57 protein-coding genes (1 of these 57 running past the window's edge) are annotated in these 57,671 nt (G+C 48.2%); 43 read left to right on the top strand and 14 right to left on the bottom strand.

Annotation, left to right across the window (positions count from 1 at the left end; all coding sequences use genetic code 11):
- Window positions 1-334, top strand: the 3' end of a protein-coding gene (locus ACTRXG_RS06200; protein ID WP_474284390.1) for a glycosyltransferase family 4 protein. The gene continues 749 nt to the left of window position 1, outside the view; 334 of the gene's 1,083 nt are visible here — the last part of the coding sequence; its start codon lies beyond the left edge, outside the window; it ends in the stop codon at window positions 332-334.
- Window positions 335-444: 110 nt separating this feature from the next.
- Window positions 445-690: a GlsB/YeaQ/YmgE family stress response membrane protein gene (locus tag ACTRXG_RS06195; protein ID WP_022793506.1), complete on the top strand. Its 246-nt coding sequence runs from the start codon at window positions 445-447 to the stop codon at window positions 688-690.
- Between the two features lie 40 nt (window positions 691-730).
- Here the strand turns inward: ACTRXG_RS06195 and ACTRXG_RS06190 are convergent, their stop codons facing one another.
- The 3 genes from ACTRXG_RS06190 to ACTRXG_RS06180 form a co-directional block, all read right to left on the bottom strand.
- On the bottom strand, window positions 731-1,588 hold the full coding sequence (locus ACTRXG_RS06190; protein WP_474284342.1) for an alpha/beta fold hydrolase: 858 nt from the start codon (window positions 1,586-1,588) through the stop codon (window positions 731-733).
- Window positions 1,589-1,727: 139 nt separating this feature from the next.
- Window positions 1,728-2,804, bottom strand: a complete 1,077-nt coding sequence (locus ACTRXG_RS06185) for a branched-chain amino acid aminotransferase (RefSeq protein WP_474284389.1) — start codon at window positions 2,802-2,804, stop codon at window positions 1,728-1,730.
- Between the two features lie 272 nt (window positions 2,805-3,076).
- On the bottom strand, window positions 3,077-3,574 hold the full coding sequence (locus ACTRXG_RS06180) for a sigma-70 family RNA polymerase sigma factor (protein ID WP_474284340.1): 498 nt from the start codon (window positions 3,572-3,574) through the stop codon (window positions 3,077-3,079).
- A 258-nt stretch (window positions 3,575-3,832) separates the two neighbouring features.
- On the opposite strand from ACTRXG_RS06180, the gene ACTRXG_RS06175 reads away from it, so the two are divergent.
- From ACTRXG_RS06175 to ACTRXG_RS06120, 12 genes are all read left to right on the top strand, one after another.
- Window positions 3,833-4,183 (top strand): ArsR/SmtB family transcription factor, encoded by a 351-nt coding sequence (locus tag ACTRXG_RS06175; RefSeq protein WP_474262328.1) that lies wholly within the window; start codon window positions 3,833-3,835, stop codon window positions 4,181-4,183.
- Window positions 4,184-4,444: 261 nt separating this feature from the next.
- A complete protein-coding gene (locus ACTRXG_RS06170; RefSeq protein WP_474284388.1) occupies window positions 4,445-5,362 on the top strand; it encodes a thiamine pyrophosphate-dependent dehydrogenase E1 component subunit alpha in 918 nt (305 codons plus the stop codon).
- A 21-nt stretch (window positions 5,363-5,383) separates the two neighbouring features.
- A complete protein-coding gene (locus ACTRXG_RS06165) occupies window positions 5,384-6,409 on the top strand; it encodes an alpha-ketoacid dehydrogenase subunit beta (protein ID WP_474284339.1) in 1,026 nt (341 codons plus the stop codon).
- 15 nt (window positions 6,410-6,424) lie between these two features.
- Entirely contained in the window at window positions 6,425-7,726 is a 1,302-nt protein-coding gene (locus ACTRXG_RS06160) for a dihydrolipoamide acetyltransferase family protein (protein ID WP_474284338.1), read from the top strand.
- A gap of 14 nt (window positions 7,727-7,740) precedes the next feature.
- Window positions 7,741-9,126 carry a dihydrolipoyl dehydrogenase gene (lpdA, locus tag ACTRXG_RS06155; protein WP_474284337.1) on the top strand — a complete coding sequence of 462 codons (1,386 nt, stop codon included), beginning with the start codon at window positions 7,741-7,743 and terminating at the stop codon, window positions 9,124-9,126.
- Between the two features lie 82 nt (window positions 9,127-9,208).
- Window positions 9,209-10,150 carry a sugar-binding transcriptional regulator gene (locus tag ACTRXG_RS06150; RefSeq protein ID WP_474262324.1) on the top strand — a complete coding sequence of 314 codons (942 nt, stop codon included), beginning with the start codon at window positions 9,209-9,211 and terminating at the stop codon, window positions 10,148-10,150.
- 223 nt (window positions 10,151-10,373) lie between these two features.
- Window positions 10,374-10,796 carry a transcriptional regulator GutM gene (locus ACTRXG_RS06145; protein WP_474262323.1) on the top strand — a complete coding sequence of 141 codons (423 nt, stop codon included), beginning with the start codon at window positions 10,374-10,376 and terminating at the stop codon, window positions 10,794-10,796.
- The gene (gene srlA / locus ACTRXG_RS06140; protein WP_474262322.1) at window positions 10,784-11,344 is read left to right on the top strand and encodes a PTS glucitol/sorbitol transporter subunit IIC; all 561 of its coding nucleotides are present in this window, start codon (window positions 10,784-10,786) and stop codon (window positions 11,342-11,344) included. Before ACTRXG_RS06145 ends, srlA begins: the two co-directional genes overlap by 13 nt.
- 34 nt (window positions 11,345-11,378) lie before the next feature.
- Window positions 11,379-12,413, top strand: coding sequence for a PTS glucitol/sorbitol transporter subunit IIB (srlE, locus tag ACTRXG_RS06135; RefSeq protein ID WP_474262321.1), 1,035 nt, complete (start codon window positions 11,379-11,381; stop codon window positions 12,411-12,413).
- A 63-nt stretch (window positions 12,414-12,476) separates the two neighbouring features.
- Window positions 12,477-12,845, top strand: coding sequence for a PTS glucitol/sorbitol transporter subunit IIA (locus ACTRXG_RS06130; RefSeq protein WP_474284387.1), 369 nt, complete (start codon window positions 12,477-12,479; stop codon window positions 12,843-12,845).
- A 22-nt stretch (window positions 12,846-12,867) separates the two neighbouring features.
- Complete coding sequence (locus ACTRXG_RS06125) at window positions 12,868-14,160, top strand: NAD(P)H-dependent oxidoreductase (protein ID WP_474284336.1); 1,293 nt, start codon at window positions 12,868-12,870, stop codon at window positions 14,158-14,160.
- 99 nt (window positions 14,161-14,259) lie between these two features.
- Window positions 14,260-14,607, top strand: coding sequence for a bh protein (locus ACTRXG_RS06120; RefSeq protein ID WP_474284335.1), 348 nt, complete (start codon window positions 14,260-14,262; stop codon window positions 14,605-14,607).
- A gap of 43 nt (window positions 14,608-14,650) precedes the next feature.
- Here the strand turns inward: ACTRXG_RS06120 and ACTRXG_RS06115 are convergent, their stop codons facing one another.
- Entirely contained in the window at window positions 14,651-14,866 is a 216-nt protein-coding gene (locus ACTRXG_RS06115) for a hypothetical protein (RefSeq protein ID WP_474262318.1), read from the bottom strand.
- Between the two features lie 302 nt (window positions 14,867-15,168).
- Here ACTRXG_RS06115 and ACTRXG_RS06110 point away from each other — a divergent pair, with 302 nt between their 5' ends.
- Complete coding sequence (locus ACTRXG_RS06110; protein WP_474262317.1) at window positions 15,169-15,351, top strand: hypothetical protein; 183 nt, start codon at window positions 15,169-15,171, stop codon at window positions 15,349-15,351.
- Between the two features lie 45 nt (window positions 15,352-15,396).
- Here the strand turns inward: ACTRXG_RS06110 and ACTRXG_RS06105 are convergent, their stop codons facing one another.
- Both ACTRXG_RS06105 and lhgO read right to left on the bottom strand, forming a co-directional pair.
- A complete protein-coding gene (locus ACTRXG_RS06105) occupies window positions 15,397-15,759 on the bottom strand; it encodes a VOC family protein (RefSeq protein ID WP_474262316.1) in 363 nt (120 codons plus the stop codon).
- 7 nt (window positions 15,760-15,766) lie between these two features.
- Entirely contained in the window at window positions 15,767-16,951 is a 1,185-nt protein-coding gene (gene lhgO, locus ACTRXG_RS06100) for an L-2-hydroxyglutarate oxidase (protein WP_474284334.1), read from the bottom strand.
- Between the two features lie 231 nt (window positions 16,952-17,182).
- Here lhgO and ytvA point away from each other — a divergent pair, with 231 nt between their 5' ends.
- Complete coding sequence (ytvA, locus tag ACTRXG_RS06095; protein ID WP_474284332.1) at window positions 17,183-17,962, top strand: YtvA family blue-light photoreceptor; 780 nt, start codon at window positions 17,183-17,185, stop codon at window positions 17,960-17,962.
- A gap of 40 nt (window positions 17,963-18,002) precedes the next feature.
- Here ytvA and ACTRXG_RS06090 read toward each other — a convergent pair whose 3' ends face one another.
- The gene (locus tag ACTRXG_RS06090) at window positions 18,003-18,191 is read right to left on the bottom strand and encodes a CsbD family protein (protein WP_474284331.1); all 189 of its coding nucleotides are present in this window, start codon (window positions 18,189-18,191) and stop codon (window positions 18,003-18,005) included.
- 105 nt (window positions 18,192-18,296) lie between these two features.
- Here ACTRXG_RS06090 and ACTRXG_RS06085 point away from each other — a divergent pair, with 105 nt between their 5' ends.
- The 12 genes from ACTRXG_RS06085 to ACTRXG_RS06030 all read left to right on the top strand — a co-directional run bounded on the left by ACTRXG_RS06085 (window position 18,297) and on the right by ACTRXG_RS06030 (window position 31,529).
- On the top strand, window positions 18,297-19,274 hold the full coding sequence (locus ACTRXG_RS06085) for a 2-hydroxyacid dehydrogenase (RefSeq protein WP_474284330.1): 978 nt from the start codon (window positions 18,297-18,299) through the stop codon (window positions 19,272-19,274).
- 526 nt (window positions 19,275-19,800) lie between these two features.
- Window positions 19,801-20,760, top strand: coding sequence for a 2-hydroxyacid dehydrogenase (locus ACTRXG_RS06080; protein WP_474284329.1), 960 nt, complete (start codon window positions 19,801-19,803; stop codon window positions 20,758-20,760).
- 90 nt (window positions 20,761-20,850) lie between these two features.
- Entirely contained in the window at window positions 20,851-22,056 is a 1,206-nt protein-coding gene (gene nagA / locus ACTRXG_RS06075; RefSeq protein WP_474284328.1) for an N-acetylglucosamine-6-phosphate deacetylase, read from the top strand.
- Window positions 22,053-22,808, top strand: coding sequence for a glucosamine-6-phosphate deaminase (gene nagB, locus ACTRXG_RS06070; RefSeq protein WP_474284326.1), 756 nt, complete (start codon window positions 22,053-22,055; stop codon window positions 22,806-22,808). Before nagA ends, nagB begins: the two co-directional genes overlap by 4 nt.
- A 27-nt stretch (window positions 22,809-22,835) precedes the next feature.
- The gene (locus ACTRXG_RS06065; RefSeq protein WP_474284325.1) at window positions 22,836-23,558 is read left to right on the top strand and encodes a GntR family transcriptional regulator; all 723 of its coding nucleotides are present in this window, start codon (window positions 22,836-22,838) and stop codon (window positions 23,556-23,558) included.
- A 94-nt stretch (window positions 23,559-23,652) separates the two neighbouring features.
- Window positions 23,653-24,111 carry a flavin reductase family protein gene (locus ACTRXG_RS06060; RefSeq protein ID WP_474262306.1) on the top strand — a complete coding sequence of 153 codons (459 nt, stop codon included), beginning with the start codon at window positions 23,653-23,655 and terminating at the stop codon, window positions 24,109-24,111.
- 109 nt (window positions 24,112-24,220) lie between these two features.
- A complete protein-coding gene (locus ACTRXG_RS06055) occupies window positions 24,221-26,002 on the top strand; it encodes a sigma-54-dependent Fis family transcriptional regulator (RefSeq protein WP_474284324.1) in 1,782 nt (593 codons plus the stop codon).
- A gap of 195 nt (window positions 26,003-26,197) precedes the next feature.
- On the top strand, window positions 26,198-27,211 hold the full coding sequence (locus ACTRXG_RS06050) for a thiamine pyrophosphate-dependent dehydrogenase E1 component subunit alpha (RefSeq protein WP_474262304.1): 1,014 nt from the start codon (window positions 26,198-26,200) through the stop codon (window positions 27,209-27,211).
- Complete coding sequence (locus ACTRXG_RS06045) at window positions 27,211-28,245, top strand: alpha-ketoacid dehydrogenase subunit beta (protein WP_474262303.1); 1,035 nt, start codon at window positions 27,211-27,213, stop codon at window positions 28,243-28,245. The genes ACTRXG_RS06050 and ACTRXG_RS06045 overlap by 1 nt, the downstream gene beginning before the upstream one ends.
- A gap of 17 nt (window positions 28,246-28,262) precedes the next feature.
- Window positions 28,263-29,513 carry a dihydrolipoamide acetyltransferase family protein gene (locus ACTRXG_RS06040; RefSeq protein WP_474284323.1) on the top strand — a complete coding sequence of 417 codons (1,251 nt, stop codon included), beginning with the start codon at window positions 28,263-28,265 and terminating at the stop codon, window positions 29,511-29,513.
- Window positions 29,514-29,584: 71 nt separating this feature from the next.
- The gene (locus ACTRXG_RS06035) at window positions 29,585-30,073 is read left to right on the top strand and encodes a VOC family protein (protein ID WP_474284322.1); all 489 of its coding nucleotides are present in this window, start codon (window positions 29,585-29,587) and stop codon (window positions 30,071-30,073) included.
- A 91-nt stretch (window positions 30,074-30,164) separates the two neighbouring features.
- On the top strand, window positions 30,165-31,529 hold the full coding sequence (locus ACTRXG_RS06030; RefSeq protein ID WP_474284321.1) for an MATE family efflux transporter: 1,365 nt from the start codon (window positions 30,165-30,167) through the stop codon (window positions 31,527-31,529).
- A gap of 12 nt (window positions 31,530-31,541) precedes the next feature.
- Here ACTRXG_RS06030 and ACTRXG_RS06025 read toward each other — a convergent pair whose 3' ends face one another.
- Together ACTRXG_RS06025 and nagE are read right to left on the bottom strand one after the other, a co-directional pair.
- Window positions 31,542-32,270: an SIS domain-containing protein gene (locus tag ACTRXG_RS06025; RefSeq protein WP_474278051.1), complete on the bottom strand. Its 729-nt coding sequence runs from the start codon at window positions 32,268-32,270 to the stop codon at window positions 31,542-31,544.
- Window positions 32,271-32,355: 85 nt separating this feature from the next.
- A complete protein-coding gene (gene nagE, locus ACTRXG_RS06020) occupies window positions 32,356-33,738 on the bottom strand; it encodes an N-acetylglucosamine-specific PTS transporter subunit IIBC (protein ID WP_474284386.1) in 1,383 nt (460 codons plus the stop codon).
- Between the two features lie 249 nt (window positions 33,739-33,987).
- Here nagE and ACTRXG_RS06015 point away from each other — a divergent pair, with 249 nt between their 5' ends.
- The 4 genes from ACTRXG_RS06015 (at window position 33,988) to ACTRXG_RS06000 (ending at window position 38,135) form a co-directional block, all read left to right on the top strand.
- Window positions 33,988-34,794 (top strand): histidinol-phosphatase, encoded by an 807-nt coding sequence (locus ACTRXG_RS06015; protein ID WP_474284385.1) that lies wholly within the window; start codon window positions 33,988-33,990, stop codon window positions 34,792-34,794.
- Window positions 34,795-35,142: 348 nt separating this feature from the next.
- The gene (locus ACTRXG_RS06010) at window positions 35,143-35,784 is read left to right on the top strand and encodes a hypothetical protein (RefSeq protein ID WP_474284320.1); all 642 of its coding nucleotides are present in this window, start codon (window positions 35,143-35,145) and stop codon (window positions 35,782-35,784) included.
- Window positions 35,785-36,180: 396 nt separating this feature from the next.
- Complete coding sequence (locus tag ACTRXG_RS06005) at window positions 36,181-37,149, top strand: C40 family peptidase (RefSeq protein WP_474284319.1); 969 nt, start codon at window positions 36,181-36,183, stop codon at window positions 37,147-37,149.
- Between the two features lie 203 nt (window positions 37,150-37,352).
- Window positions 37,353-38,135: a CpsB/CapC family capsule biosynthesis tyrosine phosphatase gene (locus ACTRXG_RS06000; RefSeq protein WP_474284318.1), complete on the top strand. Its 783-nt coding sequence runs from the start codon at window positions 37,353-37,355 to the stop codon at window positions 38,133-38,135.
- A gap of 33 nt (window positions 38,136-38,168) precedes the next feature.
- Here ACTRXG_RS06000 and ACTRXG_RS05995 read toward each other — a convergent pair whose 3' ends face one another.
- From ACTRXG_RS05995 to ACTRXG_RS05980, 4 genes are all read right to left on the bottom strand, one after another.
- Complete coding sequence (locus ACTRXG_RS05995) at window positions 38,169-39,101, bottom strand: LCP family glycopolymer transferase (RefSeq protein WP_474284317.1); 933 nt, start codon at window positions 39,099-39,101, stop codon at window positions 38,169-38,171.
- A 174-nt stretch (window positions 39,102-39,275) separates the two neighbouring features.
- On the bottom strand, window positions 39,276-39,641 hold the full coding sequence (locus ACTRXG_RS05990; protein ID WP_474284316.1) for a hypothetical protein: 366 nt from the start codon (window positions 39,639-39,641) through the stop codon (window positions 39,276-39,278).
- Window positions 39,625-40,176: an acyl-CoA thioesterase gene (locus ACTRXG_RS05985; protein ID WP_474284315.1), complete on the bottom strand. Its 552-nt coding sequence runs from the start codon at window positions 40,174-40,176 to the stop codon at window positions 39,625-39,627. The genes ACTRXG_RS05990 and ACTRXG_RS05985 overlap by 17 nt, the downstream gene beginning before the upstream one ends.
- A 99-nt stretch (window positions 40,177-40,275) precedes the next feature.
- Window positions 40,276-41,172: a LysR family transcriptional regulator gene (locus ACTRXG_RS05980; RefSeq protein ID WP_474284314.1), complete on the bottom strand. Its 897-nt coding sequence runs from the start codon at window positions 41,170-41,172 to the stop codon at window positions 40,276-40,278.
- Between the two features lie 134 nt (window positions 41,173-41,306).
- Between ACTRXG_RS05980 and ACTRXG_RS05975 the strand changes: the two genes are divergently transcribed.
- The 11 genes from ACTRXG_RS05975 to ACTRXG_RS05925 all read left to right on the top strand — a co-directional run bounded on the left by ACTRXG_RS05975 (window position 41,307) and on the right by ACTRXG_RS05925 (window position 55,938).
- Window positions 41,307-42,476 (top strand): ROK family transcriptional regulator, encoded by a 1,170-nt coding sequence (locus tag ACTRXG_RS05975; RefSeq protein WP_474262291.1) that lies wholly within the window; start codon window positions 41,307-41,309, stop codon window positions 42,474-42,476.
- 88 nt (window positions 42,477-42,564) lie between these two features.
- The gene (locus tag ACTRXG_RS05970; protein WP_474262290.1) at window positions 42,565-43,869 is read left to right on the top strand and encodes an extracellular solute-binding protein; all 1,305 of its coding nucleotides are present in this window, start codon (window positions 42,565-42,567) and stop codon (window positions 43,867-43,869) included.
- On the top strand, window positions 43,866-44,801 hold the full coding sequence (locus tag ACTRXG_RS05965; RefSeq protein WP_474278061.1) for a carbohydrate ABC transporter permease: 936 nt from the start codon (window positions 43,866-43,868) through the stop codon (window positions 44,799-44,801). The genes ACTRXG_RS05970 and ACTRXG_RS05965 overlap by 4 nt, the downstream gene beginning before the upstream one ends.
- Window positions 44,802-45,647: a carbohydrate ABC transporter permease gene (locus tag ACTRXG_RS05960; RefSeq protein WP_474284313.1), complete on the top strand. Its 846-nt coding sequence runs from the start codon at window positions 44,802-44,804 to the stop codon at window positions 45,645-45,647. It abuts the gene before it with no gap.
- Between the two features lie 30 nt (window positions 45,648-45,677).
- Entirely contained in the window at window positions 45,678-48,785 is a 3,108-nt protein-coding gene (locus tag ACTRXG_RS05955) for an alpha-mannosidase (protein WP_474284312.1), read from the top strand.
- A 145-nt stretch (window positions 48,786-48,930) separates the two neighbouring features.
- The gene (locus tag ACTRXG_RS05950; RefSeq protein WP_474284311.1) at window positions 48,931-49,698 is read left to right on the top strand and encodes a tyrosine-protein phosphatase; all 768 of its coding nucleotides are present in this window, start codon (window positions 48,931-48,933) and stop codon (window positions 49,696-49,698) included.
- 30 nt (window positions 49,699-49,728) lie between these two features.
- Window positions 49,729-50,898, top strand: coding sequence for an O-antigen ligase family protein (locus tag ACTRXG_RS05945; RefSeq protein WP_474284310.1), 1,170 nt, complete (start codon window positions 49,729-49,731; stop codon window positions 50,896-50,898).
- A gap of 235 nt (window positions 50,899-51,133) precedes the next feature.
- Window positions 51,134-52,303 (top strand): glycosyltransferase, encoded by a 1,170-nt coding sequence (locus tag ACTRXG_RS05940; protein WP_474284309.1) that lies wholly within the window; start codon window positions 51,134-51,136, stop codon window positions 52,301-52,303.
- A gap of 272 nt (window positions 52,304-52,575) precedes the next feature.
- Window positions 52,576-53,673: a polysaccharide pyruvyl transferase family protein gene (locus ACTRXG_RS05935; RefSeq protein ID WP_474284308.1), complete on the top strand. Its 1,098-nt coding sequence runs from the start codon at window positions 52,576-52,578 to the stop codon at window positions 53,671-53,673.
- Between the two features lie 40 nt (window positions 53,674-53,713).
- On the top strand, window positions 53,714-54,991 hold the full coding sequence (locus ACTRXG_RS05930; RefSeq protein WP_474284307.1) for a lipopolysaccharide biosynthesis protein: 1,278 nt from the start codon (window positions 53,714-53,716) through the stop codon (window positions 54,989-54,991).
- Window positions 54,992-54,999: 8 nt separating this feature from the next.
- The gene (locus ACTRXG_RS05925) at window positions 55,000-55,938 is read left to right on the top strand and encodes an ATP-grasp fold amidoligase family protein (RefSeq protein WP_474284306.1); all 939 of its coding nucleotides are present in this window, start codon (window positions 55,000-55,002) and stop codon (window positions 55,936-55,938) included.
- A gap of 140 nt (window positions 55,939-56,078) precedes the next feature.
- Here the strand turns inward: ACTRXG_RS05925 and ACTRXG_RS05920 are convergent.
- On the bottom strand, window positions 56,079-57,671 hold a 1,593-nt coding region (locus ACTRXG_RS05920; protein WP_474284305.1), incomplete at its 5' end, for a SpoIID/LytB domain-containing protein.

Below are 57,671 nucleotides of genomic sequence, written 5' to 3'. Positions count from 1 at the left end.
AATATTTGATACGCTTTTTGCGATTATAAGAAGATTTTTAAACAAGCAGCGTATTATGTCGCCTGACAAGGGACACTTACACCATTGCTTGTTGGCAATGGGGTTCAGTCATAGGGCGACAGTTCTAATAATTTACACTATAGGTATCTTTTTTGGAGCTTCAGCGCTATTGTTTTCCAATGTCACGTTATGGACTTCCATAGTCATATTTATTTTCCTGCTACTTTTAATACAATTAAGTGCAGAAGTAGTAGGTTTAATTGGGGCTAAAAGACAACCTCTTTTAAATATGATGCGCCGATGGAGCGGTGGTTCACAAGAAATAAAAAAATAAGTTTTCCGGCTTTCGAATAGAAAGCCGGTTTTTTGTATAAAAGAGATTGGATATAAATTGTTACGGGAAAAGGAGAGGTTGGACAAGATAACGAAAGGAGAGTCAATGTAATGGGATTTATACTATTTCTTATCGTCGGCGGTCTGATTGGCTGGCTTGCCGGTTTAATACTGGGCAAAGACATTCCAGGCGGCATTTTAGGTAACATTATCGCAGGTATTATCGGTGCCTGGATTGGCGGGGCCATCTTTGGTTCCTGGGGGCCGGTCATCGGCAGTATTGCGATTTTCCCGGCGTTAATCGGTGCGATTATTTTCGTCGTTATTCTAAGCTTTATTTTAAAAGCTATCCGCTAAATAATAAACGAAGCCGTCCTTTTATCGGGGCGGCTTCGTTTTATGACAGTGCGCGATTTTTACTGATCTGCTGAAGAGCTGTATTGATCCCGAGAACCTCTGTCGCGATATGACCCATGCCGGGAAACGTTTCAAGGGTGGAACGCTCGATATGATTGGCAAGGTATACCGCGTGCCGGAGGGGGATAATTTCGTCTTCTTCACCCGCCCAGATGTAAGCCGGCGTGTCGATGTTTTCCAAATGGTAGGCCCAGGGTGTCATCAGCGTCTGGAGATCGCGGAGGAAGCCTTCAGCAGAATGGGCGGATTCCTGGACCGCAAACCTCCATTTATCCAGAATAAACGGAGTCACGTACTGCTGTTCTTCCCTGGAAAGCTGTTCGGATTCCGTCTGGAAGATCTTATCCTCCATATTCGTCTGCTCCCACCGGCTGCGCAGAAGCTCCGGCGCTTCCTGAATCGTTTGCAGTGGTGCTTTTAAAGAGGTATCGAGCAAACGAAACAGGTCAGGATCCTCTGTGGGACCGAGCGAACCAACTAAATGGAGCTCGCTGACGCGCCCCTTCAGAAGACTGGTGCTGGTTGCTGCGTATGGACCTCCGCAGCCGACACCGATCAAGGAACAGCGCTGGATTTCAAAATGATTCATTACCTCATCGATATCCTTGGAAAACTGCAGAAAAGTGCCATGAGGATCGGGAGTGGAGAGGCCGTAGCCCGGGCGGTCAACAGAAATAATACGAAGAGAGTTGGAAGCGGCAGCTTCTTCTCCAATTGCGGCTTCAAGCCGGGAGCTTCCGACTCCGTGTACATAAAGGACAGGTGTTCCGTCCGGATCACCGAACATGGAAATACTAAGCATACGGCCATCGCGTAAAGAAAGCGCTAATTGTTTCAATCGTTCCCTCCTCCTCTTTCCGTGCGGGTATCACTTGTAAAAGATGCGTAGGTATATTCTAGCATACAATATGAAAAACGGAAGAATTTCATTCAGAACAAAACGGCTCCCCGTGATGAAGAGCCGTTTTTTATCCATTTTATACCGTCCGGGTCCAACGCAGCACGTCTTCCTTGTCCCCGGTCTGAATGCCAGTGATCGTATCGTACAGCTGTTTGGCTAGAGGGCCGGTTTCTTCATTATTGATTTTATAGGTCTGGGCGTCCCAGCGCAGCTTGCCTACAGGAGAAATGACCGCTGCTGTGCCGGTGCCGAAAATTTCCTCAAGTGTGCCCGCTTCGTATGCCGTACGTATTTCTTCCATATCGATGCGGCGTTCCTCCACAGGAATCTCCCAGTAATGCAGCAGCTCAATGACGGAGTCGCGGGTGATTCCTTCAAGAATACTTCCATTCAGCGCAGGAGTTACGACCTTTCCGCTGATTTTAAAGAAAATATTCATGCTGCCGACCTCTTCAATATAGCGCTGCTCTACGCCGTCCAGCCACAGCACCTGGTCGTACCCGGCGCTTCCAGCCTGCTCCTGAGCCTTTAGACTGGCCGCGTAGTTGCCGGCTGTCTTGGTGAATCCGACGCCGCCGCGGACACTGCGGACGAATTCGTTTTCCACATAGATGCTGACCGGCTTCATGGCATCGCCGCCGCTGCCGTAGTAAGAGCCGACAGGCGTTAAAATAATCAGCAGCTTGTAGGAGGAGGATGGCTTAACGCTGAGACTTGCTTCCGTCGCAATCACAAACGGGCGGATATACAACGACTGGCCCTCTCCGCGTGGAATCCAGTCACGCTCAAGCGAAACAAGCTCCTTTAAAGAATCTATCAACAGCTGCTCGTCGATCTCCGGAATGCTCATCCGGCGGTTGGACTGGTTCAGCCGCTCGAAATTTTTTTCCGGACGGAAAAGCATAATGTTGCCGCCGGAATAATACGCCTTCATCCCTTCAAAAACAGCCTGTCCGTAATGAAATACAAGACTCGAAGGATCCATGGTAAGCGGCTGGTAAGGTACGATTCTTGGATCAATCCATCCTTCTCCCTCAACGTAATCCACCACAAACATATGGTCGGTAAAGTTTTTTCCGAAAGCGAGCTGTGAAAAATCCGGCTTCGTTTTCGGAGATTTTGTACGTTCAATGGTCAATGACTCAGCCACAATAACATCACTCCTATGTATTTATCGTTCCATTTATTTCTCTACTGGTAACAGCATTTAAATTGTATCATATATAGAAAAGCTTTCTCCACCTGCATACCGGCGACAGGCACATTCCAGCCTTGGAAAAAATAGCTCTTTTATTTTTGAAAGGATGGAATGTGATCCCGAGCCGGTGGTGGAGGAAGCTGGACAGCTAAAAAACTCGAGCCGGCAGTGGATAGAACTGGACAAGTAGAAAAGCTTTCTCCACCTGCACACCGGCGACAGACGATTTAATCCAGCTGCTTTTCTCCAGCGTATGCACGCAGCTTGCGCAACGCGGACTTCCGCCATGATTTGACTGTAGAGGCCGCTACCCCGTGTTTTGCAGCAATATCACGTATAGGAAGGGAATACATGGAAAAATCAATGAGCCAGGTTCGTTCCCGTTCTGAAAGAAGAGGAAAGTATGCTTCAAGCTCAAAGCGATCCTCCATTTCCGATGACTGCTCAAAAGGTCCGTGGTCATCAAAAAGCTGATGTCGCTCGGAAAACCGGGCTTCTTTGCGAAGCATCATCAGCATCTCCCCACGCACGAGGGTAAAAGCGTACGCCGGAAAAGCACCCTTTTCCGGAGAAAAGGTAGAGTATGCCTTCCATAATCCTACGTATCCGGCCTGCATATATTCCTCCTGTTCCTGATAAATACGGAGGCGTGTAATCATTCGTTTGACGAGCGGAGTATATTTTTCATATGCTTCTTCAAATGAAGCAGGGATCGTATCAGTCAATGGTCTCTCCTGCGAAGCCGCGCGCGGTTCTTATTTATTCCATGGTAGATTCAGCATATATAAAAGCTGGAAATGCTGCCGGAGTGCTATGTATGGATACATCCTGCGCAATGCGTTGTATTATAGAAAAGAACAAAGCTGCCAGAGTATAGAAAACACACAGCCAGCATATGAAAAAATAAAGCAGATCGGTTGAAAGCATAGAAAGAAAGCGTACAATTGAAATAAGAATGATTACGATCAGGCAGGTGAACAGAAATGCCAAACGAAGATAATGTAGACTGGATCCAGCAGCAGATTCAGGAACGATCGCTTGATATTATGACAGACATGCTTAAGGGACTCGCTGACGGCAAGCGGATGCAGATCGCCCAGGCACTTGCCCTGACGCCGGAATTGAGTGTACATAGTATTGCCGAAGTCATCGACTCCTCCATTGCTACGGCGTCCCACCACCTCCGTTATATGCATAAGCTGGGACTGACAAAGTTCCGGAAGGAAGGGAGAACGGTGTATTATTCCCTCGATGACGAACATGTCAGGCAGGTGGTGGAGCTCGTTGTCAGCCATCAGGCAGAAATTAAAGAACGGCAGGGAAAAGAGACGTAAAGGCGTCTCTTTTTTTATTTGCAGTAAACAAATGTTTCCCATTAATACAATTGCAAAAATCAGCTGAATTTATGAAAGCGGAAACAATATTTAGAATTCAAGGATATTTTACAGATGTTTAGTTGACGAACGAATGAAATAAAGCTATTATGTTTACAAAGGTCATAATAAAGAACAAATGTAAAAGGAGGCGTTATTGTGACGCAGGCAGATTGGGTTTGGGAAGAGCCGAAGGAAAAGCTGGTCAATTGGCTCGAGCAGATGTGGACCGTTCGTTGGTTCGATGAAAAAGTAGATGAATTTTTCGCCAAAGGCATGATTCACGGTACGACCCACTTGTGTGTAGGGCAGGAAGCTTCGGCTGTAGGTGTATGTGCGATGCTTGAAGATAAAGACAAAATCACGAGCACCCACCGGGGCCACGGGCACTGCATCGCCAAAGGAGCAGATCCGGACCGGATGATGGCAGAACTGTTTGGCCGGGAAACCGGCTACTGTAAAGGTAAAGGCGGGTCCATGCATATTGCGGATGTCGAAAAAGGCAACCTGGGTGCCAACGGTATCGTCGGAGGTGGCATACCTTTAGCTGTCGGATCAGCACTTACTTCAAAGATGCGCCAGGAAGGGTATATTACCGTTTGTTTCTTCGGGGACGGGGCGGCAAATGAAGGCAGCTTTCACGAAGCAGTGAACCTGGCTGCTATTTGGGATCTTCCGGTCATTTTTGTCTGCGAAAACAACCAGTATGGTATGTCCGGCCCGGTCAAGGATATGGTGAAAATCGAAAATATTGCCGATCGTGCTTCCGGCTACGGTATTCCGGGCCATGTCGTTGACGGCAATAATCTCCCCGAGGTCATGACGGTTATGAAAGAAGCCGTGAAGTATACAAGAAACGGAAGCGGCCCGGTTCTCATAGAGGCGAAAACATACCGGTGGAAGGGCCATTCCAAAAGCGATGCGAAGAAATACCGGACAAGAGAAGAAGAAAAAGAGTGGAAGGATAAAGACCCGATCCGTTTTTTCCAGGAGGCCTTGATCGAGCGCGGAATCATCACATCGGAGGAAGCCGAAACAGTGAAGAAAGAAACGAAAGCCCAAATTGAACGGTCGGTGGAGTTTGCGGAACAGAGTCCCGAACCTTCTGCGGATACACTGCTTGAGGATGTCTATGCTTAATATAGAAAGGAGTGCCTGACGATGCAGTCGAGCGCAGTAAATTCTTCAGATAACAAGGAAACTACACGGAGCATTACCTTTGCCGAAGCCGTACGTGAAGCACTGTCACAGGAAATGCGGGAGGACCAGGACGTTTTTATTCTCGGAGAGGATATCGGAGTATACGGCGGAGCCTTCGGTGTTACCCGCGGAATGATTGAAGAGTTCGGACCGGAGAGGATACGCAACACCCCTATTTCCGAGGCGGCTATTACCGGTGCTGCGATCGGATCGGCTCTTACTGGCATGAAGCCGGTCGTCGAGCTGCAGTTTTCGGATTTTATTACGATTGCGATGGACCAGCTGGCCAACCAGGCAGCGAAGCTCCGGTATATGTACGGCGGCAAGGGAAACGTGCCGATGGTGCTGAGGACGCCTTCAGGCTCCGGAACCGGGGCGGCGGCCCAGCATTCACAGAGCCTGGAAGCTTGGGTAGCTCATGTTCCCGGCCTAAAGGTAGTACAGCCTTCTACGGCGTCAGACGCCAAAGGGCTGTTAAAGGCCGCTATTGCCGACCCGAACCCAGTTATTTTTTACGAGCACAAACTGTTGTACAAAAGCGAAGAGCACGTTCCGGAGGAAGCGTATACGATTCCTTTGGGAGAGGCAGACGTGAAGCGTGCGGGTAAGGACGTAACGATCGTTGCAACCGCTGTGATGGTGCATAAAGCGCTCGAGGCAGCGGAGAAGCTGGCTGAGGAAGGTATCGATGTGGAAGTGATTGATCCGCGAACTCTCGTGCCGCTCGATGAGAAAACAATCGTGGACTCCGTTAAAAAAACTGGAAAAGTAATTGTTGTGCATGAAGCCGTTAAAAGAGGCGGCTACGGAGGCGAAATAGCGAGCATGATTGCAGAAAGCGAAGCTTTTGATTATTTGGATGCTCCGGTTCGCCGGCTCGGGGCACTGCCAATCCCTGTGCCGTATAATCCGGCGCTTGAAAAAGCAATGGTCCCGCAGGTGGACGATATTATGCAGGCGGCGCGTGACAGCGTCCACCGCCGGTAAAGGAGGGCAGTATTCATGGCAAAGGAAGTATTTATGCCCAAATTAAGCAGTACAATGGAAACCGGAACGCTTCTGCAGTGGTTTAAACAGGAGGGAGACCCAGTGGAGGTCGGCGAGCCGCTGCTCGAGGTAATGACCGATAAAATAAATATTGAAGTGGAAGCATACGAAGAAGGTATCCTGCTGAAGCGCTACTACGACGAAGACGAAGAGGTGCCGGTGAACGGTATTGTTGGCTACATCGGTGAAGAGGGCGAGCAGGTGCCCGAGGAAAAACCGGGATCTGAAAGCAAATCAGAACCTGAAAACGTCCCGGAGGCGCCGGCTGCCGAAGTGGCAGAGCAATCAGTGGAAGCTGAACAAACAGAAGGCGTGCGTGCTACTCCGGCAGCGCGGAGACTGTCGCGTGAACAGGGAGTAGAGCTTTCCTTAATACAGGGGAGCGGAGCGAGAGGACGTATTCACGCTTCGGATGTTCACGCTGCTGCAGAGGGCGAGCACGTGCGCAGTACGCCGCTTGCTAAAAAAGAAGCAGAGGCAAATAACGTGGATCTGTCTGCCGTAAAAGGAAGCGGCAGCTACGGCAAAATCACACGGGCCGATGTCACCGCGCCACCGGTGGAAGAGGATCTTCACTCTGAGCCGCTTCAAGGCATCCGGAAAGTAGTTGCAGAGCGTATGCAGCAAAGTGCAAGCGAAGTGCCACATGTAACGCTTAACACTGAAATTGATATGGAAGCTGCTATGGAGCTGAGGGAGCAGCTGCTCCCAGTTATAGAAAAACAGACCGGCCAACGGCTGTCCGTGACGGAGCTGTTGATATTTGTGGGCAGCCGGGCGCTCCAAAAGCATCCGGATGTGCATGCCTCCATGACAGACAGCCGGATCACAAAGCAGTCGTCTGTGCATATGGGAGTCGCTGTAGCCACAGACCGGGGGCTGCTGGTTCCGGTGATTCGCCATACAGAAACAAAAGGACTCGCGGAATTAGTCGCTGAAACCAAACAGACAGCTGCCGCGGCCCGGAACGGAACCCTTCCCGGCAAAGAGCTTTCGGGTAGTACGTTTACGATCAGTAATTTAGGAATGTATGCAGTTGATCATTTCACCCCGATCATTAACCAGCCGGAAGCGGCTATTCTTGGGGTTGGTCGTATACAGGAGAAGCCGGTAGTAATAAAAGGAGAAATCACGGTGCGCCGGATGATGGCCGTAAGTCTTTCCTTTGATCACCGTATTATTGATGGGGCTCCGGCTGCTGCATTTTTAACAGACTTCAAACAAATGCTCGAACAGCCGTACCAGCTGTTTGTCTAGAAGGAGGTGGACCGATGGAAACGTTTGACCAGGTAATTGTCGGCGGCGGACCGGCTGGCTATGTAGCTGCGCTCCGGGCTTCCGGCCTTGGGCAGTCCACGGCGCTTGTCGAAGATCGCGAGCTCGGGGGAACGTGCCTGAACCGCGGGTGCATACCGTCCAAAACGCTTCTCCAGAACGCAGAAGCAGTGAACTACGTACGAAATGCTTCTAAATACGGCATTCAGGTGGAAGGCTTTCATCTGCGCTACGAAGAAATGCTTGAGCGGAAGGACCAGGTGATCCAGCAGCTCCGCCAGGGCGTCCAGTCGCTGATGAAAAAAGGACGTATCCAGGTTTTTGCTGGGCGGGGAAAAGTTCATGCAAACAAACAGGTTACTATCACCGGTCAAGACGGCCAAGAAACACTAGTAGCCGGCAGAGCCGTCATCATTGCTTCAGGCTCCGTGCCGGCAGTACCGCCTATTCCCGGTCTTGAAGATACTGAATATTATACGAGTGACACGATTTACAACCGCCAATCGCTTCCTTCGTCAATGGCCATCGTCGGCGGGGGATTCATCGGTACTGAATACGCCTGCCTGTATCAGTCACTCGGGGTGCAGGTGACAGTTATTGAAGCGGCTGAACGGCTGATACCACAGGAGGACGAAGATGCTGCGAAAATGCTGGCCGGGGCACTTGAAGAATTGGAAGTTACTATTCTTACAGGCACGTCGGTTACTTCTGCCAGACAGCAGGGAAATCAGGCAGTCGTCAACGTGCAGGATGCCTCCGGAAACGACCGCGAGCTCACAACAGACATGCTGCTTATTTCCACCGGACGCTCGCCTGTCATCGCGGCAGCTGAAGACCTTGAATTACGCATGGACGGCCGCTTTGTAGCGGTGAACGATGCGATGCAGACATCGGTACCGGGTATTTATGCTGCAGGAGATATTGTCGGCGGATGGCAGCTTGCCCATGCGGCAAGTGCCGAGGGCATTATTGCCGCAGAGCATGCTGCGGGCGCTGCGCCTTCCATGGATCTCTCGCTCGTGCCGAGGTGCATTTATACCCTTCCGGAAATAGCATCAGTGGGTCTGTCTGAGCATGAAGCAAAGCAGAGGTACAGCGATATTAAAGTAAAGACCGTGCCGCTGCAGGGAAATGCGAAAGCGATGACAATGGGGGAGACCCGGGGTTTTGTCAAAATCATTTCCCGGGAAATGTTCGGCGAGATTCTCGGTGTTGTGATGGCTGGCCCCCATGTTACCGAAATGATCGGAGAGCCGGCCGCCTATATTCATCTTGAAGGCACCACCGAAGAATGGAGCAGTCAGGTACATGCGCATCCTTCGCTGTCGGAGGCGTTGTTCGAAGGCGCGTCTGCGCTCGCGGGACGTCCGGTTCATCAATAAAAAGCCGTGTAAGCGTATATAGTTTTTTGGCAGGGAGTGATATACTGGGAACAGATGAATCTATGGAATAGAGGGAAGAATTATGCTCAACTGGGAAGAAAAAAGAGAAACCGTAAAAGTAGCGAAGCTGTATCATTTCGACGGCTGGACCCAGGCCCAGATCGCCAAAAAGCAGGGTGTTTCCCGTCCGGTTATTTCCAAAATGCTGCAGCGGGCCCGGGATGAAGGCATCGTTGAAATATATATTAAAGATGAAAGTGTGCATACCGTTGATCTTGAGCAGAAGCTTGAAAAGAAGTACGGCCTGAAAGAAGCAGTAGTCGTTTCAACGACAGGCTTCACACCTGACCTCGGCAAGCGTCTGATCGGAAAAGCAGCCGCTTCCTATGTAGCGAAGAGATCCGAGCAGGTAAAGCGGATCGGTATTTCATGGGGATCAACTCTGCGTTCACTTATTGAAGAGTATCCGTACGTCGAACATAGAGACATTCATATTACGCCGCTGATCGGGGGAATGGGGAACAAATACGTGCATCTGCACTCCAATCAGCTGGCATTTCATTTTGCCCAGAAAATGAATGCCTCCTGTTCTTATTTGTACGCTCCGGCGATGGTTGAAACTGACGATTTGAAAGAGCGTCTCGTGCAGTCCAAAGACATTGCCCAGGTGCTGGAGGAAGGCCGGAACGTGGAGCTTGCCCTCGTGGGCCTAGGCAATCCGCTTCAGGACTCCACCATGGAAACGATGGGGTACCTGCAGGAAGAAGACATCGTCACGCTCCGAAAGGCCGGGGCAGTCGGCGATATCAGCTCGAAGTTTTTCGACGCTCTCGGCCACGGTGTGGATCACCCGATCAACAACCGGGTCATCGGCCTGACTCTTGAGGAGATCAAAAACATTCCCGAGGTCGTTGGTGTGGCACAGGGATCCCATAAAGTCCTCGGCATCGAGGCAGCGCTGAAGGGTGGCTATCTGGACGTGCTGATCGTAGATAACCAGATCGCAGAAGCGTTAACCGAATAACGTATGGCGGCCCCTTGAAAGGGGCCGTATTTTTTTAACATATATGAACATATGTGCTATTTAAAACATATGTAAAATAAAAGAAATATTTTACAATCAACACGCCAATGCCGTAAAAAATTAATTTTTAAAATATCTGAAAAAAATATTGACGGTTATATGAAAACGCTTTAATATGGTTACAAAGGTTACAAGTTGTTACAAATGTAAAGGAGGGATGAGGATGTGGGGTTATTTTATCGCCGCGTTCGTGGTGATATGGCTGATTCAATTTTATCTGACATTCCGCCAGATGAAATACTACAACGGAATGATTGCTTCAATGGGCAGACGTCCTTCGGGATACCTTGGAACAGGCATTGATAAACGCCTGCTTGGAATCGGCACGGTGATTCTGCTCGTAACCAACGAAGCAGGCACGGTGATCGACGCTAAGATCATGAGAGGGGTAACGGTGTTTGCCAGGTTTGCCGAAGCGCCGGAGCTGATGGATCAAAACATCCATGAATTAAAGAAGCAGTGGGAGGCAGAAGGCGCTGCCGGAAAGAAGAAGCACCCGAAACGGGCTCATCTGATGGCTGCCCAGCAGATTTTGGCAGAACAGAAGCGCAAACACAAAAAGGGGGATAACAAATGGATTTCTTAGTAACGCTCGCAGAAGGCTTTATTGGAATGTTCGAGGCAGGCGGGGAAACATTTGTCGGACTTGTTACAGGTATTATTCCGACACTCATATGTTTAATTCTTGCCGTAAACGCTTTAATCAAGTTTGTCGGGGAAGAACGGATCTATTCGCTGGCTCAGAAGAGCACAAAGTATTTCTTTCTCCGCTACACACTGTTTCCGGTACTGGCAGTGTTTTTCTTAACTAACCCAATGTGCTACACGTTCGGGCGCTTTCTGCCAGAACGGCAGAAGCCGGCCTTTTATGATTCCGCTGTTTCATTTGTGCACCCGATTACCGGCTTGTTTCCTCACGCGAACCCAGCTGAACTGTTTGTTTACACCGGGATCTCGGCTGGTATTACGACGCTTGGCCTCTCTGCCGGGCCGCTTGCCATCCGTTTCTTTATCGTCGGTCTGATCGTTATTTTAATCCGCGGTGTAGTAACTGAATGGATCACCGCCATCATGCTCAGACGCCAGGCAGCTAGTGCAGAAGGCGATTCGTCGGAAAAAAGCGCCAGCGCATAAATGAAAATTTAAAAGAAAAAGCGAGGGAAGAATAATGGCTGAATATAAACCGGTAGAGGTAACAAAGGGAAGAGGTGGCTGGGGCGGCCCGCTCGTCATCCATCCGAATGATCAGAAAAGATATATTATGTCGGTAACCGGCGGAGGTATTCATCCGGTCGCCGAGCGCCTGGCGGAACTGACAGGCGGTGAAGCGGTGGACGGATTCAAAGCCTCCTATGATAAAGAAAATATTGCCGCAGCTGTTATTGACTGCGGCGGAACCGCACGCTGCGGAGTTTATCCAAAAATGGGTGTGCTGACGGTTAACATTCACGGTACATCCCCGGCCGGCCCGCTTGCGCAGTATATTAACGAAGAAAATTTTGTTTCCGGCGTGGGCGAAAGAGATATGAAGGCCATCAGCGCGGATGAAGTGCCGGCGGCCGAAGCGGAAGCAGAGGACAAAGCTTCCCCGTACAACTCCCTGATGGACCGCGACGTGGCCAAACAGGTGAAAGACGATGCGAAAATGAAAGCAAAAGGCTCCGGACCGAAAAAAGGAAATATTATTGAACGTATCGGCCGTGCCGTCGGCAACGTGGTAAGCGTATTCTTCCAGGCCGGTCGGGAAACCATTGATACGGTCGTACGAAACATTCTGCCGTTTATGGCTTTTGTCAGTACGATTATCGGGATTATCACATTCACCGGCATCGGGGATCTGATCGCGAACTTTGTATCTCCGCTCGCGAGCAATATTTTCGGGCTGCTGCTTTTATCCTTTATATGTGCAATTCCTATTTTATCCCCGCTGCTCGGCCCAGGCGCTGTTATTGCCCAGGTGGTCGGGGTGCTTATCGGAACCCAGATCGGTATGGGAAACATTCCGCCGGCAATGGCGCTTCCAGCACTTTTCGCTATTAACCCGCAGGTAGGGGCGGACTTCGTGCCGGTTGGCCTGACGCTTGGGGAAGCAGAGCCGGAGACCATTTCCGTCGGCGTGCCGGCCGTTCTGTTTTCAAGGGTTATTACCGGCCCGCTTGCTGTTGTGATCGCTTATCTTTTCAGCTTTGGCCTGTATTCATAAAAATAAATCGGCGGGTAGACGCGCTTGCCCGCCCTGTATTTCCTAGGAGGAGTGACCGTGCAGATGAAAACAGAAGTATTTACAGCCACCGTGGTCGGCATTGGAGAGGATGCCCAGATGCTTATGGACGATGGCATGATGATTTTATTCAACGAAACAGCACCGAAGGATTTATATGATATCAGCTTTGTTCATAACGCCGAAGGGTTAAGCGAAGACCTGGAAGCCGGGGATGAGCTGATCATAGACGGAGAAGTGTTTTCCCTGACATTTGTTGGCGGTAAAGCGAATGAAACGCTGCGGGATCTCGGGCATGCAACCTTCCAATTTAACGGAGAGACAAATTCAGATCTGCCGGGAACGGTCTGTATAGAAGCCAAACCGCTGCCTGCGATACAGGTGGGGAGCACCATCGTATTCCGTAAAAAATAAAGCTGGATAGGAGTGGAGAGCAATGATAGGAATTAACCGAAAGCTGCAGGCACTCGAAAGAGAGGGCCGCTACATTAAAGTAGGTCTTGTCGGCGCCGGCCAGATGGGACGCGGCATGATCGCGCAGATTGAAAATATGAAGGGCATGCGGGTCGTCATTACCGCAGACATAAATGAAGATAACGTCATTAACGCATACGGGCACGCTGGCATTGAGCGGGGAAATATTGTTTCTACTAACAATAAAGAAGAAGCCTCGCAGGCCATCCAGCTGAACAAAGTGGTGGCGTCCACCAAAGCTCTGCTCGTATGCGCGCTTGATGAAGTGGATGTGGTCGTCGATGCGACCGGGGTGCCAAATATTGGAGCAGAAATTGCCTGGAATGCCATTTTGAGCCGGAAGCACATCGTCATGCTGAACGTCGAGGCAGACGTTACCGTCGGGCCGCTGCTGAAGCGGATGGCAGATGCGAGCGGCGTCGTGTACACCGGCTCGGCAGGGGATGAGCCGGGAGCGATCATGGAGCTGTATGATTTTGCTGATGCGATTGGCTTTGAGGTGGTGGCGCTTGGCAAAGGCAAAAACAATCCGTTAAATGTGGAAGCCAATCCGGACACGGCAGCAGCTGAAGCCGAAGAAAAGGGCTCAAGCCCAAAAATGCTTGCCTCCTTCCAGGACGGAACGAAAACGATGGTGGAGATGAATGCTGTGGCGAATGCGACCGGCTTTGTACCGGAAAAGCCGGGCATGAATGGATTTGAAGCCGGGGTCGCAGATCTTCCGGAGCTCTTCCAGCTGCGGGAGCAGGGAGGGAAGGTCGAAAAGCAGCACGTAGTGGAATACATCAACGGGATCGCCCCGGGAGTGTTTGCCATCGTTGCTTCTGATATGGAAGAAGTGAACGCGGAAATGAAATATTTAAAAATGGGGGACGGGCCAAACTACGTGCTGTACCGGCCGTACCACCTGACAAGCCTGGAAACACCGCTTTCCGTGGCGCGGGCGTATCTGGACGGCCAGGCGACGATCGCTCCGGACGCCGGCCATATTGCTGAAACAGTGGCCGTGGCGAAGCGCGATCTGGAAGTGGACGAGCATCTGGATTCCATTGGCGGCTTTACCATTTACGGCACTGTAATGGAAGCCCCGGAAGCCAAAGAAAAGGGAGCACTTCCAATCGGTCTCGCAGACAAAAATGTAAAAATGATCCGGGATGTAAAAAAAGGGGAGATCATTACGTACCAGGACGTGGAGCAGACAGTGGAATCCACCATCTGGCGCCTTAGGAAAATGCAGGATCACGAGTGGAAATAAAATGAGAAGGAAGCGCTGCCGAAATTAGCGGCCGCTTCTTTTTCCGTCTTCAAATCGTGGTATAATAAAAGAGTAATAAGTAAAGGAGGGGCTGAAGCGATGAAAAAACGTAAGGAGCTCATTTACTTACAGTGCGCTCATTGTAAGGAAGAGACGCCCCACAACGTGGAATACATTAATGGGGATGTGTACAGCATGGAATGCCGCACGTGCGGCCGGGAGCTGACATTAAACCGCGATATCATGAAGGAATGGTACAGCGAAGTGTATGACCGCGTGACTACCAAGCCAACCCGTTTAACAGAGGAATATAAAGAAAGCGGAACGCCGTTTGTCGTACGGATGCCGTTCCGGCTGGCAAGCAAGCCCTACCGGCTGATGCGGGATTTAAATGATACCCAGAAAACATTGCGCTACTATAAAAATAAACAAAAGAAATCTTCCTGACCACGCGCGAGCGGGGAGGAAGATTTTTTATGAATGAATATATTTATCCGCTGGCTAACAGCCGGCGGGGCGCAGGAGTCTTTTCATACGCGCGGTTGAACTCCAGCAGAGGGCATGCAGCGCAGGCCTCTGACACTCCGGTGCATGTAGCAACAGAGTCAAACACGCCATCTTTATAAACGTAGGATAATTCGTGAAGCACCTTCTGTTGTGTAATCGTGCAGTAAATAATCTGACGCGACATGGAGTAGTCCATCATATTTCACTCCTTCGGCGTATAATAAATGGTAGGAATAAAAGCGGTATATAATAATTTACTTAAAGACTATGTACCCGGAACAGCCTAAAAGAAAACCAGAGGTTGTAAGCAGATAGTATTAAGCGGGGGAAGTTTACGCCGGGCGGTATCCGGGAAAATAATGTTTCTGACAGCCCATTTAACCTTAAACAAACAACCAGTAATTTAAACCAGCAGAAATGTGACAGTCACGGTATATCTGAGCAGATAGCACACACAACGGCTGAAAAAAGAGAGGGAAGAGAGAAAAGGGGGGGGCATCCATGGAACAAAAGTATATGCTGATCGCAGTAGACCAGGACGGCCGTGAAATTTCATTAAAAAACTATAAGGGCCGTGAGGCGAAAGAGGAATTAATTTTAGAGGGAAAAGACTGCGCAACGACGATGTATGAGCAGTTAAAGGAAGAACTGCATCCGAACTCGGTGAAAATGCTCAGTCTGTAAAAGCTAATATCAGCAGTCCCCGGCATTTACGCCGGGGGTTTTTTATTATCTTTCAATCAGTTCGAGGCGGTTGCCAAACGGGTCCTCTGTATAAAAGCGGGGAGAGCCGTTCAGCGGCTGTTCGGGTTTTACGGGCCAGTTAAACTCCTGCAGGCGCTCCCTGGCAAGCTCGAGGTTGTGCACGCGGAGCGCCGGGTGTGCCTTGCGGGCCGGAGAAAACGGCTCTTCCACGCCAATGTGGATTTCAAGACCGCCACAGTCAAACCATACGCCGCCGCGTTTGGCCAAATCTTCGGGCTTCGGTATTTCGGGCATGCCGAGGATGGTGTGAAAAAAATGACGGGCTTTTTCTTCGCTATCCGGCGGTGCAGCAAGCTGTACGTGATCAATTCCAGTAAATAATGTCATAAGAGGGTCATCCTTTCACTTTTTGGGCAATCGTTTTTCCAATTTCAAGCGAAGCTGTTGCTGCGGGCGACGGGGCGTTTAATACGTGGAGACTGCGGGAGCCCTCAATGAAAAAGAAATCGTCCATCAGCGTCCCGTCTTCCTGAAGAGCCTGGGCTCGTATCCCCGATTCGCCGGGTACAAGCTCATCGGCTGAAAGAGAAGGAATCAGCTGCTGCAGCTCTGCGGTAAATGCCTGTTTGGAAAAGGAACGCACGTATTCCTGCGCTCCTGCCTTCCAGTAACGGGAAGCAAGCTTCCTTAACCCGGGGGAATGGAGGTGCTCCCAGGCATCTGCCGGACTAACGGCCATTTTGCCGTACCCTTCCCGCTCAAAGCTTAATACTGCGTTCGGACCTGCTTCTACACCTCCCCGGCTCATACGTGTGAAATGAACGCCTAGAAATGGAAAGGCCGGGTCCGGTACTGGATAGATGAGCCAGGAAACTTTATGTGCAGCCTCCGGGGCGAGCGTATAGTATTCCCCGCGGAACGGAACAATACGGACATCGGTATGGTAGCCGGCCATGCGGGCGATCTTATCACTGTGCAGGCCGCCGCAGTTGATGAGCTTCCGGCCGGTAAACGTCTGGTCCGGGGTAGTGACGCTCACGCTTTGTTCAGCCTCCTGAATTTGTTCGGCCCGCTGCCCGATCAGAATATCACCGCCCCGCTGGCGGATCTCCCCGGCAAGTGCCTGGGCGACTTCTCCGTAATCGACGATGCCGGTTTCGGGCACAAGCAGCGCGTGCTGGGCGCTTACATATGGCTCTCGTTCTGCAAGCTCCTCAAGCGACAGGTAGCGCGGCTGCAGCCCGTTTTGTCTGCCGCGTTCGTAGAGCTTCCGCAGCTGCAGTAATTCCTCTTCATTTTTTGCGGCAATGATTTTCCCGCAGATCGTATAGTCGACCCCGTGCTGATCGCAGAAAGCAGCGAGCGATTTCCGTCCCTTTTCTGTAAGAGCAGCCTTCAGGCTGCCGGGGCGGTAATAGATGCCCGAATGAATAACACCGCTGTTTCTGCCTGTCTGATGCGAGGCCAGATGGGATTCTTTTTCTAAAACGACTACTCCGGCGCCGGGTTCTTCTTCAAGCAGCGCATAAGCTGCAGCAAGTCCGACGATTCCGCCGCCGATAATGATATAATCGTACATATCGAAGCTCCTTTAAACGACAATTTTTTAAGAGAGACTGCCTACGCACAAGCATACCCGTTTTTTTAAAACATACAACGGGAGCATTTTTTAAAAATCGTGTTTCTATTATAATGAGTAAGTAGTGTAGCCCCGAAAGAAAAATTGGAAGTTTACCGCGCTGCAGAAAAAAGGAATAGCAGATATGAGGTACATAATAAACACTAGGATTGGGAAAGGATTGCACGCGTCATGGATGAGTTTAACGATGATATTTTAACAGACTCGTTAATTTTAAAAGCGATCGATCATTCGAAGGTCGGACTGGTTATCACAGACCCGAATAAAGAGGATAACCCCATCGTTTATGTGAACCGGGGCTTTACCGATGTTACCGGCTATACGTACGAAGAAAGCGTAGGATATAACTGCCGTTTTCTTCAGGGGGAGAACCGAAACGAGCAGGCAATAGAAAATATGAAACGTGCGGTGGCAGCCCGGGAGGAATACGTCCTCGAGCTCGAAAATTTTAAGAAGGACGGCACGCCGTTTTGGAATGAGATTTATATTGAGCCCATTTATATGGAGAACCGTCTGTATTTTCTCGGCGTCCAGCGCGACATTACCCGGCAGAAAAAATACGAAGACGATCTGGACAAAAGCGAGCGTCAGGTGGACCGGCTCTCAACGCCAATTGTGCCGATCACAGAAAAAATATCTGTGCTCCCGGTGGTCGGGGATTTGTCCTATGAACGGTTTGAAATGATCTTTCATAAAATTTCCGAAGCGTATGGAAATATCCATTATGAAAAACTGATTCTTGATCTTTCCGGCATGGATGAGTACGACGAGCAGGTGGCCGACGGCATTATGAATCTGCATCACCTGCTCCGCCTTCTCGGATCAGAGCTGATTGTAACCGGGATCAGGCCGGAGCTTTCAATGGCTTTCACATCGCAGAACATTTCGCTTTCCTATCTGCGGACCGCAGCTACGGTGAAAGAAATGCTGCAGGAGCTCGGCATAACGTAAAAAGCCGGAATCTTTAGCATTCCGGCTTTACCAATGCTGCTTATTTTTCCTCGTCCTGTCTTTTGGCGTCACCGGTTTTGTTCTGTACTTCGCCTTTTACTTTATCTTTCTTGGCGTCACGCTGCATTTTCGGGTCGTCCTTGGCATTGCCTGCCTGATCCTTAGCTTCACCCTTTACTTTATTAACAGCGCCCTTTACTTTATCGCTGAAGCCTTTTTTATCTGCCATAAATAAATACCTCCTGTATTAGGTTCGTACTGGGAATATTCCCGGTGACGCCTGGGATAAAACAAATGATTCCACAAAAATACGTACGCAAAGGAGCACACCTGTATGTCTGTCATTATTGCCTATACGAATCCGCCGGAGCATGTCCGGGAGTACCTCGAAGCAAGGGCGGAGCTTCATGTGATCCGTCCGAACAAAGAACGGGAAAAATTTATGGAGGTGCTGCCGAACGCGGAGGCGCTTATCGGAGCAGGACTGCCTGTCGATCAGGAGCTGTTGGATAAAGCGCCGGAGCTTCGGGTAGTAAGCAACGCTTCAGCCGGGGTGGATAACCTTGACGTCGGTCTGCTGACAGACCGGGGCATTGTAGTTACAAACACTCCCTCGGCAGTTATCGATACGATGGCTGACACGATGTTTGGGCTGATGATCGGCGCTTCGAGGCGTTTGATGGAAATGCATGAACTTGTTAAAAACGGAGAATGGGACCGGAACGCGCCGAAGGAATGGTTCGGCTTGAACGTTCATCATAAAAAGCTCGGTATCATTGGCATGGGAGGCATAGGAAAAGAAGTCGCCCGCCGGGCAAAGGAAGGCTTCCGGATGGAGGTCAGCTACTATAACCGTTCACGGCATGAACAGGCGGAAAAAGAAACTGGAGCCGTCTATGAGAACCTCGATGATCTGCTCGCTTCCTCGGACGTGGTGATGGTACTGCTGCCGCTAACCAGTGAAACCAGGCACATGCTGGGTACAGATGCTTTCCGGAAAATGAAATCAACAGCGGTATTTCTGAACGGCGGGCGCGGATCTGTAGTGGATGAACAGGCGTTGATCACGGCACTCCGGGAAAAAGAGATTTTCGCGGCAGGGCTCGATGTGTTTGAAGAGGAACCGCTGCCATCGGAGCACCCGTTTTTCACGATGCCCGAAGTGACGCTGCTTCCTCATATCGGCACCGGTACGACAGAAACCCGGGAAGCGATGTACATGGAGGCAGCTGAGCAGTGCGTAAAGGCCTTAAAGGGTGAAAAGCCGGAAGCCCTCGTCAATGAACAGGCATGGGGTAAAGGCAGAAAGTAGGCGGTTTTGGACATAAGAAGAACCGCCCTCTGTGTGCGAGAACGGCTGTCTTTTTCAGCGTTTATATGAGCGCTTCATGATTTCAGCGCTTTTGTTTGCGGTTTTTCCACCATTTTCGTACATACGGATAAACAAAAGGTCCAACTTTGACAGCCATTTTAATTAGTTTTCTCATAGTAGATAACGTCCTCCATCTTCAAATTCTTACTTAACGAATACCCTGTTGAAGGACGTTGTAATCATGAAGTTTGGTTTCAGCTGCTTTTCCGTTTACGGAATTTGCGTTTCGCAGCCTGTTTTGGTTGTTTGACCTGCTGTTCCCCGTTTTTGATAAGGTCTTCCTGCATGCGTTTGCGGGCTTCAATAAATAACATGAAAATGCCCCTTTCTTTTGAAGATTGTACAGGGACTATTCCCAGGATAAAACGATGATAAAACATCGTTTTTAAAGAAAATGAGCTTATAAAGGAGCTATCAGTAAACAAACAGTGAAAATCACTGAAAATGGGATGAAAGGAGATTATGTATGGAAAAACCATTAGTCGCTGCATACAACCGGGTCAGCAGGGAGGCCCGGGAAAAACTGGCAGAAGTGTGTGAAGTCCGGTATTTTGCACAAAGTGAAACGCTCGAAGATCCGGAGTTCCGCGAAACGATGGCTGAGGCTGCAGCCATTATCGGTATCGAATATGAAATCGATGAAGATTTTCTGGAACAGGCTCCAAATCTCCGTATTGCCGCCAACGTTTCTGTTGGCTACGATAATCTGGATCTGGAAGCTTTAAAAGCCAGGGGCATATATGCTTCCAATACGCCGGAAGTGTTAAACGATACGACGGCAGACGCTATTTTCGGTCTGCTGCTGGCGGCGGCCAGACGCATTCCGGAAACCGACCGCTACGTTAAAGACGGAAGGTGGCAGAATACACTCCCGGATGATTATTTCGGTGTGGACGTGCACCACCGGACGCTCGGTATAATCGGCATGGGGCGCATTGGGGAAGCAATTGCCAAACGGGCCCGTTTTGGCTTTGATATGAACGTTTTATATTACAACCGTTCGCGAAAGCGCGAAGCGGAGGAAAAATACGGCGCCTCGTGGACAGAACTTGAGCCGCTGCTTGAACAATCGGATTTTGTCTGTACGATGACGCCGCTTACCAAAGAAACGTATCATTTAATGAACGAAGCAGCTTTTCAACGGATGAAATCGTCAGCTGTATTTATTAATGGGTCGCGGGGAGGCGTCGTAGATGAACAGGCGCTTGTCAAGGCGCTTCAGTATCGGTGGATACGGAGTGCCGGTCTGGATGTATTTTCGGCGGAACCGGTTCCGTCCGACCATCCACTGCTCTCGTTTCCACATGTAGTGACGCTTCCGCATATTGGCTCCTTCACCGAAGAAAATGAAAACAATATGTCACTGCGGGCGGCGGAAAATGTGCTGCAGGTATTGAACGGCGAGGAGCCTCAGGATCAGCTGTGAAGCAGGAGAGAGGCTCCTGTTTTTTTGGCATAATTGGTATAGACAACTATATTTTATACTGGTACGATATAGAAAAGGAGGGGACTCGCAGTGGGAGATACTATTATATGTTCAGCGACTATTGTAAACGCAGACCGTACCTCAACCGATCAGTTCATCTGGATCCGCGGGCAGGCAATCCACCGGACAGGAAGCATGGAAAGCCTGCGGGAAGTGCCGGAGGAAACACGTCGGAGGGCAGCGATGGTGGACGGCTCCCGGGGCTTCTTTATACCGGGAATGATTGATATGCATATTCACGGCGTCCAGGGAGCAGACGCGATGGATGGTACTGCGGAAGCACTGGAAACAATGGCCAGGGTGCTGCCGGCTGAAGGTACAACAGCTTTTCTTCCAACTACGATTACCCAGAAGAGCGAGGAGATTACAAAAGCCCTGGAAGCAGTGGCTGAACACCGGAAAACCATGACGGGAGAAGGCCAGGCGGAGATTGCAGGTGCCCACGTTGAAGGCCCGTTTTTTGAACCTTCCAAAGCCGGTGCCCAGCCGGCTGAATTCATGGTCCCGGCTTCGGTGGATTTGTTTGAAACGTGGCGCCGTGCTTCTGGAAACGCAATCCGGATTGTTTCACTGGCTCCGGAGCATGATCCGGACTTTACGCTGACCGCTCACCTGCAAAGCATCGGGGTCGTCGCTTCCGCTGCGCATTCGAACGCCTCTAAAGCGCTTGTGGACGAGGCAGTAGAGAATGGTCTTTCGCACATTACCCATCTGTACAACGGCATGAGCGGGCTGCATCACCGGGAGCCCGGCATTGTTGCTGCGGCGCTTTTAAATCCGGGGCTTACCGTTGAAATTATCGCAGACGGCGTCCACAGCCATCCGGACATGGTCAAGCTTGCCTATCAGGCAGCCGGTCCCGGGCGAATCTGTGTTATTACTGATTCCCTGAGGGCTAAAAATCTGCCGGACGGTTCGTACGATCTCGGCGGCCAGCAGGTAACGGTGGCCGGAGACAAGCCGTATCTGGCAGACGGCACGATCGCCGGAAGTATGCTCGCTATGGATCAAGGCTTCCGCAATATTCAGGCGTTTACAGGCTGCAGCCGTGAGGAAGCGGTGCGCATGACCTCCTGGAACGCCGCGAATGAAATAGGACTCGCGGAGCGGAAAGGCAGCATTCAGGCTGGGAAGGATGCCGATATTGTCTGGATGGACGACAGTATGCATATACAGAAGGTCTGGTGCCGCGGACGCGTCGCTGCGCCTGAAAAGAAAGGAGAAGTGAAGCCGTGAAGCTTATCCGTGTGACTGACAGAGAAGCATTGAGCGTGCATGCGGCAGAAATGATCGCCGGAAAAGTGCAGGAAAAACCGGACTGTGTGCTGGGGCTGGCTACCGGCGGTACGCCGGAGGGCACGTATCAGCAGCTGAAGAAAATCTATGACCGCGGGGGCCTGGATCTCTCCCGTGTTACGACATTTAACCTTGATGAGTATGCCGGTATGCCTAAAGACCATCCGCAAAGCTATCATGCATACATGCAGCACAAAGTCTTTCAGCCGCTGCAGCTGCAGCCGGAACAGACGCACCTTCCGAACGGAACAGCCGATGACCTGGAGCAGGAATGCAGGCGCTATGAAAAACAAATTGCTGCAGCCGGGGGTATTGATATGCAGCTTCTCGGCATTGGCGAAAACGGCCACATTGGGTTTAATGAGCCTGGCACCTCCTTTTCAAGCCGGACGCATGTGATACAATTGAAGCCGTCAACGAGAGAAGCCAACGCCAGATTTTTTTCGAGTATTAAGGACGTTCCAACACAGGCGGTAACTATGGGAATTGAAACCATTATGGATAGCCGTGAGATTCTGTTGCTCGTGTTTGGCAATCGTAAAAAAGAAGCGCTTCTTCGTCTGTTAGAAGGAGAGGTGCAGGAAGACTTCCCGGCTTCTGTACTGAAAAAGCATTCCAGCGTAACGGTGATTGCTGATGAAGAAGCGCTGGCGGATGTCCCCGCAGAAGTGTTGCGGCGCTTTACCGGGTGAAAACGTGAAAACGGGAGGATGCCGTATATGAAAATTAACAAAAAATCCCCGCTGCCGATTTATTATCAAATACAGGAAATGATCCGTGGAAAGCTTGAGAGCGGCGAATGGCCTCCAGGCTATATGCTTCCGTCCGAGCGTATTTTTGCTGAAGAATTTGATGTGAGCCGTATGACGGTCCGCCAGGCGGTGACGGAGCTTGTAAGCGAGCAGCTGCTGACAAGGGAAAAGGGCAAAGGAACGTTTGTGGCTGAACCTAAGATTGAACAGATGCTTCAGGGTCTAACGAGCTTTACCGAGGATATGAAGGCGCGCGGCATGAAGGCAAGCAGCGAGCTGCAGCTGTTTCAAATGGAAGAAGCGGACGCGGCAACAGCGAGACTGCTTCAGCTGAAAGGCGGTTCGGTCTACAGGATGGAGCGGCTTAGACTCGCGGATAATAAGCCGATGGCGCTAGAGAATTCCTATCTGAATGCAGAGATGTTTCCCGGCCTTGGCGAAGAATCGGCATCAGGCTCTATTTATAACCGGCTTGAGCAGGATTACGGCATCATAATTGGGTCCGCCGATCAGTCCCTTGAGGCATCCCTTGCGTCGGAGCGCGAAGCAGAGCTTCTCGGCATTGTACCGGGAGCCCCGGTTCTTTTAATCTCCCGGACTACGTATACTGCGGAGGGGGAACCGTTTGAACACGTTATTTCTTCCTACCGGGGGGATCGGTACAAGTTCCGTATTCATATGCCGCGGTAAGGGTGGCCGAAGCGGCTTTTCTGGTTTTCTGGGCTGATTTACGTTAAAATGCTCGCAGGATAACGATTAGCTGATAATGAGGGAGGCCGCACAAATGGATGATCGATTGTTTAAAGCAGCCATGGGCAAATTTACGACCGGTGTTACGGTGCTTACGACGGAGCTTGAAGGAACAGTTCATGGCATGACGGCAAACGCGTTCATGTCTGTTTCACTTGAACCAAAGCTGATTCTCATTTCCGTGGCGAAAACGGCATCGATGCACGAATATATGCAGGAAGCAGATCAGTTTGCCATCAGTGTTCTTGGCAACGGCCAGGAGGCAGTATCGCGCTACTTTGCCCGCCAGACAGAAGAAGACGCAGAGGTGAGCTTTGAGCGGTTTGAAGACCGTCCGGTCATTGAAGGAGCCATCACGCAGCTTGCCTGCACGAAATATAACGAAGTCGATGCAGGAGATCACACACTGTTTATCGGTTCCGTGGAAAATGTGACGGTCCAGGATGAAGCACCGCTCGTTTATTTTGAAGGCAAATACCGCTATATGGAATAAATCATCCGGCTTTCGGCCGGGTGTTTTTTTATATTCCGGCTCTTTTTTCTCCAAGAAGGGCGTGCTACATTATATGTAAGAAAACGCTTTCAAAAGAGAGGTGCGAATCGTGAATAAAGCGGAATGGAACCGGTGGTCGGAGACGGGAATACTGGACCGTACACGGATGGAAAAGCGGATCGCAGAGTCATGGCATATATGCGCACGGGACGGAGTCGATCCAGCTGGAGGCATCGGCCAGCTGCCGGAACGAAAGGAGTGGCTGGCCTACAAAAAAGAACGGGAAATGTACTTGGAAGCGGCAGATCCAATGCTTCGGCAGCTGCAGGAATTTTGTGAGAGCATGAAGCTTTTGCTTCTGCTTACGGATGAACAAGGCAAAGTGCTGTACATCAACGGGCATCGGCAGGCTCTTGCTCATGCCTCAAGCATTCATTTTGGAGAGGGCGTTACCTGGACCGACCGGGCGGTAGGGACGAATGCCATCGGGACCAGTCTTTCTACAGGGGAACCGATTGCGGTCGTCAAAGAAGAGCACTACTCTAAAGCCTCCAAAAGCTGGGAATGCGCAGCGGTACCGGTATACGACGGCAAAGGGGGCATCCTTGGCGTGCTTGATATGTCGAGTCCCTTTGGTTTTACGCAGAAAGAGCAAATTATGGGCACGGTCGTTTCAGCAGCATTTGCGATTGAGCGCTCCTGGCAGGAAAAGCTCCGTCAGCAGGAAATCGAGCTGCTTCAATACGCTCTCGCAGGCGACCATACGTTCACACCGTATTTGCTGACGAATGCTTATGGAACCGAAGTGTACCGTCATCCGGAATGGAAGGAAGACGAGCAGGGAAATGATCCGGCCATCAGCCGACTGGCAGTCCCAATCTATTCTGCAGCCACCCGCCGGCTGCTCGGTTATCGGTATCAGCCTGTGCGTACGAAGGTGGAAAAAAAGAAGGTCCCGGCAGCCCGGCCTTTCTCCCGGGGGGAAGCCGTAGGGGTAAGCCCGGCCTTTGAACAAACGATCGCGGAGGTGAAAAAGGCTGCCAAACAATCGGTCTCCGTTCATCTTTTCGGTGAGACCGGGACGGGCAAGGAAGTTATGGCAAGACTCTTGCATGACAATAGTGAATACCGAAATGGTCCGTTTATCGCAGTAAACTGCGGGGCTATTCCGGAAAACCTGCTCGAAAGCGAACTGTTCGGCTACGATAGCGGCGCATTTACCGGGGCGAAGAGGGGAGGCTCCGAGGGGAAAATCCGGGAAGCGAAAAACGGCACCCTCTTTTTAGACGAAATCTCTGAAATTTCCCCGGCAGCCCAGGTGGCACTTTTACGTGTGCTACAGGAGAAAAGGGTCACGCCGGTTGGGAGCAGAGACTCCATCCCGGTTAACTTCCGGCTTGTTACTGCAAGCAACAAGCATATTACCGAGCTGGTTCAGGAAGGAAATTTCCGGGAAGATTTGTATTACCGCATTTATGTGTATCCGCTCACGCTGCCGCCGCTCAGAGAGCGGATGGAGGATCTGCCGGAGCTGATCCGCTACATTTCAGAGAAGCAGGGATGGAGCACCACCTGGCCGAAACAGCTGCTGGCCCAGATGGCCGGCTACGAATGGCCGGGAAACATCCGGGAGCTCTTTAATGTACTGGAGCGTATGTATACGTATTATGAAGGAATTGTGCCGATGGACGTGCTCCTTGATCCTTTTCTTTCTGCCCCGGAAGCCCGGCAGATCACGACGAGCCGGTTTACTTACCGGGAGCAGATGGAGTGCGAGCGGATCGAACAGGCGCTTGAGGCCTGCAGCGGCCGTGTAGCGGCTTCGGCAAAGCTGCTTGGGATGGCGAGAAGCACGCTTTACCGGAAGCTGAAAAAATATGGGCTGGAATAATTGCGACAAAATGAGACAATCCGGAGCATCATGCTCCGGATTGTCTCATTATTTTTGTGGAGCAAAAGCCTGAAACTGAAGCGACTGCCTGAAAATAACGTAGATATTGTTGGCACAAAACTTGCAAGTGTTTAGGGTAAGAATGCCCGCAGGCTTCTTTTGCCTGCAATAAATGAATATTAAAGGAGGATCAGTATGGAAGCGTCCAACACAAGAACGCAGACGATGGATTCCCATCAGGCCATGTGGATGTATCAAAAAATGTCTGAAATTCGGTATTTTGAAGATACTGTCCATGAAACGTTCAGCAAAGGAGTGCTGCCGGGATTTGTTCATTTGTATGCAGGAGAAGAAGCGGTGGCGGTCGGCGTATGCGCGCACCTGAATGACAAAGACAGCATCACAAGCACTCACCGCGGGCACGGTCACTGCATCGCGAAGGGGTGTGATCTGAACGGTATGATGGCCGAGATTTATGGTAAAGAAACCGGGCTTTGCAACGGTAAAGGCGGCTCGATGCATATTGCTGACGTCAGTAAAGGCATGCTCGGGGCCAATGGCATCGTTGGCGGCGGTTTTCCGCTCGCTACTGGCGCCGGCCTGACAGCGAAGCTGCAGAACACGGGAGGCGTGGCGGTCTGCTTTTTTGGAGACGGGGCCAATAACCACGGCACATTCCATGAGGGGATTAATATGGCGGCTATCTGGAATCTGCCGGTCATCTTTGTTGCCGAAAACAACGGCTACGCTGAAGCGACTCCATTTTCCTACGCCTCGAGCTGTGAAAATATCGCCGACCGGGCAGCCTCTTACGGCATCCCGGGAGAAATTGTTGATGGCAAAGACGCAATGGCTGTATACGAAGCGGCAGCAAGGGCGGTCGAAAGAGCAAGAAACGGTGAAGGCCCTTCCTTGATTGAATGTAAAACGTACCGGAACTACGGTCACTTTGAAGGCGATGCCCAGAAATATAAAGGCTCGGAGGAGCGCGAAGAGCATCTGAAGGACAAAGATGCGATTTTACAGTTCCGCCAGTATATGCTCCAGCACAACCTTTCCAATGAGGAAGGCCTGAATAAGCTGGATGAACAGGTGAAAGCCTCTATCCAGGCCGCGGTCGAATTTGCAGAAAGCAGCGATTACCCGGATGCCGGCAGCTTAATAACTGACGTGTATGTGGATTATACGAATACAGGGAGGGAGTCGTAATGGGACGGACCATCAGCTTTTCTGATGCAATTAATGAAGCACTTGCCGAAACGATGCGAAGAGATAAAAATGTTATTTTAATGGGTGAAGATGTAGCCGGCGGCGCGGCCGTCGATCATTTGCAGGACGAGGAAGCCTGGGGTGGGGTCATGGGTGTCACGCAGGGGCTGGTGCAGGAATTCGGGAGGGACCGCATTCTCGATACCCCGATTGCAGAAGCAGGCTATGTCGGAGCGGCCGTCAGTGCAGCAGCAACAGGCATGCGCCCGGTGGCGGAGCTGATGTTTAACGACTTTATTGGCAGCTGCCTCGATGAGGTCATGAACCAGGGGGCGAAGCTGCGTTATATGTTCGGTGGTAAAGCGAAGGTGCCGCTGACCATCCGGACGATGCACGGAGCGGGCTTTCGGGCTGCGGCCCAGCATTCGCAGAGCCTGTATGGGATGTTTACCGCAATACCGGGGCTTAAAACAGTCGTTCCTTCCACGCCAGCAGAAGCGAAGGGACTCTTGATCGCAGCAATTGAAGATGATGACCTGGTGGTCTTTTTTGAAGATAAAACGCTCTACAATATGAAAGGCGAAGTGCCGGAAGGCTATTACAAGACCGATCTCGGCAAAGCGGACATTAAGCGCGAGGGCAGCGATGTCACGATCGTTGCTATCGGCAAGCAGGTGCATACCGCGCTTGAAGCGGCAGAGCAGCTGTCGGCCAAAGGCATTCAGGCAGAAATTGTAGATCCGCGAAGCCTTTCGCCTTTGGATGAAGAGACGATTTTAGCTTCAGTGGATAAAACCAATCATTTAATTGTCGTGGACGAAGCAACCCCGCGCTGTAACGTAGCGACCGATATTGCAGCGATGGTCGCAGATAAGGGATTCGATTCCCTCGATGCACCGATCAAACGGATTACCGCTCCGCATTCTCCGGTGCCGTTTTCACCGGTCCTCGAGGATCTGTATCTGCCGTCGGCGGACACCATCGTCCGAACCGTCATGGAGCTTACTGGTGAAGATACTGCGATGACTATGTAAACGGAAGGAGGGACAGTATGGCCACAGAGATCGTAATGCCGAAGTTTGGAATGAGTATGAACGAAGGCACCATTGCCGAATGGCTGAAAAAAGAAGGAGACGATATTAAAAAAGGGGAGCCGATTGTAACGGTCAGCTCGGATAAAATCACAAATGAAGTGGAGGCTCCTGCAGACGGTCAGATGCTCAAAATCACCGCCGCAGAAGACGAGACGCTGGCGGTTGGTCAGGTGATTGCCTACATGGGAGAGCCCGGTGAACAAATAGCAGAAAGCACGTCAGCCAAAGAAGAGCCGGCGTCGGCGGCCCCGGAACCGGCAGAAACGGTCGCAGAAGAACCGGCTATTTCCCGGGAAATAAATCATGCGCCTCAGGCTGAATCGCGCGTACGGGTATCTCCGGCCGCTAAAAAGCTGGCATCGGCGCACGGTATTCCGGTAGAAAACATTGAAGGCACTGGACCGAAAGGACGAATTACCAAGAAGGATGTGGAAGCACTAGTAGAATCCGGTGGCGAGGAAGAAAGCACTGCTCTGCCGCAAAATGAACCGGCATCAGCCAATCCATCGCTCGACACGACTCAGGTGACGGCTGTTAAAGGAATGCGTAAAGTCATTGCCGACCGTATGCAGCAGAGCCTGCAGGAAAGTGCCCAGCTTACGCTGATGAGAAAGGCAGATGTTACCGAGCTGTTGCAGATGCAGAGGCAGGCCAATGCCGAGCTTGAACAGAATGGGGAAGCGAAAACGATGACACTGACTGCGTTCATTGCCAAAGCAGCGGCACTGGCTCTCCGAAAGCACCCGGCGGCGAACGCTTCGTTTCAGGAAGGCACGCTTTACCGCTATGATCATGTGCACCTGGGAATAGCAGCCGCATTGACAGAAGGTCTCGTGGTGCCGGTCATTTTCCATGCCGAAGCCAAATCAGTGCGGGAGATTGGTGAGAGCATCCGCTTGCTCGGACATGGGGCAAGGGAAAACCAGCTAGCTTCTGAAGATATGCAGGGCTCCACGTTTACGATTACGAATGTTGGTTCGACCGGTGTCGAATACTTTACGCCGATTTTAAATACACCGGAAGCGGCTATACTGGGTGTCGGAGCCGTTCAAGACGGGGTACAGTTTCACGAAGGCATTCCAATGGAGCGAAAGCTGCTGCCGCTCAGCCTGACATTTGATCACCGCGCCCTCGACGGCGAACCGGCCGGGCGGTTTCTCGCAGAGCTTACCGGTATTTTAGAGAATCCGCACCGGTTGTTTTACTAATACGTCCCCCTATACAGGGTTAAGCCGTTTCCATAATGGGAACGGCTTTTGTATGACAAAGGAGGGAGTTTATGACTGGAATCACCCACATCGGTTTAAGCGTGCCGGATATTGACGCAGCTATTGAATGGTACACGCGGGTGCTGGATTTTGAGCTTCTGGCCGGCCCATTCACGGCGAAAGCTGAGGAGACGGACGATGCTTCCACGAATATGACAATGGATCTTCTCGGCGAAGAGGTGAAAGAAATGCGCAATGCTCATCTGACTACGGACAACCAGGTGGGACTCGAGCTGTTTGAATTTGTTGACCCGAAGCCTGATCTGAAACAGAGCCCGCCGTGGCAGCAGCGATTTTTTCACCTGTGCCTTCTTGTTTCTGATGTAGAAGAAACGGCTGTACAAATTGAATCGGAGGGAGGAAAACGGCGGAGCAGGACATGGCACCCGAGAGAGGGAAAGCCGTACCGGCTTGTTTATATGGAGGACCCGTTCGGCAATATCGTCGAGCTTTATTCCCACAGCACCGAAGTCACTTATGGAAACATGGACAGCCCATAAGCCGCCTGCGTGAGGTGCCCTTTCCGGCTGATCAATGTTATTCTGTACAGATGAGCAGAACAGACGGGATATGTCAGCAGGAGGCAAAGTTATGTATCACGCAGAAACGATAAAAGAGAAGCTGCGGCTGTTTATGGTTATTTTAGTACCCATTTTGATCACGCAGCTGAGCTATTTTGGCATGAATCTAATAGACACAATCATGTCCGGACGGGCTGGAACAGACGATCTGGCAGGTGTGGCGATTGGGGCTAATCTGTGGATGCCGGTATTTACAGCGGTGAATGGCATCCTGCTCGCCATCACACCGATCGTCTCCCAGCAGCTGGGGGCCGGAGAAGGAAGAAAGATTGCCGGAACGATTACGCAGGGACTGTACTTGGGCGTACTTTTCGGAGTGCTTGTTATTACGCTCGGAGCGGCGGCGTTAAGCCCGGCTCTTTCTTTTATGTCGCTCGAACCGGGTGTTGAACGGATTGCGGCCCATTATTTGATTGGTCTCGCCTTTGGAATTATTCCGTTCTTTTTATCGATCGTGCTCCGGAACTTTTTTGATGCCCAGGGTCATACGCGGATTACGATGGTGATCATGCTCGGTACGCTTCCGTTTAATGCGTTCTTTAATTACGTATTAATTTTTGGCAAATTTGGCTTTCCGGAGCTCGGCGGTATCGGAGCAGGCTACGCGACGGCAATTTCCTATTGGATCATTTTTGCGTTCAGCATCATAATGACGTTCCGGATTCCGGCGATGAGGCAGTTCCGCATTTTTCTGGATTGGTACAGGCCGTCCTGGCAGTCGTGGAAGGAGCAGCTGCAGATCGGCGTGCCGATGGGGATGTCGCTGTTTTTTGAATCGAGTATTTTTTCGGCAGTGAGTCTTTTAATGGCGTCGCTGTTCAGCACAGTTACAGTCGCTGCCCACCAGGTGGCGCTCAGCTTCACGTCTCTGATCTTTATGGTGCCTTTAAGTATTTCCATAGCTCTGACGATTGTGGTGGCGTATGAGGTTGGCGGCGGCTACCTTGAGGGTGCGAAGGCTTATACACGCCTCGGGGTGGCGGCAGCCATGGGTATCCTTGGTGTAGCCTCTATTGGTATATTTCTGCTGCGCGAGCCGATCGCCTATATTTATACGACCAATGAAGAAGTTGTGCAGCTTGCTGCCCAGTTTTTCCTGTTTGCGATTGTCTATCAGATTTCAGATGCCGCCCAGGCCTCGCTTCAGGGGGTGCTCCGGGGCTATAAAGATGTGACCGTTCCATTTTTCACGGCGCTCGTCTCCTATTGGGCACTCGGGCTGCCGGCCGGGTACCTGCTTGCTGTCACGACGCCGCTCGGGCCGTTTGGCCTTTGGCTCGGCATCACTGTCGGGCTGACGAGTGCCGCAATCGGATTTTTCATCCGGCTGAAAGTAGTGGTGAAAAGACACGAAGGAGGCTTTGGTGTCTCTTAGTCCCCGCTTTCTTTAAAACCCAAGCCGGTGACGGTATTTCTGCAGCCATTGTTCGTTTTGGTCATCCCCGCCGTCAGCATTGCCGCTCGTAAAAATAGGCGGCGTTTTCCCCCGGTCCGCCGTTATTTCAATCGCACGGGCAATAGCTGCCTGCAGCATAGCGGTTCCTATCGCTGTAGAGCTTGAGGCAAAAGGAGTGGTGAGATCCGGGTGCGTCAGCAGTGCATCTCCGGGCGGCGCATGGTTATCGAGGACGATATCGACGACATTCATCAGCCTGAATCCGTCTTTATGACGGGAGGGCTGACCCGAAGAATAAGCAACCGAGGTCAGGCCGGCGACTGCAGCGCCGGCTTTTTTGGCGTGGAGGGCGACATCGATCGGTACAGGGTTTCTTCCAGAGGTAGAAATAACGATCACGGTGTCCTCCGGCTGAATATTTTCGTTGGCTAAAAACGTAGAGGCGTAATCGTTTGTACGCTCAAGCTCGGAGGAGCGCAGAGCCCCTTCGTGAAGCATGACCGGTTCATGAAGAATGGGGTGGATCGGAACGAGGCCGCCGGCCCGGTAGTAGACTTCGAGCGAAAGAAGGTGTGAATGCCCACATCCGAATAGATGTATGACCCCGTCCTGCTCAAGCGTATTGGCGATCGCTTCAGCACACGCCTCCATCTGGCTGTGTTCCTGTTTTTCCACAGCGCTCAGCTGTTGGCGGATACTGGAAAAATATTTCTCTATCATAATAGGTATCATCCTTTCTTCACGATAAAAGTATACCTGTTTTCAGGCAGAGAAAAAGCCCCCGCCTTTGAAACGGGGGCAATGATTATTGTGCTGTGGAATCAGGATGCTGGGCGCGCATAGCGTCTGCGACAAATTCCACCTCAGTGCCAATAATGACCTGCAGGTTGGTTTTATCTACTTTTACTACGCCGCGTGCCCCGTTTTGCTTCAGCTTGTATTCATCGACTTCGTCCATGTCATTCATCTGAAGCCGCAGCCTTGTCACGCAGTTATCGATCGATTGAATATTGGAATACCCTCCGAGGGCAGCTACGTAATTTTTGGCGAGCGATTCATATTTGTCATCGCCGCTGAACGTATTGGCTGTGGTGACCGTTTCTTCGTCCTCGCGGCCCGGTGTTTTAATATTCAGCAGCCGAATGAGTGCTGAAAAGACCACGAAGTAAAGAACACCGAATATTAATCCTACACCCAGCAGGAGCACAGGCTTGGTCGCAATGCCGAAGTTGAGCAGGTAGTCTATAAACCCTGCGGAAAAACCAAAAGCGTCTAATATTCCCAGCTGGAATGTTACCACCATCGCAAGCCCGGTCATGAGTGCGTGCACGACATAAAGCAGCGGGGAAAGGAACATAAATGTAAATTCAATTGGTTCTGTAATACCAGTCAAAAATGAAGTGAGTGCCAGGCTGCCGAGCATGCCGGCAACTTCTTTCCGGCGCTCCGGCTTTGCGGCCATAACCATTGCGAGACACGCACCTGGAAGGCCGAACATCATGATCGGAAAGAATCCAGCCGTATAGGCGCCAGCGTCTGGGTCGCCATTTAAGAAACGGGTGATTTCACCGTTATAGCCCTGGAAGGAACCAAAATCAAACCATATATATACGTTAATAATATGGTGCAGTCCGGTTGGAATCAGGAGCCGGTTTAAAAATCCATAAAGTCCGGCGCCAGCAGCTCCTGTATTTGTAATAACACCGGTGACCTGGTCGATTCCGGTCTGGACCGGAGGCCAAACATAGCCAAAGATAAACGCAAATACAAGCATCGTGACGGCGGTAATAATAGGCACGAACCGCCTGCCTCCGAAGAAGCCTAGGAACTGCGGCAGCTGAATATTATAAAAGCGGTTATATAAAAGTCCGGCCGTAATACCTGCGATTATGCCGCCAAACACTCCCATGTTAATATCTTCGTTAATCCCTTCCAGCCCTCCAGTTAAAATTAAATAGCCGACAACGCCTGCTAGTGCGGCGGCGCCGCTGCCGTCCCTGGAAAAGCCAATTGCCAGACCGACTGCAAACAGCAGGGCCAGGTTGTCGAAAATAAACTGGCCGGCGTTTGCGACAAAGGCGATATCGAGCAGGTCCTCCTGCCCGAAGCGCAGGATAAGAGCGGCAGCCGGCAGGACTGCGATCGGAAGCATCAATGAACGCCCGAGCTTCTGGAATTTGCCCATGATTTGAATGTTTCCAAGCATAAGTAGATCCCCCTTTAATAAAATGTATGATGAAAATGTACCTTATTTTAGTTATAGATGTCTATACCAATTTTCTTAAAAATTTAAAAACTCTGTTAAAGAATCTGACGACATCTATAAGGTAACGCTTACAAACATAGTAACACATTATATATAGATGTCTATACCATTTTACTAATAGATTTCTAACGCAGGCATGATACGATAAAAGAAAAAGGAAAGGTGATAAAAGTGAAATTTGACCTTCATAACCATCACGACCGCTGCGGACATGCAGAAGGGACAATCGAGGATTATATTCAGGAAGCGATCCGGAAGAAGCTCGACGTAATTGGTATTTCCGACCATTCCCCGTTCTTTGCAAGCGCCGAAGAGCAGCCGTATCCCCGCATTGCGATGGCTAAAGGAGAATTCCCGGCTTATATTGAGGAAATCCGTCAGCTGAAACAAAAATACATAAACGACATTGAAGTACTGATCGGCGTGGAATCCGACTATTTTCCAGACCAGGAAGCACCCTACCGGGAGCAGTACGGGAAATATCCAATGGATTATGTGATCGGATCGGTCCATTTTGTAAACGGCGTCAATATTTTCAATACCTCCAGGTGGGAAGGCATGGACGATGCGGATATCCGTCAGATAAAGGAAGAATATTACCGCCAGATTGCGCTTTCCGCTAAAAGCGGCATGTTTGATGTTCTGGGCCATATCGATGCCCTGAAGGGATACTTTCCCTATGCGGCAGAGATCGATACTCCGGAAGTGGAGAAGACGCTCCAGATAATCGGGGAAAAAGGCACAGCCATTGAAATTAACACCTCCGGCAAGACCAAATACTGCGGAGGCTGGTATCCATCGGATGAAATGCTCGAACGCGCCCTGTATTACAACGTTCCGGTTACGTTCGGCTCCGATGCGCACGTGCCGGAGAGAATCGGGGACGATTTGGAAGAAGTGCGGCATCGTCTGAAGCAGATCGGCTACCGGTCCTGGAGGTTTTTTCGGAAGCGCCGCCCGGTGGACGTGAATCTGTAAGCTATATAATTTTGTATATATAAGCCGGAAAAGAGTGAATGTATGCTTTTTTCCGGCTTTTTCGCGTTCGTATAAAAATATTAATAAAGACCGCTGTAAATATCGAGAATGAAGACCGATGAAAGTAGTAGAAGAATAACGTACGATAGAAGAGGTTCCGTGTGAAATTTATAATTATACAGTAGGAAAGTATAGACGCCGGGACGCCAATATGAAAAAATATATTAAGTATAATTCAAATGTTTAGTTATTTTTGCACCTGTGCAGCTAAATGAATCAATTTCTATGCAGAGGCAAAAACGATTAATATTACGGAGCCCGTCACTGAAGAAAGGAGATTTACCCTTAATGCCAGCAAAGTATGAAGAACAGTTACAGGAAATTCTGTACGAGGCGATCCAGGAGCATAACTACGACCGCGCCGAGCAGGCCGTAAACCATATGCGTAACCTCGAGCGGATGGAGGCCTTTATCGCAGGAGAGGACGTCACTTATCCGGAACGAAACAGCGCAGAGGCTGCAGCTTCCGGGGAAAACGGATTGGTCGACTTGTCCGCTCCCACAGTCTCCTTTAGGGAGCAGCCCCGGATGAACGGAAACAATATTTCTGCAGGACGGGGGCGGGAGACGCTTCTTTTATACTATATTGAAGAAGAAGGGCTGCTGAAATTCAAAAAAGCACCGCAGACGTATGCCGTAAGTGTTGATTTTTTTCGGACATTTTTGCAGAACCTGGTCTCCTGGGAAAATAAATCTCCTTTTTCCTCCAAGGATTACTTTGAAGCCTTCGGGGATTCACTGAAAGAAAAGTCCACCTATCAGGCTTCCACGCTGCGTCAGTTCATAACACTTCTTTTCCGCTATTGCGTAAAGCTTGATATTCTTGAAAAGCCGGAAGTGCATCAGCGCAGCAGATACATTCTGGCAGACAATATCAGCGTTGAAGAGGTCATCGACTATATTAAAGAACATAGAATACTACAGATGTAATATAAAGTTAAAGAAGAGCTTCCTCCGCTGGATTTCAGGCGGAAGAAGCTTTTTTATTTTACTAAGTCTATTATAACGGGCATAAAGTTTTACGTAGGTCTAACATCATCAATAAAGTTACGGATTCGTGTGCAAAATTACAGTTGTGTAACAAAAGTTCTCGTTCTATTGAATTAGTTAAACCCCCAACATATAATACGAGTAGCTTATAAAAACGGAAAAAAATATATTAAACAATTTAAAAATAAAATAACAGGAGGTGTAATCGTCTTAAACTCTTAATAATAAAAAATATCCCTTTTATTACATATATTTCTATCAGATGCTTTATTCTGAAACTTTAGAACTACAATATACAAACTCCGGATATTAAGAGACCTTACAGACGAACACATAATGAAAAAATTCTTATTCAGCGCTGCGCTTGCAGCAGGACTTCTCGCTACGCCAACTGTTGCAGATGCAGCACTCGGAGATCAGACATTAAAAGTAGGCCACCGGAATTCAGATGTAAAAGAACTGCAGGAGTATCTGAAAAGCGAAGGCTTTCACACTGGTGCCATTGATGGAGTGTTCGGACCGGTAACAGCAAGCTCCCTGAAGTCATTTCAAAGCTCAAAAGGTATCGGAGTGGACGGTGTAGCCGGACCAATCACGTTCAGTAAAATGAACCTCGGCGGCAGCAGCTCTTCCTCCAATGTATCTTCGAATTCTTCAGGTTCCTCCAGCTCCAGCGTATCTGCAAAACTCCGTCAGGGCGACCGCGGAAGTGAAGTGAGCAGCCTGCAGAGTACGCTCAAAAGCAAAGGATTTTATAACAGCTCTGTGGACGGGGTATTCGGGCCGGTGACAGCAGCTGCCGTTAAAGACTTCCAACGCACAGCGGGTATTGGCGTGGACGGAGTTGTCGGACCAGTTACACAGAAGGCATTAAGCAGTAATGTAACAGCCTCTTCCAGCAGCTCGAGCTCTTCCTCCAGTTCAAGCAGTACGGTAGCCGGAGTATCAACAGGATCTTCCTCTGCAGTAGTGGAAACAGGCAAACAGTATATTGGCACCCCGTACGTGTGGGGCGGCACTTCTACGAGCGGCTTTGACTGCAGCGGATTCATTCAGTACGTCATGAAGCAGCACGGCGTCACTACGAAACGGACAGTAGCACAGATGTGGACACAGGTGTCGAAGGTATCAAGTCCAAGTGTCGGCGATGTCGTGTTTTACGAAACAAGGACCGGCCCATCACACATGGGCTTCTATGTTGGAAACGGCAAGTTTCTCCATTCCGGTGCTTCGACCGGCGTTACCATTTCCGACATGAACAGCTCCTACTGGAAATCCCGTTATATTGGCGCAGGACGTTTCTAAATAACATAAATAGCCGTGAGGCTGAAAAGCAGATTGATTGCTTTCAGCCTCTTTTTTGTGATAAAAGTTGCAGTTGGCATAAGAATGAAACTAAGATATTTTTACTTTGTTTGAAACGTTATGTGCTATACTTAAATGACTTAGTCGTTTTCCATGCCGAAGAAATAATACGGACAACAGGCCAAACCAAAGGAGTGGAAGAATTGATTGACATTAACAGCTACATCTTAAATGACGAAGATGAAACAGCGGAGAAAAAGAACAATGTCAGGCAATTACTCGCGGAGTACCATCAGGCAGGAATAACAGACATTATTGCTGCCCCTAAACAATGGCACGGTAACGACAAACATCCGGGAGACACGATTCCGTTTTTAATTGAACAGTTTCAAAAGCAGTGGAGTGGCGAATTAGGTGCTCTCCGCATTCATCCAGGACAATGCGTGCGTCTGGCGGGAAGACTGGTGAATGAATTAAAAACGGAAGAAGCATTAACGCTAAACGGCAGCCGGTACGTGCTTGTAGACTGGAGCGAAGAACTTTCCTATCACGAAATGCACGCGCATTTACATGAATTACGTATGGAAGGTTACATGCCGATCCTGGCAGAACCGGAAAAAGAACCGGGATTCCAGGAGCATCCCGAAGAGCTGTACCGATTGATTAAAAACGGATCACTTGCACAGGTGAACGCGGGGAGCTTCAGCAAATCGGCGCCGAAGCCGGAGAGACAGTTGGCAGAGAAAATGATTCAGTACCGGTGGGCCAATATTGTTGCGAATGTAACCATTGATGCCTTTGAAGAGAATCTTTCCATAGAAGCCACTTTCGACAGTGTTGAAAAGCTCGCTGGCAGAGATTATGCTGAAATGATTAAAGACAATGGAGACTGTGTGCTAAATAACCGTTATGTCAGTACCGAAGAGCCTTTTTCCTTAAAAGAAAAGCGAAAGTGGTTTATGCCGAGCCGCCCCAAAGCCAAATAAAAACGGTGTCCTCTGTGGAGGGCACCGTTTTCGTTATTCTGCGGGCGCTTCTTCGCCGTCTTCGAGCTCCAGATGTTCCCGAAGCGTGTTCGAGATTTCCTGCACTTCGGCCGGATCCTGTTCCATGTAGTAAATACCGTCAATGGTCCGGTCCTGTCCATTTTCAAAATTGATATTTTCAATATCGTTCCGTGCGCTGAAGTAATTCGAGCGCAGATCCTTCATATCATCGAAGGTCATGTTCGTGCGCACATTTTCTTCCACGACATCAAGATAGTCGCCGATACGTGTAATAGAAGTAACGCTCTGTCCCTTGTTAGCAATAGCTTCAATCACCTGGCGCTGGCGTTCATTGCGCCCGAGGTCCCCGCGCGGATCTTCTTTTCTCATACGGACGTAGGTAAGTGCTTTTTCCCCGTCCATTTCGATTTCACCTTCGGGGAAGTCGTATCCGTTATCGCTGAAAGCAAAATTATTTTCTACCGTAATACCACCGACGGCATCGACCATATCCTCAAACCCTTCAAAGTTGATGGTCGCATAGTAGTCAATCGGCACATTCAAAAAGTTTTCGACACTGTTCATGGCCATATCGGCACCGCCAAACGCATAGGCGTGTGTGATTTTATCCTGGGTGTCCCGTCCGATTATCTCAGTATACGTATCCCTTGGAATGCTGACCATTTTGGTGGACTCTGTTTCCGGATTCACGGTGGCTACAATCATTGTGTCAGTACGTCCGGATGTACTTCCGTTTCGGGCATCGACCCCCATAAGCAGAATGGAAATCGGCTCGCTGGAATCCATATCCACGTCCGCGTCCCGGAGATTGCTCTGGCGGTCTTCGCCTTCGTTGATATTTTCTGCCGTATCTGCCACGGAGTCGTAGAGATACCAGGCGTAAATGCCGACTGCTATAAGGAGCGCGAGAAACAGCCCGCCAATAATAAGCAATGCTTTTTTCATATGTGTTCATTTCTCCTGTCTGCCTAATTATGTAGTATTGCTTTATTTTATAGTTAATTCAGCAATAGTTCAATAGGCTGTAATTATATGATATCTGCCACAAATAATAGTCGTCTAAAAAGACAGGGAAGTTACAAAAAAATCCAGACAATATAATTGTCTGGATTCGTTTCGTTATTTGTTCAATCCCTTAATGGATTCCGGCGTAGCCCCGGCGGTCAGCGCACATAAGGCTTCCTGCTCTTCAAAGGAAAGTGTCTGGATAAACTGCTGCAGCTGTTCATCGTTCGCCTGTGTGCGAAGTTTCTGCACTTCTTCTATATAAAGACTGCGCACAGAAGTCGGCAGCGCCTGAACGTCTGGCGGCAGTTCTTCTGCCGGCTGAAGGAGCGCACACAGACTTTGATAACGGAGCTGAAGCTTCCGGGTCAGTTGAACCGCATGAGTCCACAGCGTATACAGCTCTCCTTTGCTTTGCTTCAATGCGCAGCGTTCTTCATCGACGCTCCGGAGCGTCTGGATACTAGTTAACGTGATCATACTGCGTACCCTCCTCGTGTTCATCCCATGGTTTTTCCAGGGTAATGAATTTCGCGAGCTCCTTGCTTTTCTGCCGGTGTTGCTTCCGGTCAATCTCGCGGTCCTGGCCGGTTTCAAACAGCGTTTTTTCTTCATCAGTTTCCGGAATAATATCCGGGACCGGCACTGGTTTGCCGTGGTCGCCAAGAGCGACAAAGGTTAAAAAGGCAGTAGCTGCAATCCGGCGTTCCCCGCTCATCATATCTTCAGCGATGACCTTGCAGAAGATTTCCATTGAGCTTGTGCCGGTATAGGAAACGAATGATTCAATGCAGACCGAATCCGTCTGGAAAATCGAGCAAAGAAAATCGATGGAATCGGTCGAAGCGGTAACGCATTCCTTCGCACGGGAATGCCGTCGGGCCGACAGCGTGGCGCAGCTGTCGAGTTTTTTCATCAGAACACCGCCAAAAAGGGAATTGTAGTTATTTAAATCGTTCAGCAGCACCTGGTCTGTGTTGACGATACGGCTTTCACGCATTTTCCGTGACTGCATAGTGAAGTCTCCTTTCATTTATAAGGATACTCCACACATGACCATAATAAAAATGAATGATTAATATGATTATCATAGCCTTTATCTATGGTAAATGCATTAATCCTCCTGCTTCATTTTGGAAAGCACCGGAATGGAAAAATCGAGCCACTCCTTAGCGATAAACGAAAGGTAATGCTTGCGGTGCCAGATGAGGCCGAGCTTCCAGCGGAGCGCCTCCCCGGCAAGCGGCCGGATAACAACCTCGCCGCCAAGCTCCCGGCAGATACTTTCAGGCAGGAGAGTGATGCCGAGGCCGCTCACGACCATTTTCTCGATAAAATCCCACTGCGAGCTTTCCGAAAGAATATTAGGCATAAATCCAATGTCCCGGCAGGCAGTAATAATCTGCTGGCGCAAAGAGAAATCCTGGTTAAACAGCAAAAAACGCTCTCTGTTAAGCTCGGCAAGTCCGACAGATGCCTGAGCCGCAAGCGCGTGACGGGCAGGAAGCACGACCTGGAGCGGTTCGTCGACGAACGGGTGTGTATGAAAAAGCGATTCCTCGGTAGGCAGGACGACGGCTCCGACGTCGAGGTCGCCGTGCAACAGAGCCTCTTCAATTTTTTTTGAGCCGTTTTCTTCAAGATGCAGGGTGATCTCCGGATACTTTTCGTGAAATGGAGCGATCACCCGGGTGAAAAAGGAGGAGCTTAAGATCGGCGGCAGGCCGATGCGGAGCTGCCCGCGCTTCAAGCCGCGGAGGGCATCGAGCTCGTGCTCAAGTCCGTGATAGGCGTGACGTATTTTTTTCGCCTGCTCGAGCATGACAGCGCCGGCATCGGTAAGAGTCAGTTTTTTACGCGAACGGTCAAACAGCGTTACTCCCCATTCTTCCTCGAGCTGCCGCAGCATCTTGCTGATTGTCGGCTGGGTGACGTACAGGTGTTCAGCGGCGCGCGTTATGCTTTCGAGCCGGGCAGATTCCATAAAATAAACGAGCTGGCGGTAGTCCATGCGATCACTCCAATGATTCAGATGATTTTATTGTAATAGAGTCATGTCAAAAAAGAAAATGTTGACTTTCTAAAATGAAAGCGTTAACATTTAATTACTTATTAAAACAATTTTAAAAAGTATAGGTGGCTATCATGACAGTAACAAACGCAAATATGTTAAAAACAGCAAATCGCAGGCGTATATTTGAATTGCTTCATCGCAGTGAAATGCCGATGACACAGCAGGAAATGGCTAAAACGACGGGCTTAACTGTAGCTTCCGTAGGTAATATTTTAGTTGATTTGGAAAAAGCACGCCTGCTGCAGGAAGCGGGGCAGGCGCTGTCCAACGGCGGAAGAAAACCGACATTATATACCCTGGATGCTGAATGGCACTATCTGGTTGGTGTAAGCATTTCCGTTGAAGAGGTCACGCTTGTGATAACTACTTTAAAGGGGGAGATAGTTTATCGGAAAACAAATTCTTTTTCGTTAGAGGAAGACCCTGAAGCCGTACTCGGGAGAGTGATAAATGAGCTGAAAAAAATTACAGCTGCCCCGGAATTTCAATTGAAGGAAATGGCGGGCATAGGAATCAGTTCGCCAGGGCCGATCAACGCGTCAGAAGGAATTATCTTATCGCCGCCTCATTTGCCTTTATGGAGAAACGTCCAGATTGTTTCTTTATTTGAAACAGCGTTTGAAACAGATGTCATCCTGGAAAAAGATGCAAACTGTATGCTGCTCGGCGAATGGCATTACGGCCGGGCGCGGGAAGCAGAAAATGTTCTTTATTTTATGATCGATTTTGGGATAGGAAGCAGCTATATTATAAACGGCCAGCTCTTTCGAGGAGCTAGCCACCTGGCAGGAGAGGTAGGCTTTGACAGCAGCCGGCTTCGTCCGAAAAATAACGCGACTGGCAAATCTTTATACTCTATTCTTCCTATTATGAAAGAAGCCAGAGAGCGAATACATCAAGGCGAATCAACATCGCTGCCCAATAATTTAAATTCCATAGACCAATTCATTGACTGCTACGCAAAAGAAGACCCGCTGGCCCGGGAAATTATCCAGGAAAGCATGGAGGACGTCGGCTGTGCCATTGCAGACAAAGTCAATTTTCTGAACCCGGAGCTGGTTGTGATTGGCGGCAGGTTGATCACGGCTGTACCGGACTTTGCCAAAGAAGCGGAAAAGGTAGTGAAGGAATGCGTTTACCCTGAAACGGCAAATGCGATGAAATTCATATCTTCAACATTTGGCTGGGAAGCGGAAGCTATGGGCGCCGCTTCGCTGATCTTAAAGCAAATGCTGCATTAGTGTTGCAGCCTTTAGCTTTTACTTACTTATTAAAACCATTTTAAAAAGTGCAGGGTTATAAAATATTGCAGATCGGAGGCGGTGCCTCATGAAAAAATCAATATCTATTGGAATATCTATGCTGGTAATAGCAGGGCTGGCAGGATGCAGTGGAGAAAACCCGAGCGCCGAAGAAAAAAAGACGCTCACCTGGTACACGACAGCAGGTTATTCACCTGAAGCCCCATCAGCCGCAACTTCAGATTATATTTCAGGAAACGTACAGTCGTTTGAAAAAGAGCATCCGGATATGGATATACAAATAAGTCTTCAATCGAGCAATATTGATGAAGCGATGGCAAGACTCCTTGAACAGGCAAACACCGGCCGGGCCCCGGACATGGCTGCGATTGACGGTTATATGCTGGACCGTTATAAGGAGTATCTGCAGCCTTTGGATGAACTAATGGAGGAGCGCGGCATCGATCCGGATGATTACCTTCCATTTGCGGAAAAGGTGTTACGGGGCGATGACGGGAAGATTTATGGCTTGTATATGAGCACGGATACGAGAATGCTTTACTATAACAAAGAAGTAATTGAGGAGCCGCCGTCGACATGGGATGAAGTAATTGAAGTCTCCAATGAAGTACAAAAAGAAGGCTATGAAGGGCTTGTTCTTCCGCTGGGAATCGGGGAAGGCACGTCGGTGACGTCATTATGGCCGTTATTCTGGTCGCAGGGCGGCGAGCTGGTGGACGAGGAAGGGAACCCGACGTTTGGCGAAGGTAAGAACCGAGAAGCAATGATCCGTACGTTTGAGACGCTCGACCGTGCCCAGGAAGAAGGAGCGGTTTCCAAACGCATGGCAAGCTCGGGACAGGAAAATGATGCAAACGGCGAGGTTGCTGCCGGCGATACGGCCATGTTCCTTGGCGGAAGCTGGCAGGCGGCTACGATAGAAGAGATACTTGGTGACGACTTTGAAAACTGGGAAGTAGCTTCACTCCCGACAATTGAAGAAGATGATCCGACCGTGTCAAGCGCCGGCGGCTGGGCGTGGGGGATCTTTACAGAAGACCCCGAAAAGAAGGAAGCCGCCTTTGATTTTCTTATGGATTCCTTTATCAGCGAAGAAGGAATGGGCGAATTCACCTCGATTCAAGGGTCGCTTCCGGCCCGGCAGTCGGTCTATGAAGCCGATTCCTACAATCCTGGCGCTTTCAATGACGAGTTTCTGACATCTCTGGAAACAGAAGCTGAAGCCCGTCCAGGATCTTCAAAATACAATGAAATTTCGGTACAGCTGCAAACGGCTATTTCCCAGGTAATATCCGGAAGTAAGGAGCCGGAGCAGGCGGTCGATGATGCATGGGAGATTGTCACCTTTGGAGAAGGCGGTGAGAGTGAATGAGCACATACGACAAAGCGATTCCCCCTCAGCAAACGGAAAAAAAGCGGAGGCCGAGAAGGACCATGTGGGATACACCGTACCCTTGGCTAGTCCCTCTCTTGTTAGTGCTGGCTGCAGTGTTTCTTTATCCGATTCTCCAAATAGTGCGGCTGAGCTTCACTGATGCAAATATGATTCAGGTGGGGTACGACTATACGTTGGAATCATACCTTCGAATGTTCACGCTTCCAGGTTTTCTGCCAATGATCGGCACGACGGCGTTCTTTGTATTTTTCAGTGTGGTTTTTCAACTATTTGCCGGATTTATCGTCGCGCTTCTCATTGTCCAGGGGGAGAAAATGAATTTGAGAGGGACGGTGGTCGTGCGTACGTCCGTGCTGGTAGCCTGGGCAATTCCAGGTGTCGTCATCGGGGTTATCTGGGGTATGCTGTATAACGAAACAGATGCAGGCATTATCAATTATGCTCTGAGTACCGTTGGCCTCGGACCCGTTTCCTTTCTTTCCGACCCCACCATGGCACTTTTGTCCGTGACGCTTGCGAATATATGGCGGGGGACAGCGTTCAGCATGATCTTAATGTATGCAGGTTTGAAAACGGTTTCGAAGGATGTGCTCGAAGCGGCGGTCATCGACGGGGCAAATGCCCTGCAGCGGATGAAAAGTGTTATTCTCCCTGCGATCGCTCCTATTATTCTGGTCAACCTCATCATTATTTCGATCGATACCTTCAATACGTTTGATATGGTGATGGCGCTTACAGGCGGCGGGCCGGGTAATAGTACAGAGGTTATCGCTTTAAGTATTTACACCGCTATTTTCAGGGAGTTTAACCTTGGAGAAGGTGCTGCGACCGCAGTAGTGCTGTTGGTTGTGAACGTAGTGATGACGCTTGTGTACTTAAAGGTACTCGGCCGAAGGGGGGAGGAATAAATGATGGTAGGTGCGAAAAAACAGCGTTGGATAAGAATTGGGCTGTATACAAGCTATGTGCTTGTCGTACTCAGCTTTTTATTTCCGCTTCTCTGGGTGTTCTCCCTGTCCCTGCAGACGAGGTTTGAGGTGCTTCAGGTGCCTCCAAGCATTATCCCGACAAGCTTTGCGATCGGGAATTACCGGGAGGTGCTTGATACAGCTCCGGTACTTCAGTATTTGTGGAATTCATTCCGGATTGTCGCTTCCACAGTCGTATTAACACTACTCATCGCGGTGCCGGCGGCGTTTGCCTTATCAAGATACCGGATGAAATTTAAAAACCATCTTATGATAGCCATTTTAATGACACAAATGATCTCTGCGGTCGTGATCACGATACCTATTTACCGGCTGTTTGCAAGCTGGGGGCTGCTGAACCAGCTGTGGCTGGTCGTTCTCGTATACGTTGCTGTGGTGCTTCCATTTACCACCTGGTTTTTGAAAAATTATATCGATACCGTGCCGGTTGATATGGATGAAGCAGCCATTATCGATGGATGCAATAAATGGCAGATGCTTAGCCGGGTTCTGTTTCCGGTCAGCCTGCCAGGGATTGTGTCGGTGGTTATTATTGTCGCTGTGCAGAGCTGGTCGCAGTTTGTCATTCCATTCATTTTGATCGATGATGCGTCGCTGTACCCGGTCTCGGTCGGCGTCGTAAATCTTCAGTCCACCCAGACACAGATTACGACCCACCTGCTTGCTGCAGGCAGCATCATGTCCATTATTCCAGTAGTCATTTTATTCGTCCTGCTGCAGCGCTACATTGTCGGAGCACTGACAAGCGGAGCTGTTAAAGGATAGCAGGGATTTATTTCAGAGAGGATGAGAAGCATGTTTTGGACAGAAGAAAAATTAGCACAGCGGATAAGCGAATTAAAGCAGTACCGGTATACAGGAAAGCAGCCCATCGAACGCTTCGAGACGGTGGAGGAGGAAACGGGAGAAGAAATTATTCACTCCATGCCTAAGCAGGAGCCAAAAGAAATGACTATAGGCGACCGCTGGGAAGGAAGAGACCGCTACCTGTGGCTGAAAGCAGAAGTGGATATCCCGGGGGAATGGGAACAGGAAAAAATCGTCGGCGTATTTGACTTCGGAAAAACGGGCGGTGGTCATAACTCTGGGTTTGAATCCCTGCTGTATGTTAACGGGGAGCCGATGCAGGCAGTGGACGGAAATCACAAGGAGGTATTTTTCCCTAACCGGCTTGCCGGACAAAAAATCACGCTGGAATTCCGGCTCTGGTCAGGCCTTGAAGGAATTAAAGGAAACCAGGAAATCCAGGAGCACCGGCTGCAGATCGCCTTTATCTCCTGCCTGGATGAATCGGCGGATGATCTGTATTACACAGCGGAAGCGGCTCTGGAAACGACAGCTGTGCTCGACGGACGGGATGCTAAACGGGCGCTGCTGCTGCAGGCACTTGACCGGTCGTTTAAGCAGATCGACTGGCGTACCCCGGGAAGCAGTGAGTTTTATTCCTCCGTGAGACGAGCAAACGAACAGATGCACGAGGAGATGGGTTCCCTGCAGGAGGAACACCCGCTGACGGTAAGGGCCGTCGGCCATACACATATTGATGTTGCCTGGCTCTGGCGCCTGAAGCACACAAGGGAAAAAGCGGGACGCTCCTTTTCCACCGTGCTGAAATTAATGGACCAGTATCCGGAATACCAATTTCTGCAGACCCAGCCCCAGCTGTATGAGTATATAAAAAACGATTATCCGGAAATTTACGAACAGATTAAGCAGCGGATAGCCGAGGGCCGCTGGGAAGCCGGCGGGGCGATGTGGCTCGAAGCCGACTGTAATATTCCCTCCGGTGAATCCCTGAGCCGGCAGCTGCTGTACGGCCAGCGTTTTCTCGAACAGGAGCTGGGAGTGAAGCGGTGCCGTTATTTGTGGCTTCCGGACGTGTTCGGCTATTCATGGGCGCTGCCGCAGATATTGAAGCAGGCAGGCATTGATACATTTATTACAACCAAAATCAGCTGGAATCAGTACAACCGGATGCCGCATGACACCTTCACCTGGCGCGGGATCGACGGGACGGAGATTGCTGCGCATTTCATTACGACGCCGGACGGATCGAATAAATATACCTACAATGGTGAAATTGAAGCCGAAAGCATTCAGGGCATCTGGGATCAGTACCGGGACCGCCCCTTTAATAATGAACTGCTTCTCTCCTACGGATATGGGGATGGAGGCGGGGGGGTGAACCGGGACATGCTGGAAAAAATCCGCCGGTTTGATGAAATGCCCGGGCTCCCGAATGTAAAAACAGGCAGGGTGGATGAGTATCTTGACGGACTCCATGAGCGGATGGAACAAACTGATCAGTACGTCCACACATGGGACGGGGAGCTGTATCTGGAGTACCACCGGGGTACGTACACAAGCCAGGCGTACAATAAAAAAATGAACCGTATCGCCGAACAGCGTTACCGCCGGGCAGAATGGCTCGATACGCTTGCCTATCTTCAGAACGGCTCATGGAGCAACGGGCATCAGGATAGACTTCACGAAGGGTGGAAAATCATTCTGCGCAACCAGTTCCATGATATTATCCCCGGCTCCTCTATTAGAGAAGTGTACGAGGACAGTACGAAAGAATACGCGGAAGCGCTGGAGCTCGCGGCCAAAAATGAACAGGAAACAAAGGCGAAGCTTCTGAAAATTGACCCCGCCGGCGAGAAATTAACGGTATTTAATCCAGCCTCCCACTCACGCGGGGCAGTAATTCAGGTGCCGGACGCAGAGCACAGCTGGACCGACCATACAGGAAACCAGCTGCAGGTGCAGACAGAAGAATCCGGAGAGATGCTCGTCCATGTACCGAACCTGCCAGCACTGGGATATAAGGTCATCTATGCCAACGGAACTGCCCAGCAGAAGCAGGATACGCCGTTCCAATACGACAACCACCGGCTGGAGACCCCTTTTTATACGATTGATTTTAATGAACACGGGCAGTTGGTGAGTGTGTATGACAGGGAAGCCGGAAGGGAAACGCTTGCCGGGCCGGCGAATGTACTTGAAGTGTTTGAGGACAAACCGCTTGCATTTGATGCCTGGGATATTGATATCTTTTATAAGGAAAAACAGTACACCGTTTCTGAGCTGAAAAAAGCCGAGCTGGTAGAAAACGGTCCGCTTCGTGCAATAATAGCCCTGGAATGGAGCTATCAGTCTTCTATGGTCTATCAGAAGGTCATCGTGTACAGCCATTCGCGGAGAATTGACTTTGAAACGACGGTCGACTGGCACGAGCATCAGCAGCTGCTTAAAGCAGCGTTTCCGGTCCAGATCCGTGCCACCGAAGCGACCTACGACATTCAGTATGGAAATGTAAAGCGCCCAACCCACTGGAATACAAGCTGGGACAAGGCGATGTTTGAGACGGTGGGACATCAATGGGCGGACCTTTCGGAGCGGGATTACGGTGTCAGCCTCCTCAATGACTGCAAGTACGGCTACGATATTAAAGATAACGTTATGAAGCTGACGCTGTTAAAATCAGCGATAGAACCGGATCCGACCCAGGACCAGGGCGAGCACATTTTTACGTACAGCCTGTTTCCGCACCGAGGAGACTGGTTTGAGGGTGGAACCGTTCAGGAAGCCACGGAGCTGAACGTGCTGGCAGACACTGCTCCTGGGGGCATGGCAGTGCAGGAATACAGTTTTCTGCAGCCGGATGCGGCCAATATTACTGTGGATGCCGTAAAACAGGCGGAGGATGATGACGGAATTATCGTTCGTCTGCATGAGCATGGAGGTATGCGAGGGGAAGTGACGTTTACAAGCGCCCATGATTTTTCCTCCTGCACGGAATGCAGTCTGCTCGAAGAACCGGAAAAAAAGCTCGCCGCCGGTTCCAGCCTGACGCTCGATTTTAAACCATATGAAATCAAAACGATTAAGCTTACAATATGAACCGTAAAAACCCGGAGCCTGGAAGACGTTGCCTGCTAATGTCTTCCGGGCTTTTTTGTGACCCATTCCCCTCAGGCGTTATGCATAAATTTATAAAAATATGATAAGCTGTTGATATGGAAAAAACGTAAAGGAGCAAATGATTATGATTGATTTGCATTCACATATACTCCCCGGCATTGACGACGGGGCCGGAACGATTCAGGACAGCATCGAAATGGCAAGAGCCGCGCAGTTAAACGGCATACATACTGTTGTTGCTACACCGCACCATAAAAACGGGGCCTGGGACAACAGCGGCCAGGACATTCCGCACCTGGTGGATTACGTAAACGAATCACTGAAAAGCGCCCGTATTGATCTGAAGGTGCTCCCGGGTCAGGAGAACCGGATTAACGGTGAGCTGGTCAATGATTTAAAAAAAGGTATTTCGATTGGCCTTAATCACAGCCGCTACGTGTTTGTCGAATTTTCGAGCGCTCAGGTGCCAAGGTACGCCAAGCAGCTGATGTTTGAACTCCAGGTGGAGGGCTACGTGCCGGTCATCGTACACCCTGAGCGGACGAAGGCGTTCCGCGAGCAGCCGGACCTTTTGCATGAGTTCGTGAAAAATGGGGCACTCACGCAGGTTACCGCCCACTGCTTTACCGGGAGGATGGATAAAAGCATTAAGCAGTTTGCCGAAAACATGATAACCCATAGCCTCACGCACGTGGTGTCGACGGATGCTCACAACATTGATCTGCGCCCGTTTGATCTGCGGGAGGCCTATGATTATATTGATCATCATCTGGGATCGGAATACGTGGATACCCTTTTGGAAAACGCCGAGCGTATTATCGAAAATAAAGATCCGCTGCTCGACGAACCGTTAAAGATCAGAAATAAGAAAAAGTTTCTCGGTTTATTCTGAAGTCAGTATCTTGGGAAGGAAGCTACCATTATGAAAAAAAATAACAAATTAATAAATTATATTTTAGCCTTTTTTCTGTTCCTGGCTTTTAATATACCGAGTTTGAAAATTGTATTCATAAACCATGAGTTGGTAAATATGATAATTATGATTGGTTTTTTGGCTGTTGCTATTGTGAAAGTCCTTTCCGATAAAGAAATACCCTTGCTTGAGCAGAAAGGCAGGGGTTATTATTGGCTGCTGCTAATGTTTTTCTGGATTGTTCTAATCTTTTCTGGATTAGTAAGTAACTATACCGAATTAGCTATGGTTGATTTAGCTAAGTATTTAAGTGTATGTCTGACATTTTCTGCTGCTTTTTTAGCCCTGGAAAGAAAAGAAATCAAGCTATTCTTTATATTCCATTTAATTTGGTCTATCTTAGTATCGATACTAAGGCTGATGGGGTTTATAGATTTAAATCACAATTTAGGAGAAAATTACTTAGTAATGGGGTTTCCTTTATCCATAGGACTATTAGTAGCTGTGGCTTTGTTTTTCACTAAAAACGAATGGGGTTGGAAAGCATTTGCTCTCTTAGGCATCATCCTGAATACCGGCGCATTATCAGAGCTTTCCGGGAGAGCACCTATACTCTTTCCAACGATATTAATTGTTGCATATATTATTTATTATAATTGGAAAAACCAAAAGTTTCTTTGGCTGTACAGCACTTTGGGAGGATTTATTGTTATTGTTGTGGCAGGGTGGTTTTTATTTCCGGATTTAAGAAGAACAGAGAGAATGGTGGATTTATTTACAAGTATTGAAGATGAGCCAAGAATTAATGTATATCAATATTATATAGATAAATCATTAGATAACTTCTTAGGATATGGTTTAAATGCTTGGGCCGCAGACGATAAGTTCGGATACCCTCACAACTTTTTCTTAGAAACTTTCTACAGCTCGGGTGTATTCGGCTTAATTATTTCGATAATTATTATATTTTTGTTGTTGAAGTTTATACTTTCCTTGATCAAAAATTGGGAAAAAGATTTTATAGTAGTGGGAAGTATTTTTGTAGCTTTGCATTCTTTCTTAATCTGGAACGTTTCTTTTAATCTTTCGAATTCTTATTTGCTTTTCTTAGCAATAGCTCTAGTAGTGATAAACTATTTTGAATTAAATTATAAGAAGCTTAACAATAAAAACTTTTGAAACCTCAGGGAGTTATTAACTAAAGTTAAGGTGAAAACATGGTGCTGATGCCAGGCAGTAGTCTTCAGAATACGCATACATCTTTAAAACTAAACTGACAAGAGCCAATAAACAAATAGATACCGATCAAGCAAGTAGATGATTATCAATTTTTCAGTTGTAGAAGTAAACTTTTATTACTTAAGTGAAAATTTACTTCTGATATTTAAATAATGAAGAGTGGGTGGCCTGTTAAATGAAGAATATAGTAATAATTTGTTATAAGTACCCTCCGGAATACTCGGGTTTTGGGAAACAGTTAGAATCTGTAATATCTGCTATGATGGATAAAGATTCTGTAAATATTACTCTGCTCACTGCTTTCAATTCTTCTAAACAAAAAGAAAGTGAAAATTTAAAAGTAGTACCTTTAGGTTTTCAGCGCTCTTCTAAAAACAGCGTAATTTTTAATGTTTTTTGTTTGAGAACACTATTATGGCTGATTTTAAATAGGAAAAAATATAATTTAATTCATTGTATAAAAGCAGGCCCGGAAGCATTAGCAGGCAATATTGCAAGTAAATTATTTCGGAAAAAAATAATTGTAAAAGTTATCCAGGAAGAACTAAGTACAAGAGAGCTGGAAAATATCAATAAATTTAAGCGTTTTACTAGAAGACGCAGACAAAAATTCCTGAAAAACACAGATAAATTTGTGGCTATTAGTGAAGAAATTAAAGATAATATTCAAAAGACACTTAAAGTTCGAGAGAGTATAGTAAAAATACCGAATGGGGTGGACGTAGATAAATTTCATCCAGTCAGTGAAGAGCGTAAAAATCAAATTAAAGAAAATCTTGATTTACCATCAGATAGCGTTATTGCACTTTTTGCCGGGGCGATTAATAGAAGAAAAGGAATAGAAGATTTGTTGGAAGCAGCAGGTATGCTGGAAAACGACACTAAATGCACCATAGTATTATGTGGGCCTATTTTAGAAAATATTCAGCTTGAAAACAGAATAGCAGAAATAAATAAATCGAAGTCTTCTATTAATATTATTTATAGAGGTTCAGTAGACAACATTAAAGAATACATGCAAGCATCAGATATATTTCTGTTGCCTTCTTATTCTGAAGGACTGCCTAATGTGTTACTGGAAGCAAATTCTTCAGGGCTGGCTTCGATAACTACTGATATTGGGGGCAATAGAGATATTGTCACAGACAAATACAACGGATATTTAGTGCCGGTTAAAAATGCAAATTTACTAAGCGAAAAATTACAAAAATTGATTGATGAAAAAGATCTTCGGGAGCAAATGGGAAGAAACGCAAGAGAAGTAATATATGAAAAATTCTCTTTGGAAAGTGTAGCGAAAAAATATTTACATCTGTATCAGCAATTAAATGAGAAAAAAGGGTAAATCTTTAATTCATTTATGTTATTAATTATAACGAAGGGATTACTGTTATAGAAAATGTGTGAATTGCCCTGTTTAAAAGCACAACCGCGACTCCCCCTTTTACCTTGGCAAATAGAAAGTTAATTGGCTACGGTTGCAGAAAAGAGCCCCCTACTTCCGGCCAGTCGTTTTGAAATATGAAATTAATAAGTTATTTTTCACTACTATATACATAATTTTTTTGTATTAATTACATCGATAACTATTTAGAAGAAAAGAGGTTAAGGAAATATATGATTTCCCTACACGGAGCTTATGAGAATGAAAACTTTGGAGATGAACTACTTGTTGGTATTCAGGCGAAATGGGTGCAGGAATTAAATTTAAAGGTGGGCCTCCCTTTTGCGTCGCAAGTATATAGAGACCAAATATCCTCTTCTGAAACAGTTGGAGAAGAATGTTTGAATAAAAGTGAAAAGTTAATTTACACAGGCGGGGGATATTTTGGAGAACCCAACCATAAAAAATATAAGTGGGGTATAAATTTTTTCCGAAAGAAACACCATGTGCCAGGGAAGAATTTTAAAAAAAATAATAAAAAATACATGATTGCTGGCGTAGGGGCAGGGCCTGTTTCAAATATTTTAACTAGAACTTCTATTGTAAACATATGTAACTCAGCAGAAAAAGTTTTGGTCAGGGATGAAGCTTCATTTGACTATCTCAAGAAATACGGTGTCAAAAACAATGAAATGAAAATCACTGGTGACGTTGTGCTTAGTTTGAGTGAAGAAGATGTTCCCCGGGAATCAATAAAGAAAGCCTCTAATATAATTGCTAAAGATACAGCCAAATATTACTTAGGCATACATATTGGTGTAGCGCCTGATGACTCATTTTATAAAGATAATATTGAAAATGTGATGCAATCAGTTTTGAAAGTATTGGAAAATGAAGATATTAAACCAGTTCTCATAGCTGACAAGAGGAACTCACTGCCTCAAGAAAAAGCTATAGATGAAATGAAAAAAAGACTAAAAGAAGAGCCGTTAATATATCGTCATGAAAATATGTGGGACACATGTGCTTTTCTTAGTCAACTAGATGGCGTCATAACTACTAAACTTCATGTAGGGATTACTTCTTTCGCTTTGGGAACTAGAACTTTCGGAATAGCTGCGCATCAAAAAACCAAAAGATTTTATGAGCAGATTAATAAAGAAAAGAACTTTTATGAATTAAGTCAAATAAAAGGTGATATTTCAACAAATATAAAAGAATTTATCCAAGAAGAATATTGGGATAAAGATACATTGGAGGTTAAGCAGGAATTGAAAAGAAAGGCGTTAGAAAATAAACAAGAAATTATAAGTTTCTTAAACGGGAATTAATGCAAAACATACCTTTAAATTACTCCAATGGAGAATTGATATGATTAATAAAGTATTAAAGAGCAACTTCTGGAAAAGCATTTTGATGGTGATGAGCGGGACAGCATTTGCCCAGGCTTTAAACATCCTCCTCTCCCCAGTTATTACAAGAATCTATACGCCTACCGAATATGGTATTTTAACAACTTATACAGCGATCATTAGTATATTGGCCGTTGGAGCTTTGAAGTATGAATTGGCTTTGCCAATTGCAAAAGACGAACGAAAAGCAATTAATATTCTGACCTTATGTCTGTTGGTTCTTGCTTTGCTCGTGCTCCTCCTTTCTATCGTTTTTTTAATTTTCGGCGATGTATTTTTAACCATATTTAAGTCCGAGACCCTTTATCAGTATCGTTTTTTAATTCCACTAGGGGTGTTGTTAGCCGGACTCTATAAAATTTTCAATCAATGGGCATTCCGTTTGCGTGATTACAAAAACGTATCCAGAACGCTCGTTAATCAAAGTATATTATCTAATACGATTAAAGTAGGCACGGGAGCCTTAGGGGCTGGACCAATTGGGCTAGTGTTCGGCCATATTGCGGGCATGAGCGCTGGAATTCGTGTATTATCCGCGCCAGTTCGCAAGCAATATAAAGAGTACTCCAAATTAATTCATCCAAGAGAAATTAAGTGGGCATTTAAAAGGTATAAAAATTTTCCATTTTACAATATGCCCTCAATTGTATTAATGTCTTTGAGTTCTTCTCTGCCTGTTTTATACTTCACTTCAGTATTCAGTAGTTCAGCTGTTGGTTTTTACGGGTTAGCATATACTATTGTAAAATTACCAATGAATTTAATGGGGACATCAGTAGCCAACGTGTTTTACGCGGAAGCCGCAAATATTGGGAAGGAACATCCCTCGAAGCTAAAGCGATTATTTAATCGCCTGTTTAAAAAACTAATACTCATTGGGCTTCTGCCTTTAATTGCTTTAGTGGCTCTGGGCCCCCAGTTATTTAGCCTGGTTTTTGGAGAAAACTGGACTACTTCCGGCGAGTATGCACGTATCATTGCCTTTATGATTTTCTTTATGTTTATCTTTGCTCCATCTGGTAAGTTATTTGTAATATTGGAAAAACAGAGAGCCCGTTTGCTTCTTGATATCCTTCGGGTGGTATTAGTGTTAATAGCATTTGGTATTTCATGGATTTACAATTTTAATCCGTATTTGACCATTGCTATGTATTCGATAGTTATGTCCATAAATTTTATTTTTCTTCATATCGTTTCACACAGAATTTTAAATGCTTCTCATAAAAGTGAGTCTTAATAAAAAAGGTGCTGATAAACATCGTTTCGATCTCAAAAAAATTATTAAATATATTAACAAAGTTTCGCAAGGTCCTGGAATCTGTTTTCAAGCGTTTACCTACAAATTTCTTATCAGACCGAACGTATTTAATAATCCAGTACTATCTTAAAACAGGGAAAAAATTAAATTTAAAGCGGCCGCGAACTTTCAATGATAAACTTCAATGGTTAAAGCTTTATGATCAACGTGATTTTTATACGCATTGTGTCGATAAATATAAAGTGCGTTACTATGTGAAGGAAAAAATTGGAGAAAAGTATTTGATTCCACTTCATAGTGTTTATGATAGTGTTGAAGCTATTGATTGGGAAAATTTACCTAATCAATTCGTATTGAAATGCACCCACGGGTCTGGGTCCAATATTATCTGCAAAAATAAAAACGAACTTGATGTTGAAGAAACGAAAAACCAGCTTTATTATTGGATGAAAAGAAATTGGTATTGGTACGGGAGAGCAGAACCTTACAAAAAAATTCAACCAAGAATTTTATGTGAGAAATATCTTGAAGAAAAGAACTCCAATGGCGGGTTAACTGATTATAAGTTCTATTGCTTTAATGGGAAAGCTGCTTATTGCCAAGTTATACGTGGCCGGGGACAACAAGAAACAATTGATTTTTATGATCGGGAGTGGAACCACATGCCATTTAATGGCTTAAGACCACTGCCAGCTTCCAAAATAAAACATTCGAAACCAGAAAAATATGAAAAAATGATTGAATTAGTTGAAGCTTTAGCTGCCAATATTCCTTTTGTAAGAGTTGATTTATATTATATAAATGATAATATATTTTTCGGAGAAATGACTTTTTATCCGCAAAGTGGGTTTGGCAGTTTTTATCCAGCAGAATGGAATGCGGAAATAGGGAAAATGCTTGAACTACCAAAAAAATCAATAATGTAGTGAATAATAATTTAATTTTAGAAAAAATTTCTGTGCGTTGTTAAATTGAGTTGTAGGCAGCTCGAAGAAAAATCAAAGCATTTTTGAAAGAAAAGTAAAAGGGAGCTTCTCTTCATAGAGAGGCTCCCTTTTTGCTGTCTTTAGTTAATTTCCTCGATGCTTAAAATGTTCGATTTCATTGCATTGGAGTCAACGGCGCTTCGGAACTGATCACCAGTAAGAGTGATGGTTCCCTTGGCCATGATCACATCAATGCTTTGAAGACGTTCATTTTTTATAGTTGGCTGCAAGGCAAGCACATCGCCTTTGTTTTCATTTTTGAAATACTCAACAGCCGAGAGATCTTTTAACGAGAAGGACTCGGTCCAGCTCACCTGATTATACTTTGACGGATCGTAAGGATCCGGAACGCCGATCAGGTAGCCAACATTATTCCCCCATACGTCCGCAGCATCCACAGTATGACCGCTCGCAGAGGCGGAGTAGACGCCTTCCACTAGCCGGCCGTTGTAGTGAATGGCCTGTCCGCTCGTGGATTGTATGGCGTTTAGAATCGTCGGACTGCTATGGGAGCCGGTAGGTACGCCGTGGTAAACCTGTGAGCGGGTATCGTTGTATACATCGAAGGTGCCGGAGGTCTTCATTTTTGTTATTGCATACGAGCGGGCCGCAACCGCCTGGGCTTTGTATGCGTCCGGTTCGTTCCAGCTGGTGTACATTTCATATGGCACGACGCCTTCAAGATACGTATCGATATTCACGTGGTTAACGACGTCCATCACCCAGTTGCTCGTGTATTTGCCGTCTACTAGGCTTTTGGAAAAATGAATTTCCCCCTTATAGGTAACATCGTCGTATTCAATCGTACCATTGTTTGCACTGACTGCGTAAATCGGGTCAGAGGTCGTTTTCTCTGTGCCTTCATTTTTAACGGTATACGTTCCGTTTCCACCTGAACCGTATGTGACGGTAGTGGAGCCCGAGATGCCCTCGAACAGTTTATTTCCATTCGTTGTCACAATGCTGTAAGCAGAAGAGCTTTCAATGTCAGCAGTATTTTTCTTGGTGTCTCCAAGCAGTACACGCATCGTTTTATTTTTATAGCTTTCGCTGTTCACTACGTCGATGCCGGTATAATAATGCTTTAAGATTTCATCGTAGCTGTATCCTTGCTGGGCCATGCCATAAGCGCCCCATTGAGTCATACCGACACCGTGGCCGAAGCGCTCTTTACCGGAGAAAACGTATGTGGTGCCCCGCTTCTCAACGAGGGAGCTTAAGGTCTGGCCGTTTGCAGCCCCGCTTACAGAAAGTCCGTTGGCAGATTGATATGCTTTTACCTGATCAGCGGTTAGCTGATCGTAGGTGCTCGATTTGTTAGTGCTGTAGCCGGCAGCCTCCAAGTACTGCTTCAGCATGATGACACTGTCACTGCTGTCTCCCTGTCTCAGCACAGAAGTGAATGGGGATGGAATAGACTCGTTCATTTCAGCCTCCAGAGCTTCTTTTAACTTTGAAAGTGTGGATGTTCCGGCTATTCCATTGACAGTCAGGCCATGGTCGCGCTGGAATTCTTTCACGGCGGTTTCGGTCTGGGAGCCGAAGTTTTCGTTTGGCTCCGCAATGTCGAGGTAGCCGAGCGTGTAGAGCTTCTCTTTCATCGCTTGGGCTTCAGGGCTGCGCACACCGTTCTTCAGGACACTGCTGTCACTGTCCCCGCTGCTGTCGTCGTT

It is taken from the genome of Marinococcus sp. LNSP9103-4 (assembly GCF_056034345.1).
Note: the sequence above shows the minus strand (reverse complement) of the source record. Positions and strands in the feature narration are given on the sequence as shown.

Coding starts and splice junctions, on each gene's coding strand:
- ACTRXG_RS05980 (WP_474284314.1), bottom strand. CDS start 41,172: ATGGACTACCGCCAGCTCGTTTATTTTATGGAATCTGCCCGGCTCGAA.
- ACTRXG_RS05960 (WP_474284313.1), top strand. CDS start 44,802: ATGATGGTAGGTGCGAAAAAACAGCGTTGGATAAGAATTGGGCTGTAT.
- lpdA (WP_474284337.1), top strand. CDS start 7,741: ATGGAAACGTTTGACCAGGTAATTGTCGGCGGCGGACCGGCTGGCTAT.
- ACTRXG_RS06025 (WP_474278051.1), bottom strand. CDS start 32,270: ATGATAGAGAAATATTTTTCCAGTATCCGCCAACAGCTGAGCGCTGTG.
- ACTRXG_RS06005 (WP_474284319.1), top strand. CDS start 36,181: ATGAAAAAATTCTTATTCAGCGCTGCGCTTGCAGCAGGACTTCTCGCT.
- ACTRXG_RS05950 (WP_474284311.1), top strand. CDS start 48,931: ATGATTGATTTGCATTCACATATACTCCCCGGCATTGACGACGGGGCC.
- ACTRXG_RS06105 (WP_474262316.1), bottom strand. CDS start 15,759: ATGACATTATTTACTGGAATTGATCACGTACAGCTTGCTGCACCGCCG.
- ACTRXG_RS06165 (WP_474284339.1), top strand. CDS start 5,384: ATGCAGTCGAGCGCAGTAAATTCTTCAGATAACAAGGAAACTACACGG.
- srlE (WP_474262321.1), top strand. CDS start 11,379: ATGGCTGAATATAAACCGGTAGAGGTAACAAAGGGAAGAGGTGGCTGG.
- ACTRXG_RS06160 (WP_474284338.1), top strand. CDS start 6,425: ATGGCAAAGGAAGTATTTATGCCCAAATTAAGCAGTACAATGGAAACC.
- ACTRXG_RS06035 (WP_474284322.1), top strand. CDS start 29,585: ATGACTGGAATCACCCACATCGGTTTAAGCGTGCCGGATATTGACGCA.
- ACTRXG_RS05935 (WP_474284308.1), top strand. CDS start 52,576: ATGATTTCCCTACACGGAGCTTATGAGAATGAAAACTTTGGAGATGAA.
- ACTRXG_RS05970 (WP_474262290.1), top strand. CDS start 42,565: ATGAAAAAATCAATATCTATTGGAATATCTATGCTGGTAATAGCAGGG.
- ACTRXG_RS05990 (WP_474284316.1), bottom strand. CDS start 39,641: ATGATCACGTTAACTAGTATCCAGACGCTCCGGAGCGTCGATGAAGAA.
- ACTRXG_RS06110 (WP_474262317.1), top strand. CDS start 15,169: ATGGAACAAAAGTATATGCTGATCGCAGTAGACCAGGACGGCCGTGAA.
- ACTRXG_RS06145 (WP_474262323.1), top strand. CDS start 10,374: ATGTGGGGTTATTTTATCGCCGCGTTCGTGGTGATATGGCTGATTCAA.
- ACTRXG_RS05930 (WP_474284307.1), top strand. CDS start 53,714: ATGATTAATAAAGTATTAAAGAGCAACTTCTGGAAAAGCATTTTGATG.
- ACTRXG_RS06130 (WP_474284387.1), top strand. CDS start 12,477: ATGAAAACAGAAGTATTTACAGCCACCGTGGTCGGCATTGGAGAGGAT.
- ACTRXG_RS06120 (WP_474284335.1), top strand. CDS start 14,260: ATGAAAAAACGTAAGGAGCTCATTTACTTACAGTGCGCTCATTGTAAG.
- ACTRXG_RS05940 (WP_474284309.1), top strand. CDS start 51,134: ATGAAGAATATAGTAATAATTTGTTATAAGTACCCTCCGGAATACTCG.
- ACTRXG_RS06195 (WP_022793506.1), top strand. CDS start 445: ATGGGATTTATACTATTTCTTATCGTCGGCGGTCTGATTGGCTGGCTT.
- ACTRXG_RS06085 (WP_474284330.1), top strand. CDS start 18,297: ATGTCTGTCATTATTGCCTATACGAATCCGCCGGAGCATGTCCGGGAG.
- ACTRXG_RS06125 (WP_474284336.1), top strand. CDS start 12,868: ATGATAGGAATTAACCGAAAGCTGCAGGCACTCGAAAGAGAGGGCCGC.
- ACTRXG_RS06175 (WP_474262328.1), top strand. CDS start 3,833: ATGCCAAACGAAGATAATGTAGACTGGATCCAGCAGCAGATTCAGGAA.
- ACTRXG_RS05995 (WP_474284317.1), bottom strand. CDS start 39,101: ATGAAAAAAGCATTGCTTATTATTGGCGGGCTGTTTCTCGCGCTCCTT.
- ACTRXG_RS06150 (WP_474262324.1), top strand. CDS start 9,209: ATGCTCAACTGGGAAGAAAAAAGAGAAACCGTAAAAGTAGCGAAGCTG.
- ACTRXG_RS05955 (WP_474284312.1), top strand. CDS start 45,678: ATGTTTTGGACAGAAGAAAAATTAGCACAGCGGATAAGCGAATTAAAG.
- ACTRXG_RS05975 (WP_474262291.1), top strand. CDS start 41,307: ATGACAGTAACAAACGCAAATATGTTAAAAACAGCAAATCGCAGGCGT.
- ytvA (WP_474284332.1), top strand. CDS start 17,183: ATGGATGAGTTTAACGATGATATTTTAACAGACTCGTTAATTTTAAAA.
- ACTRXG_RS05965 (WP_474278061.1), top strand. CDS start 43,866: ATGAGCACATACGACAAAGCGATTCCCCCTCAGCAAACGGAAAAAAAG.
- ACTRXG_RS05985 (WP_474284315.1), bottom strand. CDS start 40,176: ATGCAGTCACGGAAAATGCGTGAAAGCCGTATCGTCAACACAGACCAG.
- ACTRXG_RS06050 (WP_474262304.1), top strand. CDS start 26,198: ATGGAAGCGTCCAACACAAGAACGCAGACGATGGATTCCCATCAGGCC.
- ACTRXG_RS06115 (WP_474262318.1), bottom strand. CDS start 14,866: ATGATGGACTACTCCATGTCGCGTCAGATTATTTACTGCACGATTACA.
- ACTRXG_RS06030 (WP_474284321.1), top strand. CDS start 30,165: ATGTATCACGCAGAAACGATAAAAGAGAAGCTGCGGCTGTTTATGGTT.
- ACTRXG_RS06090 (WP_474284331.1), bottom strand. CDS start 18,191: ATGGCAGATAAAAAAGGCTTCAGCGATAAAGTAAAGGGCGCTGTTAAT.
- ACTRXG_RS06040 (WP_474284323.1), top strand. CDS start 28,263: ATGGCCACAGAGATCGTAATGCCGAAGTTTGGAATGAGTATGAACGAA.
- ACTRXG_RS06045 (WP_474262303.1), top strand. CDS start 27,211: ATGGGACGGACCATCAGCTTTTCTGATGCAATTAATGAAGCACTTGCC.
- ACTRXG_RS06010 (WP_474284320.1), top strand. CDS start 35,143: ATGCCAGCAAAGTATGAAGAACAGTTACAGGAAATTCTGTACGAGGCG.
- srlA (WP_474262322.1), top strand. CDS start 10,784: ATGGATTTCTTAGTAACGCTCGCAGAAGGCTTTATTGGAATGTTCGAG.
- ACTRXG_RS06080 (WP_474284329.1), top strand. CDS start 19,801: ATGGAAAAACCATTAGTCGCTGCATACAACCGGGTCAGCAGGGAGGCC.
- ACTRXG_RS06170 (WP_474284388.1), top strand. CDS start 4,445: ATGTGGACCGTTCGTTGGTTCGATGAAAAAGTAGATGAATTTTTCGCC.
- ACTRXG_RS05945 (WP_474284310.1), top strand. CDS start 49,729: ATGAAAAAAAATAACAAATTAATAAATTATATTTTAGCCTTTTTTCTG.
- ACTRXG_RS06065 (WP_474284325.1), top strand. CDS start 22,836: ATGAAAATTAACAAAAAATCCCCGCTGCCGATTTATTATCAAATACAG.
- lhgO (WP_474284334.1), bottom strand. CDS start 16,951: ATGTACGATTATATCATTATCGGCGGCGGAATCGTCGGACTTGCTGCA.
- ACTRXG_RS06060 (WP_474262306.1), top strand. CDS start 23,653: ATGGATGATCGATTGTTTAAAGCAGCCATGGGCAAATTTACGACCGGT.